This window comes from Paenibacillus crassostreae, from assembly GCF_001857945.1.
Lineage (GTDB): Bacteria > Bacillota > Bacilli > Paenibacillales > Paenibacillaceae > Paenibacillus_AQ > Paenibacillus_AQ crassostreae.
Genome location: NZ_CP017770.1, coordinates 3,575,637 through 3,633,307 on the forward strand (window position 1 = coordinate 3,575,637; position 57,671 = coordinate 3,633,307).

56 protein-coding genes and 2 pseudogenes (2 of these 58 cut by a window edge) are annotated in these 57,671 nt (G+C 41.7%); 45 read left to right on the plus strand and 13 right to left on the minus strand.

Features of this window, described 5'->3' with window-relative positions; genetic code table 11:
* The 9 genes from LPB68_RS16495 to LPB68_RS16530 all read left to right on the plus strand — a co-directional run.
* Window positions 1-366, plus strand: the 3' end of a protein-coding gene (locus LPB68_RS16495) for a hypothetical protein (protein WP_068661073.1). 786 nt of this gene lie to the left of the window's left edge; only the last 366 of its 1,152 coding nucleotides appear in the window; the start codon falls outside the window, past its left edge; the stop codon is at window positions 364-366.
* A gap of 64 nt (window positions 367-430) precedes the next feature.
* On the plus strand, window positions 431-553 hold the full coding sequence (locus LPB68_RS23750) for an SHOCT domain-containing protein (protein ID WP_332455212.1): 123 nt from the start codon (window positions 431-433) through the stop codon (window positions 551-553).
* Window positions 554-641: 88 nt separating this feature from the next.
* Complete coding sequence (locus LPB68_RS16500; RefSeq protein WP_068661074.1) at window positions 642-2,258, plus strand: recombinase family protein; 1,617 nt, start codon at window positions 642-644, stop codon at window positions 2,256-2,258.
* A gap of 558 nt (window positions 2,259-2,816) precedes the next feature.
* Entirely contained in the window at window positions 2,817-3,104 is a 288-nt protein-coding gene (locus LPB68_RS16505) for a hypothetical protein (RefSeq protein ID WP_068661075.1), read from the plus strand.
* A 318-nt stretch (window positions 3,105-3,422) separates the two neighbouring features.
* Window positions 3,423-3,704: a hypothetical protein gene (locus LPB68_RS16510; protein ID WP_068661076.1), complete on the plus strand. Its 282-nt coding sequence runs from the start codon at window positions 3,423-3,425 to the stop codon at window positions 3,702-3,704.
* 27 nt (window positions 3,705-3,731) lie between these two features.
* Entirely contained in the window at window positions 3,732-4,103 is a 372-nt protein-coding gene (locus LPB68_RS16515; RefSeq protein WP_068661077.1) for a DUF2513 domain-containing protein, read from the plus strand.
* A 30-nt stretch (window positions 4,104-4,133) separates the two neighbouring features.
* A complete protein-coding gene (locus LPB68_RS16520) occupies window positions 4,134-4,619 on the plus strand; it encodes a hypothetical protein (RefSeq protein ID WP_068661078.1) in 486 nt (161 codons plus the stop codon).
* 35 nt (window positions 4,620-4,654) lie between these two features.
* The gene (locus LPB68_RS23175; protein WP_068661079.1) at window positions 4,655-5,431 is read left to right on the plus strand and encodes a hypothetical protein; all 777 of its coding nucleotides are present in this window, start codon (window positions 4,655-4,657) and stop codon (window positions 5,429-5,431) included.
* 176 nt (window positions 5,432-5,607) lie between these two features.
* Complete coding sequence (locus LPB68_RS16530) at window positions 5,608-6,621, plus strand: DUF4365 domain-containing protein (RefSeq protein ID WP_068661080.1); 1,014 nt, start codon at window positions 5,608-5,610, stop codon at window positions 6,619-6,621.
* Between the two features lie 563 nt (window positions 6,622-7,184).
* Here LPB68_RS16530 and LPB68_RS16540 read toward each other — a convergent pair.
* Window positions 7,185-7,787, minus strand: coding sequence for a TetR/AcrR family transcriptional regulator (locus tag LPB68_RS16540; protein WP_068661082.1), 603 nt, complete (start codon window positions 7,785-7,787; stop codon window positions 7,185-7,187).
* Window positions 7,788-7,975: 188 nt separating this feature from the next.
* Between LPB68_RS16540 and LPB68_RS16545 the strand changes: the two genes are divergently transcribed.
* From LPB68_RS16545 to LPB68_RS16590, 9 genes are all read left to right on the plus strand, one after another.
* Window positions 7,976-9,451, plus strand: coding sequence for a DHA2 family efflux MFS transporter permease subunit (locus LPB68_RS16545; protein ID WP_068661083.1), 1,476 nt, complete (start codon window positions 7,976-7,978; stop codon window positions 9,449-9,451).
* Between the two features lie 52 nt (window positions 9,452-9,503).
* The gene (locus LPB68_RS16550) at window positions 9,504-10,295 is read left to right on the plus strand and encodes an SDR family NAD(P)-dependent oxidoreductase (protein WP_068661084.1); all 792 of its coding nucleotides are present in this window, start codon (window positions 9,504-9,506) and stop codon (window positions 10,293-10,295) included.
* Between the two features lie 274 nt (window positions 10,296-10,569).
* A complete protein-coding gene (locus LPB68_RS16555; protein ID WP_068661085.1) occupies window positions 10,570-11,517 on the plus strand; it encodes a helix-turn-helix transcriptional regulator in 948 nt (315 codons plus the stop codon).
* Window positions 11,518-11,721: 204 nt separating this feature from the next.
* Complete coding sequence (locus LPB68_RS16560; RefSeq protein WP_068661086.1) at window positions 11,722-12,126, plus strand: VOC family protein; 405 nt, start codon at window positions 11,722-11,724, stop codon at window positions 12,124-12,126.
* A 233-nt stretch (window positions 12,127-12,359) separates the two neighbouring features.
* Entirely contained in the window at window positions 12,360-12,569 is a 210-nt protein-coding gene (locus LPB68_RS16565) for a hypothetical protein (protein ID WP_068661087.1), read from the plus strand.
* A 734-nt stretch (window positions 12,570-13,303) separates the two neighbouring features.
* Entirely contained in the window at window positions 13,304-13,537 is a 234-nt protein-coding gene (locus tag LPB68_RS16575; RefSeq protein ID WP_418303807.1) for a helix-turn-helix transcriptional regulator, read from the plus strand.
* Window positions 13,538-14,032, plus strand: coding sequence for a hypothetical protein (locus LPB68_RS16580; protein WP_068661088.1), 495 nt, complete (start codon window positions 13,538-13,540; stop codon window positions 14,030-14,032).
* Window positions 14,033-14,407: 375 nt separating this feature from the next.
* Window positions 14,408-14,917, plus strand: a complete 510-nt coding sequence (locus tag LPB68_RS16585; protein ID WP_068661089.1) for a YfiT family bacillithiol transferase — start codon at window positions 14,408-14,410, stop codon at window positions 14,915-14,917.
* Between the two features lie 46 nt (window positions 14,918-14,963).
* A complete protein-coding gene (locus tag LPB68_RS16590; RefSeq protein WP_068661090.1) occupies window positions 14,964-15,971 on the plus strand; it encodes a tRNA dihydrouridine synthase in 1,008 nt (335 codons plus the stop codon).
* A gap of 76 nt (window positions 15,972-16,047) precedes the next feature.
* Here the strand turns inward: LPB68_RS16590 and LPB68_RS22860 are convergent, their stop codons facing one another.
* Entirely contained in the window at window positions 16,048-16,200 is a 153-nt protein-coding gene (locus LPB68_RS22860) for a hypothetical protein (protein WP_157756239.1), read from the minus strand.
* 240 nt (window positions 16,201-16,440) lie between these two features.
* Here LPB68_RS22860 and LPB68_RS23900 point away from each other — a divergent pair, with 240 nt between their 5' ends.
* On the plus strand, window positions 16,441-16,581 hold the full coding sequence (locus LPB68_RS23900; RefSeq protein ID WP_157891918.1) for a helix-turn-helix domain-containing protein: 141 nt from the start codon (window positions 16,441-16,443) through the stop codon (window positions 16,579-16,581).
* Window positions 16,582-16,874: 293 nt separating this feature from the next.
* Here the strand turns inward: LPB68_RS23900 and LPB68_RS16595 are convergent, their stop codons facing one another.
* Window positions 16,875-17,636 (minus strand): MBL fold metallo-hydrolase, encoded by a 762-nt coding sequence (locus tag LPB68_RS16595; RefSeq protein WP_068661091.1) that lies wholly within the window; start codon window positions 17,634-17,636, stop codon window positions 16,875-16,877.
* A gap of 188 nt (window positions 17,637-17,824) precedes the next feature.
* On the opposite strand from LPB68_RS16595, the gene LPB68_RS16600 reads away from it, so the two are divergent.
* Window positions 17,825-18,274: an Lrp/AsnC family transcriptional regulator gene (locus tag LPB68_RS16600; protein WP_068661092.1), complete on the plus strand. Its 450-nt coding sequence runs from the start codon at window positions 17,825-17,827 to the stop codon at window positions 18,272-18,274.
* A gap of 412 nt (window positions 18,275-18,686) precedes the next feature.
* Here the strand turns inward: LPB68_RS16600 and LPB68_RS16605 are convergent, their stop codons facing one another.
* Window positions 18,687-19,628, minus strand: a complete 942-nt coding sequence (locus tag LPB68_RS16605) for an ArsR/SmtB family transcription factor (protein WP_068661093.1) — start codon at window positions 19,626-19,628, stop codon at window positions 18,687-18,689.
* Between the two features lie 145 nt (window positions 19,629-19,773).
* Here LPB68_RS16605 and LPB68_RS16610 point away from each other — a divergent pair, with 145 nt between their 5' ends.
* From LPB68_RS16610 to LPB68_RS16645, 8 genes are all read left to right on the plus strand, one after another.
* Window positions 19,774-22,527, plus strand: a complete 2,754-nt coding sequence (locus tag LPB68_RS16610) for a glycoside hydrolase family 2 protein (RefSeq protein WP_068661094.1) — start codon at window positions 19,774-19,776, stop codon at window positions 22,525-22,527.
* A 311-nt stretch (window positions 22,528-22,838) separates the two neighbouring features.
* Window positions 22,839-23,777 (plus strand): ArsR/SmtB family transcription factor, encoded by a 939-nt coding sequence (locus tag LPB68_RS16615; protein WP_068661095.1) that lies wholly within the window; start codon window positions 22,839-22,841, stop codon window positions 23,775-23,777.
* 290 nt (window positions 23,778-24,067) lie between these two features.
* Window positions 24,068-25,420 (plus strand): ABC transporter substrate-binding protein, encoded by a 1,353-nt coding sequence (locus LPB68_RS16620; protein ID WP_068661096.1) that lies wholly within the window; start codon window positions 24,068-24,070, stop codon window positions 25,418-25,420.
* Window positions 25,421-25,499: 79 nt separating this feature from the next.
* Window positions 25,500-26,387, plus strand: coding sequence for a carbohydrate ABC transporter permease (locus tag LPB68_RS16625; protein ID WP_068661097.1), 888 nt, complete (start codon window positions 25,500-25,502; stop codon window positions 26,385-26,387).
* A gap of 2 nt (window positions 26,388-26,389) precedes the next feature.
* Complete coding sequence (locus tag LPB68_RS16630; RefSeq protein ID WP_068661098.1) at window positions 26,390-27,196, plus strand: carbohydrate ABC transporter permease; 807 nt, start codon at window positions 26,390-26,392, stop codon at window positions 27,194-27,196.
* A complete protein-coding gene (locus LPB68_RS16635; protein WP_068661099.1) occupies window positions 27,193-28,239 on the plus strand; it encodes an acyltransferase family protein in 1,047 nt (348 codons plus the stop codon). Before LPB68_RS16630 ends, LPB68_RS16635 begins: the two co-directional genes overlap by 4 nt.
* A 26-nt stretch (window positions 28,240-28,265) precedes the next feature.
* Entirely contained in the window at window positions 28,266-30,026 is a 1,761-nt protein-coding gene (locus LPB68_RS16640) for a glycoside hydrolase family 2 protein (protein WP_068661100.1), read from the plus strand.
* 70 nt (window positions 30,027-30,096) lie between these two features.
* Entirely contained in the window at window positions 30,097-32,607 is a 2,511-nt protein-coding gene (locus tag LPB68_RS16645) for a family 43 glycosylhydrolase (protein WP_068661101.1), read from the plus strand.
* A 616-nt stretch (window positions 32,608-33,223) separates the two neighbouring features.
* Here LPB68_RS16645 and LPB68_RS16650 read toward each other — a convergent pair.
* The 3 genes from LPB68_RS16650 to LPB68_RS16660 all read right to left on the minus strand — a co-directional run bounded on the left by LPB68_RS16650 (window position 33,224) and on the right by LPB68_RS16660 (window position 34,934).
* The gene (locus LPB68_RS16650) at window positions 33,224-33,628 is read right to left on the minus strand and encodes a VOC family protein (RefSeq protein ID WP_068661102.1); all 405 of its coding nucleotides are present in this window, start codon (window positions 33,626-33,628) and stop codon (window positions 33,224-33,226) included.
* A gap of 112 nt (window positions 33,629-33,740) precedes the next feature.
* Window positions 33,741-34,271, minus strand: coding sequence for a dihydrofolate reductase family protein (locus LPB68_RS16655; protein ID WP_068661103.1), 531 nt, complete (start codon window positions 34,269-34,271; stop codon window positions 33,741-33,743).
* 27 nt (window positions 34,272-34,298) lie between these two features.
* Complete coding sequence (locus LPB68_RS16660; protein ID WP_232510310.1) at window positions 34,299-34,934, minus strand: dihydrofolate reductase family protein; 636 nt, start codon at window positions 34,932-34,934, stop codon at window positions 34,299-34,301.
* A gap of 165 nt (window positions 34,935-35,099) precedes the next feature.
* Between LPB68_RS16660 and LPB68_RS16665 the strand changes: the two genes are divergently transcribed.
* The 4 genes and pseudogenes from LPB68_RS16665 to LPB68_RS16675 all read left to right on the plus strand — a co-directional run bounded on the left by LPB68_RS16665 (window position 35,100) and on the right by LPB68_RS16675 (window position 37,456).
* Window positions 35,100-35,705, plus strand: a complete 606-nt coding sequence (locus LPB68_RS16665) for a TetR/AcrR family transcriptional regulator (RefSeq protein ID WP_068661104.1) — start codon at window positions 35,100-35,102, stop codon at window positions 35,703-35,705.
* Between the two features lie 322 nt (window positions 35,706-36,027).
* Window positions 36,028-36,380, plus strand: a pseudogene (locus LPB68_RS23460) (sigma factor); the annotation flags it as partial.
* 88 nt (window positions 36,381-36,468) lie between these two features.
* Window positions 36,469-36,708: a hypothetical protein gene (locus LPB68_RS16670; RefSeq protein WP_068661105.1), complete on the plus strand. Its 240-nt coding sequence runs from the start codon at window positions 36,469-36,471 to the stop codon at window positions 36,706-36,708.
* Window positions 36,709-36,748: 40 nt separating this feature from the next.
* Window positions 36,749-37,456 (plus strand): DNA alkylation repair protein, encoded by a 708-nt coding sequence (locus LPB68_RS16675; protein ID WP_068661106.1) that lies wholly within the window; start codon window positions 36,749-36,751, stop codon window positions 37,454-37,456.
* Between the two features lie 180 nt (window positions 37,457-37,636).
* Here the strand turns inward: LPB68_RS16675 and sstT are convergent, their stop codons facing one another.
* Complete coding sequence (gene sstT, locus LPB68_RS16680; RefSeq protein ID WP_068661107.1) at window positions 37,637-38,866, minus strand: serine/threonine transporter SstT; 1,230 nt, start codon at window positions 38,864-38,866, stop codon at window positions 37,637-37,639.
* A gap of 253 nt (window positions 38,867-39,119) precedes the next feature.
* On the opposite strand from sstT, the gene LPB68_RS16685 reads away from it, so the two are divergent.
* On the plus strand, window positions 39,120-39,992 hold the full coding sequence (locus tag LPB68_RS16685; protein ID WP_068661108.1) for a YitT family protein: 873 nt from the start codon (window positions 39,120-39,122) through the stop codon (window positions 39,990-39,992).
* Window positions 39,993-40,029: 37 nt separating this feature from the next.
* Here the strand turns inward: LPB68_RS16685 and LPB68_RS16690 are convergent, their stop codons facing one another.
* From LPB68_RS16690 to LPB68_RS16700, 3 genes are all read right to left on the minus strand, one after another.
* Window positions 40,030-41,484, minus strand: a complete 1,455-nt coding sequence (locus LPB68_RS16690; protein WP_082865837.1) for an MFS transporter — start codon at window positions 41,482-41,484, stop codon at window positions 40,030-40,032.
* Window positions 41,485-41,746: 262 nt separating this feature from the next.
* The gene (locus tag LPB68_RS16695; RefSeq protein ID WP_068661113.1) at window positions 41,747-43,528 is read right to left on the minus strand and encodes an ABC transporter ATP-binding protein; all 1,782 of its coding nucleotides are present in this window, start codon (window positions 43,526-43,528) and stop codon (window positions 41,747-41,749) included.
* Window positions 43,515-45,290 carry an ABC transporter ATP-binding protein gene (locus tag LPB68_RS16700; protein WP_068661114.1) on the minus strand — a complete coding sequence of 592 codons (1,776 nt, stop codon included), beginning with the start codon at window positions 45,288-45,290 and terminating at the stop codon, window positions 43,515-43,517. The genes LPB68_RS16695 and LPB68_RS16700 overlap by 14 nt, the downstream gene beginning before the upstream one ends.
* A 277-nt stretch (window positions 45,291-45,567) precedes the next feature.
* On the opposite strand from LPB68_RS16700, the pseudogene LPB68_RS16705 reads away from it, so the two are divergent.
* Window positions 45,568-45,984 (plus strand): annotated as a pseudogene (locus LPB68_RS16705) (M48 family metallopeptidase); the annotation flags it as partial.
* 64 nt (window positions 45,985-46,048) lie between these two features.
* On the opposite strand, the gene LPB68_RS16710 reads toward LPB68_RS16705, so the two are convergent.
* Window positions 46,049-47,506, minus strand: coding sequence for an esterase-like activity of phytase family protein (locus LPB68_RS16710; RefSeq protein WP_068661115.1), 1,458 nt, complete (start codon window positions 47,504-47,506; stop codon window positions 46,049-46,051).
* 120 nt (window positions 47,507-47,626) lie between these two features.
* Between LPB68_RS16710 and LPB68_RS16715 the strand changes: the two genes are divergently transcribed.
* The 10 genes from LPB68_RS16715 to LPB68_RS16760 all read left to right on the plus strand — a co-directional run bounded on the left by LPB68_RS16715 (window position 47,627) and on the right by LPB68_RS16760 (window position 56,529).
* A complete protein-coding gene (locus LPB68_RS16715; RefSeq protein ID WP_068661116.1) occupies window positions 47,627-48,109 on the plus strand; it encodes a GCN5 family acetyltransferase in 483 nt (160 codons plus the stop codon).
* A 79-nt stretch (window positions 48,110-48,188) separates the two neighbouring features.
* Window positions 48,189-48,665 carry a hypothetical protein gene (locus LPB68_RS16720; protein ID WP_068661117.1) on the plus strand — a complete coding sequence of 159 codons (477 nt, stop codon included), beginning with the start codon at window positions 48,189-48,191 and terminating at the stop codon, window positions 48,663-48,665.
* Between the two features lie 192 nt (window positions 48,666-48,857).
* Window positions 48,858-50,252 carry an MATE family efflux transporter gene (locus LPB68_RS16725; protein WP_068661118.1) on the plus strand — a complete coding sequence of 465 codons (1,395 nt, stop codon included), beginning with the start codon at window positions 48,858-48,860 and terminating at the stop codon, window positions 50,250-50,252.
* Between the two features lie 426 nt (window positions 50,253-50,678).
* A complete protein-coding gene (locus LPB68_RS16730; RefSeq protein WP_068661119.1) occupies window positions 50,679-50,924 on the plus strand; it encodes a bacterial transcriptional activator domain-containing protein in 246 nt (81 codons plus the stop codon).
* Window positions 50,925-51,093: 169 nt separating this feature from the next.
* Window positions 51,094-51,441, plus strand: coding sequence for a LytR/AlgR family response regulator transcription factor (locus tag LPB68_RS16735; RefSeq protein WP_068661120.1), 348 nt, complete (start codon window positions 51,094-51,096; stop codon window positions 51,439-51,441).
* A 397-nt stretch (window positions 51,442-51,838) separates the two neighbouring features.
* Window positions 51,839-52,096, plus strand: coding sequence for a hypothetical protein (locus tag LPB68_RS16740; protein ID WP_232510312.1), 258 nt, complete (start codon window positions 51,839-51,841; stop codon window positions 52,094-52,096).
* A gap of 14 nt (window positions 52,097-52,110) precedes the next feature.
* Window positions 52,111-53,469, plus strand: a complete 1,359-nt coding sequence (locus LPB68_RS16745) for a tripartite tricarboxylate transporter permease (protein ID WP_068661122.1) — start codon at window positions 52,111-52,113, stop codon at window positions 53,467-53,469.
* A gap of 40 nt (window positions 53,470-53,509) precedes the next feature.
* Entirely contained in the window at window positions 53,510-54,451 is a 942-nt protein-coding gene (mvk, locus tag LPB68_RS16750; RefSeq protein WP_068661123.1) for a mevalonate kinase, read from the plus strand.
* Complete coding sequence (gene mvaD, locus LPB68_RS16755) at window positions 54,444-55,418, plus strand: diphosphomevalonate decarboxylase (RefSeq protein WP_068661124.1); 975 nt, start codon at window positions 54,444-54,446, stop codon at window positions 55,416-55,418. Before mvk ends, mvaD begins: the two co-directional genes overlap by 8 nt.
* Window positions 55,419-55,452: 34 nt before the next feature.
* Window positions 55,453-56,529, plus strand: coding sequence for a phosphomevalonate kinase (locus tag LPB68_RS16760; protein ID WP_232510313.1), 1,077 nt, complete (start codon window positions 55,453-55,455; stop codon window positions 56,527-56,529).
* Window positions 56,530-56,564: 35 nt separating this feature from the next.
* Here LPB68_RS16760 and LPB68_RS16765 read toward each other — a convergent pair whose 3' ends face one another.
* Entirely contained in the window at window positions 56,565-57,347 is a 783-nt protein-coding gene (locus LPB68_RS16765) for an alpha/beta fold hydrolase (RefSeq protein WP_068661150.1), read from the minus strand.
* 159 nt (window positions 57,348-57,506) lie between these two features.
* On the opposite strand from LPB68_RS16765, the gene LPB68_RS16770 reads away from it, so the two are divergent.
* A protein-coding gene (locus tag LPB68_RS16770) for a DinB family protein (protein ID WP_068661125.1) crosses the window boundary here: on the plus strand, window positions 57,507-57,671 show its start. 339 nt of this gene lie beyond the right edge of the window; the window shows 165 of its 504 coding nt (coding positions 1-165); the start codon lies at window positions 57,507-57,509; its stop codon lies beyond the right edge, outside the window.

The following is a 57,671-nucleotide window of genomic DNA, read 5'->3' on the forward strand; positions in this document are numbered from 1 at the left end:
CTTACCTACCATCCGTCTATTACAGATACGATTCAGATAACAACAGTTGAAGAGTACACACATAATTACAACATATTGATTAGCGGTAACACTAGCATCTATTTAAGTCAAAGTTTATCGTATACGGCAATCATTTATCTTAGCGGCGTAGAGGTGTTTGATCAATCAGTACAGTGGATGATAAGTAATCAGAATGCCACTACTCCAGTAATGGCAGCTATTACAGCAAGAACGGGAAATAGTGTAACGATCAAAGCTGGTAACAGTAGCGGATACGTATACAAATACCTCATATTGTCCGCTAAACTAACGAGCGACCCGACAATTTCAATAGAAAAGACCATTCAAATAAAAAGTTTATTATAACAATCATACGGCTTGCCCTCTAGGGTGAGCCTTTTTTAATTTCATTTAAAAGGAGCCTATACATTTGAAGAAATCTATCGACTACATGCTCAGTGTGAGCCTATTAAAGCAATTGAAATCACAAAATTTGATTACCGATGAGGAGTTTTCTGAGATCGATTTGTTAAATAAAAAGACTTTCAAATAGCCCTAAAATGGGGCGGAAATGACTTGATGATGTGCAGAAGTAATCGTAACATGTGACAGTAAAAGGAATATATCTGAGGGGGAACTGTATGGCTAAAGTAATAAAGAAGGTTGTTGTCGTACCTGTAAAATCATTAGTAGTCATCGATGGAATCACACAAACAGTAAAGAAGAAAGTGGCAGCTTACTGTCGCGTAAGTACGGATTCTGAAGAACAACGCGAAAGTTACGAGAATCAAGTCAGGCACTATACACAACACATTGAAGGAAACTCGAATTGGGATTTCGCAGACATTTATGCGGATGAAGGCATATCGGGAACGAACACAAAGGATCGCGTACAATTTAAACGAATGATTGAGGATGCGAGAGCTGGTAAAGTCGATTTGATTCTAACAAAATCGATATCGAGATTTTCTCGAAACACAATGGACTTGTTGAAATACGTAAGGGAATTGAAAAGCCTTGGAATTGCCGTATTATTTGAAAAAGAAAACATCAATACATTAGAATCCTCTGGCGAAGTATTTCTGACCATCTTCAGCTCTATCGCTCAAGATGAAAGCAGGAATATATCTGAGAACTCCAAATGGGGTATTCAAAAGGGATTTGCAAACGGTAAGGTACATTGTAATACCACACGATTTCTTGGCTACGATAAGGATAAGGAAGGCGAACTGATCATTAACGAAAAGGAAGCTGAAATTGTCCGCAGGATTTATCAGGAGTATCTGGAGGGTAAAAGCTATCAGGCGATTGCTACGGGCTTGATGAAGGATAAAATAAAAACTGTAACAGGTAATGAGAAGTGGTGGGATTCCTCCATTACAATCATCCTAACCAATGAGAAATATTACGGAGCCTTACTTCAGCAAAAGACAATCACAGTCGATTTTTTAAGCCATAAACGAGTTAAGAATCGAGGTCAGGAACAGAAATACTTGATCGAGGATAACCATGAGCCGATTATATCCAAAGAGATGTTCGATATGGTACAAAACGAGAAAGAGCGTAGAGCATTATTGAAGGGTAATGTAATGGGTGACCGAAAGAAATATTCCAGTAAATATCCACTCAGTAGCAAAGTATTCTGCGGATGCTGCGGAGCTAATTTTAAAAGGCGAACATGGAACAGTAACAATATTTCAAAGAAAGTTGTGTGGCAATGCCGAACCTACGTTAACGAGGGTAAAGCAGCCTGTGATGCCAGAGCGGTGGATGAACAGGTATTGCAAGATACATTTGTACGAGTATTTAACCGCATGCATGAGAATAAAGATGGCTTTATCCGAACGTTGAATGCGAATATTGAAGCAGTACTTGCTAAGCGAGAAGGGCATACGCCGTTACTTGAAATCGAGAAGCAGATGGATCAATTAAAAGCTGACCTGAAGGGATTGGTGACGCTGAAGCTTCGGGATCAGATAGATGAAGTAGTATATGCAGAGGAGAATGCTCGAATCTCTAAGGAATTGGATGGACTCCGGCAACATAAAATGAAGCTGGAAGAAGACAACAATCAAAAGGCTGAATTTAAGGGTCGAGTAGATGAGATCATACAGGTATTAAGCTTACGGCAGGATTTACTCGAGAAATTTGAAGATGACCTATTTAATGCGCTGGTAGAGAAGATAACCATTCTCTCACCGGCGCATTTTGTTTTTACCTTGAAAAGCGGGTTGGAGATTGAAGAGTTCGAAGAGTAAACACCAACCTGTAAAATGCGATAGCGACAGATGGCATGGAACGAATCCATGCTGTTTGGTCGTCATATCTTCGACTGAGTCTATCCTCCGTACCGCGATAAATCGGACGCATAAATCTCATTCTATCCTTAACCCCTTCGTTGTAGATCCACTCTTTCTCCATCGTTTGGTGATATTTAACCGTTTCTTAACATTCCAAAAGTTTCACAAATTCTTCTGGTTACAAGCGTACTCTTAATTCAGGACATTGTTCATTTAACAACTTGAATCACCTCCCATGTGAAGAGGATTCAAGTTGTGTTTTCATCATAGCGATACCGTTTTCTGAGCAAATAAAAAACGGTTATTGAGCGATGGTTGTTGATAAGATGGTTTATTATAGATTTTTCTAAAAATCCCAATTATAATACCCCCCTTTTCAGCATACAGACTGCTACTTTTGTATAAGTCATGGTATAATTTTACTATTCGAATTTTCGCTAAGGTTCGTCAATAGAATGAAAAACTGAGTTTATCATCAACTATATAATGAGTTTACACAAGGGGAGAAATACGCAAATGAAAGACGACAAAACAATCGAACGCGGACAAAAGAAACTGGATAAATTGGTTCGTAAAAAGATGGATGAGTGGGCAGCAGATTACAGTGTTAGACATAGATCTACATCCAAAGGAGAACTTCAACAAAACTTTATAGCAAATGGGTATAAATTTGGAGAAGTTCAAGATGGACAAAGAATTCGGATTTGGTTAGAACGTACCGCTGATAAGAAGGAGTTAAATAGTGGTGAAGTATACCTTGATTTTAATATGAGAGGCGAAACCGCTATTTATGAAAAAGGTTGAGTAGATGAAATACTAGATTTATCACCAAATTGGAGGAGTTAAGTTGACTAAATCATATCGAACACCAAAAGACTGGAGTAAATCCAATCGTTTGAAAATAGGTATTATGTATTCCTGTCCTAACTGTAATAATCAGAACTCCAAGCCACTCTTTAACAAAGAAGAACAGCCGTATTGCTCAAGTTGTTTGGTGAACCATAGTAAATTTTTCATAATGCAGAAGAGAGACGTAATCGACTATATTAATAGAAGATATGTTAATAAGCCATTAAGGGGTTAATGAAAGAGTTGATTCAAGTGGAGGTATAGAGCTATCCGATGCGGAGAAAACCATCCAATTGGAAAGAGAAATATATCAAGAAAGAAAAGGTAGCTAGAAAGAGTAATCCCGATCTTAAGAAATTGAAATATACTTGTACATACGGTCATATCAGAGTCGAAGCGAAGAAACTTACTGACTCAGAATTGTCCTGTCCAGCATGTAATCTTGGCGGCAAACTTAATAGTAAGTTTAGATTTGTGGGGAGCTTTAACATCAGCAGCCATCAATATAAGACCTCTAAATTTAATGTGAGTTCAAATAAAGTCGATAAATCCTGAATTTCAAGAGAAAGAAGAGGTGTTGTTATGAAAAGAGATTTGGATATTATTATTCAAGTTTTAAAATATATTGAGGAACATAATACAGCAACAAATACTATTGTTGTTGAGTTGGAAGAGTATGAAACAGAAGAAGAAAAAGAGAATGTTCAATACCAAGTCCAGCTTTTAAGAGAAGCAGGATATATCGAAGCAAAGGCAACGCTCTCTCCTTATCAATTTTATGTGAAGACAATGACTTGGAAAGGTCATGATTTTCTAGATGCTGCAAGAGATCAGTCTGTTGTTGAAAAGGCCAAGGATCTCGTTAAAAGAAAAGGATTGGAATTTTCAACTTTACCTATTGATATTGCTAAAGATTATTTAGTCCATACATTGAAAAGTATGATCGGACTATAAATCATCTGATTCAATGGGAGGGGTATTTAAATGTTATCTGAAGAAAATGTAATAAAAATACTTACAACAGTAATACCCACTCTATTAGTTGCATTAATCGTTCCTATTTATGGAATACGGTTTGCTCTCAGGCAGTTCTACACTCAGAAATGGTGGGAAACAAAGTCAAGCAACTATTCAATAATTGTAGAGTGTTTATCGAACTACAGGTACGCAACTGGAGAATTATTTGAACATTATACTACTAATGAGATCTACAATAGAGAAATAATCAGTAGATATGAAAAGCTGATTAAAGAGTCATTCGAAGAAATTAAGAAACAGATTTCAGTAGGAGCATTTGTAGTTTCTATTAGTGCAATAGATGAGTTAGCGATTTTTATAAGAAAAGTCGAAACCAATCCTGATTCTATATCAGGAAATCATGTTGGCTCTTTGGATTCAAATTGTGGCTATGCCGTAAATAGTATAGATACAATTAAAACAATAGCTAAAAAGGATCTTAAGATTAAGTAGGCACATAACATATTGCATTCAAAGGAGGACAGTCTGTGACTTTAGATTGGGAAATGGATATAAATTGGAAGGTTCGCACACAAGACAATCGAATTTGCATTATAAGAGATCACAACTGGAGTTTTGCAGCATGGGAAATTGGCAGATTAAATGATCAAATAAGGAATAAATCATTGGTGGTACATGTAGATGCACATCTAGATAACGCAATAGATGGTGCTTTAGTTACTGGCCTACAGGAAGCGACAACAATTGAGCAAATAATAGAAGTATGTAGTAGTTACGATAGTTCACTAGGACAAACTCCTAAATCTAATATGATGCATATAGATAACTTTATTTGGTCTTCACTTGTTAGAGGAACGATAGAAGAAGTTATTTATGTTTCTCGCGATAATCAAGAGCTAAATACAATTGCAAACCTTTCAGAGCAGAATGATCCTCAAACTCAATTAGTACTTGAGAAGCTGCCACCAGATTGCAACTATAGAACGACACGATTTATGAATATTGATGATTTTTTAATGAGTTCTGTCGCACAAGATCTAGGTGCATATCTTGGAGAACGAACAGCAATACTTGATCTTGATATCGATGTATTCAACGACTCAGATAGAATGTTTGATCCTGAATTAATACCAATGCATCAGGTTCGAGAATACACAAAAAAACTTTATGGGTTATACCAATGGGATATGATTACGATAGCAATTTCACCTTCCTATTGTGGTGGAATTTTAGAAGCACAATTATTATTAGAGAATGTTCTTAAAGCTTTAGATATAGATGTCCAATCAACTATAACTTGGTGAATTTGGCATTTTATAAGAGAGTTACATTTAATAAAATTCGTCTTTATGTGTGTCGGGAGTCACCATATTTTTTACATGTGGAATACGGATTTTTCGAGTAGAATATGTTAGGCGAGTCCCTTTCCAAAACCATAAAATACATATCATTATAAAGAACTCAGGAAGTGATATATAATATGGATGATTGGTCAAAGAATCTTCCCAAAAGAACTAAGGAGCATGTGAGTAACGACCTAGCTCGTAATAAATTTAGACTGCTATTCACTGATCCTTATTTTATAATTAGAGAAGAGACCGACAATGATTATGGTGTAGATATACACATTGAAGCGTTAGTTAATGAAGGTGACTCTCCTACGAACATTCGGGCACATGTACAACTCAAGTCTTCAAATAAAGGTCGAAATTCCAATGGAGGTTATTCATATAGTGTGTCAACTTCAAACCTACACTATCTTTTAAATAATCCCGGATCGATTTATGTCTTTTATTCGGTAGAGAATGATATTTTCTACTATAGTAGCGTAGACAGAGTATTTGATTACTATAATTCTCAAGGCGATGTTTGGAAAGATCAAAAGAGTATTACTATTCATTTTGATAATGTATTAGATGAATCAGAACTTTTAATGATTCATAACAATTTGATTGAGTTTGCTTTAATGTTTAAAGAACTTAGACTTAAGATGAACTCGTCAGGATTAAAGCCAGGAGCAAAGTTTGTTTATGGAGAATTGTACTTTGAATCCTCTGATGAATTATTTCAGGAATACCAAGAAGCTAACAATGTCGGTTACGTTTATTCTACAAATGCAGAAGGCAAGGTGATTTTTCTGCATAATCTAATTTGGGAGAATGCACACGGCTCAATACCGACAGGTTATCAGGTATATCATATCAACGGGAATACTCTTGATAATCGAAAGAATAACTTAGACATAATGAAAACAATTGAAGCTTTCCCGCTCGTGGAATTCCAGTGGGATATTGAAGAGGCTCAAGCATATAACATAATTACATTGATTACTGAAGGGCCAGAAGCTGAGTTGAAGGATGTTCCTCCTCCCCCAATAACAATGTTTCATAGAATTATTAGTGACTTAAGGAAACAGGGTTGGAGCGTTACCGAGAATGAGATGAACCAATTAAAGGAAACCTTAAAATCACATTTAGAAATGAATTTTGAATGAGTCAGAAGTGCAGAGGACATCATCTAATACGTCATTCTCACTGCTTAAGATACTTACTCCTTTAATGTCTAATAGAGCATTTTCTTACTACTCAATCAGAAAAATTAATGAAAACCAATATATCCCTTTCACGGTCTCCACACACGTGGAGTGTGTGGTGTCACTGCATCGAATTGATTAATATTTGGGACGCCTAACGCGGTTATTTATCATAATGTACAACAACAGCCTTTCACCATTGTATAATGCGGTGAAAGGCTGTTGTTTGTCATTTATTCGTTTAATAAATGCACTAAATTGCTGTTTGACCTCTGTGAAAAGTGAAGTCTTTAGATATTTGAATTTCTTAATTCGAGAATGTATAGATCTTATCCACACGAACAGCAGATGTAGCATGCAATTGCCCTTCGTCAAGATCTTTAGCAGTTATTTGCATCAAATAAGTCTTACTGAAGACACATTTCTCCATTTTAATGGATGCAGCGGGGGGTGGCTCTATTTCATTAACACAGTGGCTCTCACACATGAACTCGATGGCTCTCCGGCATTAAAATATTCACTACTTAAAGCTTAAATAAAGGATCGATATATAATCGTACTACCTTTTGTTTAATATTATTTTTGTTTAAACCACGATTTTCTTTTGTAAAGACATATAACTCCGGTGTTATAGATGCTAACATAGCATCTACTCTAAACCCGGTATCTTTATCCTTGCTTTTATAATGTGACTGCGCCTCATCAATCAATTTATAAAACATCTGATATAGAAATACATAGATTGGCGAGTGATACATCATTTGCTGTCGCTCTTCACAAGAAGGTGCCTGAATATAGACGAGCCAATTGGAATGCTTGTCAATAAATTCAACGCAATAATGTACCATCTTGGTTAATTTTTTTTGCAAGGAATCCCCATTATTCGAATCGAGATAGTGCAGAACTTCGGCAATAAACTCCTCGCTGCTCTCCTTCATCAAATCCTGACAGATTTCCCCTTTATGAGCGTAGTGTCTATAAAGCGTACCTTGTCCTATTCCGGCCGTAGTTGCGATCTTGCGCATGGAAACATTATCAACTCCGTGTTCTAAAAACAGAGCTTCTGCGCATTGCAAAATCGCACTTCTGTACTTAATAACATCTTTACGCTCTTTTTTTGAATCCATGCCACCTCACCTCTGATTGTATTATAACAAATCATAACTGATTTTACGATTGACAAACGGACAAATGTCCGTTATTGTGAATCTATAAAACGGACACATGTCCGTTTTCAATAGACTATTCATTTCTTTCAAATCTGATAGATGTGATTTAGTCCATTGTAGAATAAATCAATTAATTAAGGAGGCAGATGATGTCAATATCAAAAAATCGATTAGAGGAGCAGACTAAATCAATGAAGGCTATCATTATTCCACTTATTTCGATCATTTTAGGACTGTTTATGGTTCTCTTTGACGGAACGGCTGTAAATGTCGCGCTACCCAAGCTTTCTACTGCTTTCGACTCTCCATTATCGTTACTACAATGGACGGTTACGGGTTATGTGCTTGCCCATGCCGCCGTTATACCACTTTCTGGATGGCTCTCGGATCGCTTTGGCGCCAAACAAATCTTCCTGTTCTCAATCGCATTTTTCACACTAGGTTCCATTCTTGTTGCTATTTCAACCACTGCAGAACAAATGATCCTTTTTCGTGTCATTCAAGGAATTGGCGGGGGTATGATCATGCCAATATCTATCGCCTTTGTATATAAAGTTTCTCCACCAGAGAAGGTAGGGACTGTAATGGGGGTTATGGGAATCCCTGTCTTGCTTGCTCCAGCGCTAGCTCCATTATTGGCGGGATGGCTTGTCGACTATGTCACATGGCAGTGGATATTCATCATCAACATCCCAATTGGTATTATTGCGATAATCTTAGGTATTCGTTCTCTCCCCAATATAAAAGGCGAACCCAGCACCTCCCTCGACATATGGGGAATCCTACTCGCTCCAATTGCTTTTGCAAGTTTGTCGTACGGAATTAGCGAGGGCACTAACGGATGGACATCAAGTAGAACCCTATGGGGACTTCTAATTGGAGTCATTGCATTGTTCATGTTTATTTGGGTCGAGTTAAGGCAAGAGCAGCCCATTCTTGAACTCCGGGTATTCAAGTCTTTAAAGTTTAATATAAGTATTTACATACAATGGATATTCCAAATCGCTCTATTTGGAACCATGTTTATGGTCCCCCTATTTTTGCAGGAGGTGCATCAGTACAGCGCTTTGAAAACAGGTCTCCTTATGCTTCCTCAAGCTACAGCCTCCGGTATTTTCGTGCTTATCAGCGGAAGACTATTCGATAGACTTGGCGCCCGGCCGTTGGTCATGTCGGGAATGGCCGCTATCGGTGGCGCAGCTTTCTTGTTATCCCATGTATCGGTAAGCGGAGAGATGACGATGTTAATCCTTGCGCTGTTCTTGCTCGGATCAGGAATGGGACTCGCTATGATGCCGCTCACCACTCATATCATTCAACTAGCGCCCAGTCATTTAGTGGACAGGGTTACGGCATTAACCAGTGCTGCCCAACAATTTATATCTTCATTCGCCATAGCAGGGCTAATGACGATTCTAACAAGCCAGATGAAACACTTCACTTCTGTAGAAGGACTTTCTTCTCTGGATACAATGGCAAACTCATTTTCCGCTACCTTTAAAGCGCTTATCTATGTCTCAGTAATTGGACTACTTTTGAGCATGCTACTGGTTAAATCCCAGATGGGCGCTGCAGATAAAAATGGCCAAGAAACCCTGCATACTAGAAATATGATGCATTAACGGTTTCAAACAAAAGATTACTGCTTGCATCTTACAAAAGGGGACTAAAAATATGTTTGATTACAAAGGAAAAACAGCATTGATAACCGGAGCTTCATCCGGAATAGGCGAGGCCTTTGCCCGCGATCTAGCCGCTAAAGGCATGAATCTTGTTCTTGTTGCCCGTTCCGAAGACAAATTACGCCGTCTTTCAGAAGCTCTAAAAAAAGAATATAGAATTCAAGCGGGAGTTATTGTCGCCGATCTAAGTAAGGAAGAGTCAGCTCAAATGGTCTTTGATACGGTAGAACAACAACAGCAGCGTATAGATCTGTTGATTAACAATGCAGGAATTGTGACTCACGGTTTGTTTGCCGAAAAATCATTGCAATCTCAGCAAAATGAAATGCGATTAAATCTGTATACACCAGTGAGCTTAGCCCATCTCTTTATACAAGATATGATTCAAAAAGGTGCGGGGGCTATTATAAATGTGGCTTCCACAGGAGGCTTCCAGCCCATGCCTTATCGAGCCGTATACAGTGCAACTAAAGCTTTCATCATTGCTTGGGGTGAGGCAATATGGGCTGAAGCACGAGAGAAAGGAGTCTCCGTTGTCACTTTATGTCCGGGACCGACGGATACTAATATCTATGAGGCGATGGGTACTACCGAATCGGGGATTGGAAAAATGGTACCGCCCCAACATGTTGTACAAACGGGATTACGTGCATTGAAAAAAAATAAGATGACGGTCATTGACGGGATGGGCAACTATTGGATATCGCAAGTGTATCGGTTCACTCCCCGTCGAACGCTGGTTAACTTGATGTATAGAATATTTCATCCTAAATCTAAAAAATAATAATTCCCTCTTTGGCTATGTATTGACGGAGGGGTTTAGGCTTTTGATTTAATAATTATGTTTGATACAGTAAGTTCAAATAACGGGTTTAGGCATCCCCTGCTATTTATAAATCACATGTGTTGACTCTGCTTACTCCACACATGTGGAGTGCTCAATATTGATGGTTCGAAAATGAGATGTGACAGTATCGCTAAAGATATAAAGCGGAGAACCTTACCTCAAGTGATGGCAAGTTTTTGGTGAACAGCATTAAGCTTCAAGGGGGCAGCTAATGAACAAAACAGACCGTTTATTAGCCATCGTGCTAGAGCTGCAAAGTAGAGAAGTGGTACGGGGCGAAGATTTGGCGGCCCTATTTGAAACCAGCGTGCGGACCATCTATCGTGACATTCAGGCACTTAGTGAAGCGGGCGTGCCGATTATAGGTGCCCCAGGCACAGGATATTCTTTGATGAAAGGCTATTTCCTGCCGCCGATCAGTTTCACGGTAGAAGAAGCCGTGACCTTGCTTATAGGAACGGACTTTATCGAGCAACGATTTGATGATGAGTATCGTATCAGGGCTCAAGCCGCTCGGAGGAAAATCGAGGCCAATCTATCGGAGAGCGTTCGCAATGAGACCTCTCGTGTGCGCAAGGCGCTGCGCTTGCTCACTCCCGGTAAACGGGTCGCGCTGTCAAAAGAAAGGGAATATTTCGAAAAGATCCGTCGAGCGATATTAGATGAACGAAAGATCAGATTTCATTATTCGAAAGGGATTGCGGATTCCAAGGGGAATCACCATAGTGATCGTACCGTCGCTCCCTATGGCCTGGTACTCGTTGAAGGATCTTGGATTCTCGTGGCACGTTGCGATCTACGCCAAGACATTCGCCATTTCCGTTTGTCCCGAATGACCGAACTTATCGATCTGGAAGAACGATTTGAACTACCGGCGCATTTTAACTTAAGGGAGTATACCCCTCCGGATGATCGCCACTTGCGAGTTCGCCTTCGATTTAACCATGACATCGCAGATAAGGTGAAGGAATCGAACTATCATTACATGGAGGATATGGAAGAGCATCAAGATGGATTGCATGTGGTCTTACGCGTTCGTCAACTGGATGAATTGCTGCAATGGGTGCTTGGCTGGGGAGCGGGTGTGATAGTATTGGAACCTGAATCATTCCGAAATTGGATTCGTGAGGAAGCCCAAAGAATGTTAAAACGCTACTGACATAACGTTGTCAGTAGCGTTGTTTTATAATAGGGTTTGTAAACGTAAAGGAGTGGTGAGATAAATGCGAAGTACGACTTGCATCGGTTGGGGGACTCAGCCAATCTATTTTTTACAGCTACTTTGCCCCTTAAGGAAGCTTCGCTGGTTCTGGCCAACGATAATACGGTATTGTATCATTTATTATAGGAAGGATGATATCTTGTGAATTTCGCTTCTGTGCGCATCATTACTGACGACGTGGATCGTCTCGTCGAGTTCTATGAGAAAGTCATGGGTGTTTCGGCGGAGCGCCCCGCGCCCGTTTTTGCCGAACTCGTTGTGTCATCATGCACCCTGGCAATCGGCCACTCCCAGACGGCGCAACTATTCGGCGCTGGTTCCGTAGTGGCGGCCAACAATCACACTGTCATCATCGAGTTCCGCGTCGACGATGTCGAAGCCGAATACGCGCGCTTGAAGCTATTTGTCGATGATTGGGTAAAGGAACCGACCACGATGCCGTGGGGGAACCGTTCTGTGCTTTTCCGTGATCCCGACGGCAACCTCGTTAACCTCTTCGAGCCGGTGACCGAGGAAGCGATCAAACGGTTCAGCGGTAGGCGTTGACGGACAGTTAAGGTGAGTGAGGCCTCAATTTAGGGAGTGGCAACGATTTATAAAATAAATGGCCATCTAGTGCAGAAAGCCTTAAAATGAGCAAATGTGAAAATTACGTATGCTAAAGAGGAAATGAATGAAGTAAATAAGTAGCTGAGGCATTTGCAAAAAGATCGTATGGAGCTTACTGATAAACTGCTGAACAAGACGCGGGACGATGAAATATTCAAAGGGGAAAGGAATTGGATAACGTCATTTTCCAGGAACAGGAAAACGAAGTCTCCATACATGCGTTCCAATTAGAAGTTCAGCGTATTACTCAACTGGAAATTTCGGATGAAGAAATCCTTCGAGAAGTGTTTCATCGATTAATTCACAAGGTCGAAGTATTTGAGGATAGCAGCATAGAAATCCACAATAGTTTCAAAAATCCGTTGTCGCTGGGGGCTTAGAATGCCCCCTTCCATTATATCAATAATAAGCATTCGATACATGTGGAGTGCTGTGTGTCGCTAGTGAGGATGCATTGAATAAGTAGCTCATTTACCTGATTTATTATTAAGCTTAAGCAGAGATAGTGCTTGAGTTTTTTGTATTTTTCGCAGATTTAAAATGATTTTATTATACGTTTGGAAGGTATCTTGGGTCTAAACTCAGCTGGGAGAGCGCAATGCTAGCAGCGATGCGCTCAGGGGTTCGATCCCCCTAGGCTCCACCAAAACAATGAACAACACGCAACCTACTAGGGTTGCGTTTTTTATTTGGTGGTAGTCCCTAAAGGTGCAAACCCCGGGGTTCGCCCGCGCGGAACCGGACGAGCATGGCGTTGAATCCTTCCGCTAAGGTCGTCCTCGCCGAATATGCTTCGTAAGCAGTAAAATCGAGGATTCAACATTCCCCTTCTTGGCTCCACCAATACCTAACAAAAACCGCAGAGAAGCCGTTTTATTGTTTGACTACATTTAATGATTAACGGATGCCGCAGCATAAGGCACTACGAGCAACTGTAGGTCGCTTACCTTTGTGTCTACTTTCTTGACAGATGTCCAAAAACAGTTCGAGCTTCGGACAAGCAATACCACGCCAGGGGCATCCCGTTATTTATTTCCACAGATTATTTAGGTAAGGAAAACATTTACATTTTTAATGATGTAAAGCATACTTAACGTAAAGCTTACTTTACATTATGATTACCGCGTTTGGAGGGGATCGCATTAAAAATCATATCCGGGAATTGCGGAACGAGAATGGCATGACGCAAGAGCAACTGGGGGAGATCATCGGAGTCTCTCGGCAATCGGTCATAGCGATCGAAACGATGAAATACAATCCGTCGCTGGAGCTCGCTTTCAAAATCGCAAAAGCGTTCCACATGCAAATCGAGCATGTATTCGTATTTGAAGAAAAGGAGGAGAAGTAGATGGTATACGTAGGAATATATGGAGGTCTGCTGTTCGGGATTGTAGGTTGGTACTTCGGCAGGCGAGCCGTGGCCAAAAATAACGGTCTGGATGAGGTGCTCGCCTATATTGCAGCCAAGTCTCGCTCGATCTCATGGTACTTCACGATTGCGGCGATCTGTGTGTTGTTCTCACTGGAAGTATTCGGCCTGTCTATCGGCACAATTCCGTCGCTGGCGATTCTGCTGTTCGTTCATCTGGGCAGTTGGGGGCTGACTTCCCTCATCCTACATTCTCGTATGACAAACGATCCCGACGAGACCGGCAAAGGCAAGCTTCAGCTCGTGCAGGGTATTGCAATCGGCGTATCGATTCTGATCCTGTTTGCCATCATCTATATTTTATCAGGTGACTGGCGCTTCCTGCTTGCCGCTATCCCACCCGTTCTGCTGAACGTGATCATTATGATATCCGTTCGGAGGAAGCATGCGGGAAGCGGGAAGAAGACGGGATGATTAACTGCATCTACTCTTTCCGATCGAACCTTGTGACGAGGCCAATTAAATAGTCATTCTCAATGTATACTTATGGCTGTGTAAATGACCATCCGTAGGAGAGCGCATCGCTGGCAGTGGTGAGGTCAGGGGTTCGATCCCCTTACATTTTGTCAATAATGAGCATTCCACTCATATGGAGGCGGTTGCGTGAATGGAGTTGGAGTTGGTCTAGAAATAGATGAGAGCGAATCCTAAATAAAAGTACATAGGTTATTGCTGATGTATATTGGCTTTTACCTGTGTAATTGTTATGTAAATGATTTACAACAGCTTAACGGATTGGTATATTAAACGTTAATTCAAAAAAATAATAAGTTGAATAGAGGGTTGAAAATGAATATAAAATACCCAATTGGAAAATTAGAAGTTCCTGAAAAAGTAACATTTGAAAATGTTCAAGAATGGTTAAAGCAAATTGAAACTTATACGATTCGATTGAGAGAAACAGTAGATTTAATAAGTGATGAAGAATTGAGCAAAACTTATCGTGAAGGTGCTTGGACAGTTCGTCAGCTTGTGCATCACATTGCAGATTCTCAGTTGAACATGTATCAACGTTTGAAATTAGCTTTAACAGATGACAACCCAACAGTACCTGCTTTTGATGAAGAGAAGTGGGCGATTCAACCGGATACCGAGCTTCCTGTAGAAAGTTCAATTAAAATGTTAGAAGGTATAAATGAGCGCATCGTATCTTTAGGTCAAAGTTTAACTGAAGAGCAATTAGATCGAGCATTTACTCACCAAATAAATGGTAAAATCACAGTGGCAACAAAAATTGCAAAATTAGTTTGGCATGAAGAGCATCACTTAGCCCATATTAAAATTGCATTATCACAATAATTTATTTTATTTAAAATGCACAACTAGAGCTGAAGCTGTATCCATAATGAGAGGATTTGAGTTTGAAATGATAAATAATTTTTGGCGTGATTTGCCACGACCATTTTTTGTGCTTGCACCAATGGAAGATGTGACGAACGTTGTTTTTCGCCAGGTAGTGAGTAAAGCGGGTAGACCGGATGTGTTTTTTACAGAGTTTGCAAATACGGAGAGCTATTGTCACCCAGTGGGAAACCTTAGTGTACGTAGTCGTTTACTATTTACCGAGGATGAACAACCAATGGTTGCACATATATGGGGTGATAAGCCTGAGTATTTTCAGGAAATGAGTATGGACATAGCGAAATTAGGTTTTAAAGGTATAGATATCAATATGGGTTGTCCAGTGCACAATGTGGCATCCAATGGGAAGGGAAGTGGCTTGATTCTCCGTCCAGAGATTGCTGCAGAAATCATACAAGCGGCAAAAGCAGGAGGACTGCCTGTAAGTGTGAAGACGAGGCTTGGTTACAAGGAGGTAGAGGAATGGCAGGACTGGTTAACTCATATATTGAAACAAGATATTGCTAATCTTTCAATTCATCTGCGTACAAGAGAGGAAATGAGCCAAGTAGACGCGCATTGGGAACTGATTCCTGAAATCAAGAAACTTCGAGATCGTGTGGCACCAGATACACTATTGACGATTAATGGAGATATTCCTGACCGTGAAACTGGCTTGAAGCTCGCTGATCAGTATGGTGTTGATGGGATAATGATTGGGCGTGGTATTTTTAAAAATCCATTTGCCTTTGAAAAAGAGCCGAAGGATCATAGCAGTATCGAATACCTTGATCTGTTAAGATTGCAACTTGATCTCCATGATAAGTATTCCCAAGAATTAGAGACACGTCCATTCAAAGCTCTGCATCGCTTTTTTAAGATTTATGTAAAAGGGTTTCGAGGGGCAAGTGAACTAAGAAATCAATTGATGAGCACAGTGTCTACAGATGAAGTACGTACGCTACTTGACTCATTTGCAAATAATATTGATGGAACGGATATAGTTAAATGATGTAGCTCTTAATAAGTGACCACTAGACGACACATGTGGAGTGCACAGTGTTACTTAAATGGAAAGGGGCTTCCGATTAAGGCCCCTGTAATAATACACTCATTCCCTGAGGGTGGGTGATGTAGTGAATCTTGATAGAGCCATCTTGATGGACTTCTATCTTTTTAATTACTTGATGGAGCAATTGTTTTATAACTTGCTCATCATCAATGTCAAGCTGTGCAAACAACGCAATTTTCTTCTGAAAGGCACGGAATTACTCTTCCGTGTCTTTTTGTGTTTCGAGAACGGATTCCAATTCCGCTTTACGTTTGGCTAGGACACTTCTTCACGGTGTTGGCATAGTGTTCCGGTATAGGTGACGTTGGTCGAAATACACTTAATGCTTGATTGTTGCCAAACCGTTCCTTGATTACCTCGCTACGTAACTTCATCTCAATAACACAACAGGGCAGTAATAATGGAAGATATGAAGGCGTACCTAGGTCACTTGTACTCCGCCGATGAAGTAGCCAAACTTCTGAGCATTGATATGAACACCTGCTATAAGTGGCTAAGCGAAGGACGAATTAATGGAATGAAGTTAGCAGGGTCGTTTTGGAGGATATGAGAAGCCGATTAAAGGGCATTCGTAGAGCAATCTATCATTGAGGGGAGACGTTAATCATGGAGAAGTATTATACAGTTGCTACTATCGCTCTAGCAAGAAGAAACGCAAGTGACAGAGACAGTCTGAGAGTCGTTTAAGGGTCTGTATGAGGACAGATATGAGCAAGAGCAACCCACAAGGCGGATTCTGAAAGGAACGATGAGGTTAATACATAAGTAGACAATCTCAGGAAAGAATAAAAAGACCCTATAAGGCTAGGGTCATGTAGGAATTTGGCTTCAATAAACTTAACACTAAAACGTGTAGGATTCCCCGTCATTTGGAATCAAAACATTAGAGGAGATTCCTTTTTCGTAAGTAAAAATATTTAATTCTTCCCTTGATAATGTCCAATGATTAACTGCTTCCATATGGACAGATATAATTTTCGCCTCAGGGGCTGCTTTATAAACATGGTAGATATCCTCTTTCCCCATTACTAGAGATCCGCCTTGAAGGAATTGATTATCTCCTCCATTTACAACAATGATTTCCGGTTTGTGTGTTTCGATTGCTTCCCCAACAGCTTCATACCAAACCGTATCTCCAGCAATATACAATGTTTTCTCACTTGGGTGCTTAAAGACAACACCGCACACATGTCCAGCAAGTTGTAATATTTCTCCTCTGCCGTGTTCGCCTTTAGTTTTAACTAATCGAATATCTCCAAAGGCTATATTTTCTTGTAGTACTTCTACATTTTGAAAACCAGCATTTCTGATTTCTTTTGCGTCCCCTTCGTTTTGTACAAACAATTTAATATCCTTTGGCAACAACTCTTTAGCCGCATCGTCCCAATGGTCTAAATGTAGATGAGTGACAATCACTGCATCTAAGTTGCTGATAATATTGTCAACCGAGGTTGGCAAGCCAACCAAAGGATTGTTTTGATCTTGTCGTAACGAATTAGGGAAAGGTGGGTAAGTACCTTTTTCCCCCAAAAAAGGGTCGATTAAAAACTTCTTCCCTGCATATTGGACAACAAGTGTCGCATTTCGAATCAGTTGTATTTTCATGTGTAATGGACTCCTTTTTTGATTTGGGTATAGTTTGCTCAACGGTCAATTAACAAATACATGTTCCCTTTCTCAACTTTGGGATAAGGATTACTGTATAATAAAATGATAAATGACATCTTGAATTTATTCGATGCTTCGATGAAACATTTCTTCATTAAATCATTTCACGGTGAAAGGATTATTATATGCAACTTGATCAAACTGATTATCAGATACTTCGGTTACTAACCGAAAATTCAAGGATTCAATGGAAAGACTTAGGGGAACAAATTTATATGACTGGACAAGCAGTAGGTAATCGTATCAAAAAACTTGAGGAGAGCGGTGTAATTACATCCTATTCCCTAATAATCGATGAAATGAAATTAGGGCTTTCTTATACAGCATTTGTTATTATTCATATGAAAACAGCAAATCACGATTCGTTTATTCTTTTTATAATTGATCAAAATGAGGTAGTTGAAGCACATCGAATTTCGGGTGAAGGCTGTTACCATTTAACGATAAAAGTTTCATCCCAAGATCAACTGAACCTTTTTCTTGATAAACTTCTCAATTATGGGAACTACAGTTTGAATCTATCCATACAAAAAATCAAACAAAGCAGTACGTTGACCGCCGCACCAAAAGAGTAGCAAACGCTTAGTTATTACTACAAACAATAGAGTAAACACTATTCCTTCGAACATATACACGTTTGTTGTCACTGTCTACTCGATACATGTAGAGTGTCTAATATTGACGGTTCGCAATGTCTAGACGGAAGATGTGACAGTATTGCTCAGGCAAAGTAGTGAAACGTATTACAAACAGTGATAATGTAAATAACGTGATGTGTAAGGGGGGGCGACTCCCCTTGGCTCCATCCGTAATAGCAGTAAGTGTGCCCTTAAAGGGTATGCCCACTGCTTTTTTGTATAATGAATTCCAATGAATATAGATAGAAATCAACTAGAAAAAACAAAAGGGGTGCCCCTAGCCATTTTCATGACTTATGGGACAGCCCCTTTTTTGCAGGTTAATCAATGGTTCAGTTAATCAAAGGGCTTATGGACGTTCATGTTCAGAACGGCGAATAAAGGAGAGCACGATATCCTGGGCATGGTCTCCGAAATTGCTGCCGAAAAGATTGAGACCGCGCCTGTTAACCGCATCCTCTTGTACTTCGAAACGGAGACGAATTGGTTTATTAAAAGCCAGATTGAGCATGTCGACAGTTGTTGGAGAAGAGGGAACATGGTTAATCTGACTGCCTTTACTTGAAATGCTCCATTCGGTCAGCATACCGTATTCCGTGCCACTCTTCCATCGTTCTGGTGTTAGTTTGCCTTTACGATCACCGAAATCGGATGGACAAGTATAAATGCCGACGAGCTGGTCATTGATGGTTAGGGTAATATCAGTTGCCCAATCCTCACGGAACGAGGGCGCTTCTGAACATAGTTCTGCCGATATACGAATCTCATCCAGTATGACGCCTGGTGGTAGAGGATTGGCAAAATAGTATTCGACATAACCGGATTCTGCGAACCATAGTAGGGATGCATCGATTCGATCCGGCATATAGAATACTCGTGGATCATCCTGGGATCCGATAACACTCCCGTCTTTTCCTGCCATGCCGCAGGACGGTTGTACAGAACAGTTGGAGAACATGCCGATGGGCATATGTATCTCTTCTGTTGGATGTAGTCCTTCTCCTGGTTTCGAAGGAAGGTCAAGTTGGATAGCACGGCAAGTGACCGAGCATATTTTCTCACGGTTCGCACCCTGTGTGGAGACGATCAGATTTACCTGCTCCAGTGTTTGTACGTTGATAGAAATAGTAGGTTGGGCTACACCAAGGACCTCGGCTAACTGACTGACACTCATCGACCTGTCACCAAGTGCTTCAAGTATACGAACACGAACATCTCCGGATAGCGCCTTAGCTACATCCAAGATACGCGATGCTGGATAACGAATAATTTCTTGTATTATTTCGCTCATAAATTGTTTTCCTTTTCGTAATGATGGAATGAGATTATTGTACAATGAAGATTGGGTATTGTAAAACTATAATAAACATTGCGAAAAACATATACTGGTGCTAAAATGGGCTCAACTTCACATTTTGAAAGGTTGTGTTCATGTAATGAGTACTTCTGTATTGAATTCTGAAAGTCTGAACATTCCTCGGTCTGAACATCCACATCCGCATTGGCAACGTATGGATTGGATGAACTTGAATGGTCAGTGGTCATTTTGTTTTGACCCCAACGATGAAGGCATTAGAAGTCAGTGGCATACCAATCATGAAATCGTTTACAACTCCTTGATTACGGTTCCTTTTTCTTGGGCAAGTCCTCTATCTGGAATAGGTAGTGATACTAAAGGGATAGGCTGGTATCGCCGTACTCTGACTTGGCAGCCTTTCGTACAGGGTTCACGATTATTTCTGCGCTTTGGAGCAGTAGATTATTCTTGTGATGTGTGGATTAATGGTATGCATGTCGGTTCACATCATGGTGGTTACGGCTCATTTGAGTTCGAAGTTACCCAGTCCTGGCAAGTTGAATGCGAGAATACGATTATCGTAAGAGTAGAGGATTTCGATCAGGATTATCAGGCACGTGGTAAGCAGGGATATGGAGAGATTCGCGGGATATGGCAACCGGTTTGGTTGGAATCCCGACCGCAAACTTATGTGAAGGATGCTAAATTTGTAACCTTCATTGACGGACAGGTTGAAGTGACGGCAAGAATCACAGCGCATGAAGCTGGAACAGCAGAATTAACGCTGCAATTTGCAGAGAGTTCTATCCAGCATAGAGTAAATCTAGACCTCGTAGCAGGTGAGAATGAAATTAAGAGCTCTTTAAAAGTGAATGACCCCCAGTTGTGGAGTCCAAACACGCCTTATCTATACGAAGGGGAACTGCAGTTATCAGGATCTTTTGGCACAGATGTAGTTAGTACTTATTTCGGAATTCGTGAAATCCAAACCGTTCGCTTCGAAGAACGCGGATATCGCTGGATTACATTGAATGGCAAGCCAATTTATTTGAATGGTACCCTTGACCAGTCCTATAACAAGACAGGTTATTTCACTTACCCGTCGGATGAAGAAATGCGGGATGAAATATATCTCATGAAACGTTTGGGGTTGAACTTTGTTCGTATTCATATCAAGCCTGAGGAGCCACGTAAGTTGTATTGGGCCGATAAGCTAGGTATTCTCGTTATGGAGGATATGCCTTGTTTCTGGGGTAACCCGGATGAAAAGGCGCGTACATCCTATGAAAGGGAAGCGATTGAGATCATTGAGCGGGACTATAATCATCCATCTATTTTCTCATGGGTTATGTTCAATGAGACTTGGGGACTGAAGACAGACGCTAAAGAAGCGGGCGTGACGGCTGACATACGACAACAGAGCAGTTATCTGCCGGAGACGCAGGAGTGGGTCCGAGAGAAATATCACTGGGCCAAGCAGCTTGACCCAACCCGGATTATTGAGGATAACTCGCCGTGCAACTATGATCATGTCGAATCGGATATCAATACATGGCATTTGTACATTAATGGGTATGATCAGCTTCGTTCCCATCTAAATGAGGTTATGTATAAAACATTTGCGGGTTCAGACTTTAACTGTATCGGCGGTAACGTACAATCCGATGCACCGCTAATGAACAGCGAGTGCGGCAACGTCTGGGGTATTGATGGTGGAGCTGGTGACAGTGATTTGGCATGGCATTACCGTTATATGATGAATGAATTCCGTCGGTATGATAAGTTGTGCGGGTTCGTATTTACTGAATTCCGCGATGTTACGAACGAGTTCAACGGCTATTACCGGCTTGACGGGTCCGATAAAGATTTTGGTTATGATGCGTTTGTACCTGGCATGACAATTGCTGATCTGCATTCACCAGATTTTATCGTTATCGATGCACCACCGTGTCAAACAGTAGATGCAGGTATAAAAGTAAATGTTCCTTTGCTGCGTTCTAGCTTCTGTGATCAACATCATGGAGGGGTGCTTCAGTTGAAGTGGGAGTTGTATTACGACAATATGGGTACCCGAGTTGTTGCAGATTGCGGACATATTCCTGTGAAGTGGGATAGCTTCGGAGTAACTCCTCTTCCGTCTTTGACCGTTACTATGCCCGGTCAGGACGCAGTGGCGGTGCTCGCAATTTCCCTGATCAATGAAATAGATGATGTTCTCACTCGTAACTTCATTACGTTTGATGTAAGAAGCGATAAAGAGGACGGAGTGTTTGAAGGGAAAGGTGATTTTGTAAGTATTCCAGTAGGGGACTTTATAGAGCAGACCTTTAAGCACCAGTGGGGAGCTATTCAGGGTGGAAAAGTCAACGGTGCTGGAGAAGGGAGTTACGTATATGACGTCACTCTACCGGATTCAACGGAGAAGAAGATGATTGGTGAAATCGAAATTATGTTCGAAGCAGGTGCTAAGCGAGTGCTTGCGCGCAATGTTGAAGGAGCAAAGGACAACGAGATGGGGATTAGCGCCATGCATGGTGCTGATGCCAAAGTGGAATATAATCCGAATACGTATTATATGACCGATGATGTGCGTCACCCTTCACGAGTCAACGTTCTAGTTGATGGCAAACGGATTGGTTCATTTGATTTGCCGAACGACCCGGCCGATAGTAGAGGGGTATTGTCATGGCATTATCAGGCGGTTGCGAACAAGTTAGACGAGGCAGGTTCTTATGGTTATTTGTGTAAGGTGAATGTACCGGGTCAGTTAGCTTCCAAGCTGGATCGTAACCGTTCTTTCCGCCTGGAATTGCAAGCAGAGGAAGGCGGGATGGCTTTGTATGGCCGTAATGCTGGACGTTACCCGTTTGATTTGCTGATTCGGTATAACTAAGTTAAACGGATTGTAGTAAAAGGGTGATTTAGGATCGTTCTAAAGGGCATTCGCGCAGTACGAGGATTCAAAGCTTCGCTGGAGAGAAGATATTTTACCGGATTTATCCGTTATCTATCATTTTTATTACAGGAATATTGTTTATATTGTATGAAGAAAACCGGCATATTTGGTGTCGGTTTTTCTGATTTCACAGGAAAAATGCTTATCAGTTAACGATTATCCGATATATTTAATATTATTGCTTTAATACAGTTTATTGTAGTAAAGTACTTATGAGATGATGTATGTAAATTTCGTAGGAGGTTCTTATGCTAGAAGTCGGTATACACGAAGCGGATAAGTTGGTTCAGGTCGCTCACGCCCTTTCAACGCGATCCAGAGTCGACATTCTTCGCCTTCTTAATACACGGAGCATGAATATTATCGAAATTGCCGAGGCTTTGCAGCTTCCAGTTTCGACGGTTGCCAATAATGTGAAGGTGCTCGAAGCGGCCAAACTGATTAATACCGAACTGCTTCCGGCCGTGCGCGGGGCCATGAAGGTATGCAGCCGGAATTATGACGATATTCTGATTGGGTTAAATTCGAGTGTCCGATCAACAAGGGACGGAATGAAGTTGTATGAGGTGGAGATGCCTATTGGGCATTATGGTGATTGTGAGGTTCACCCGACATGTGGGATGGCTACGCATGAAGGAATGCTGGTAAGAGAGGATGAACCAGCCAGTTTCTATCATCCGAAACACGTGACGGCTCAGATCATCTGGTTCCGCAAAGGGTATGTGGAGTATCTGCTTCCCTTGGAGATACCCCAAAATGCAAAGATTCAATCGATTGAGCTGTCGATGGAGATGTGCTCGGAGGCGCCAAATTACGACAATGATTGGCCATCGGATATTTCAGTGTGGGTGAACGGAACAGAAATCGGAATGTGGACCAGCCCTGGAGACTTTGGAGACCGACGGGGCGTGCTGAATCCGTCATGGTGGCTCGATTGGACGACTCAATACGGATTGCTAAAAACATGGCGCATCGACCAGGAACGGACTACGCTGGATATGCAAAAGGTGTCAGATGTCACATTAAATGATCTATATTTGAATCAGCGTCCGAGCCTCCGGGTCCGGATCGGAGTCAAGTCGGATGCGGTTCATAAAGGCGGCGTGAATCTCTTCGGCAAACAATTCGGAGATTACGACCAGGATCTAGTCATGCGTGTATCATATACCATGGATGAGCTAGAATAAGAGAAACCATCATTTCATACCGAAATGATGGTTTCTCTTTGTTAGGTTAATAACTGGGCAAGTATTTAGGAAAACTTGTCCTTTTATTATATATCGAGGTAGGGACTTGCACCATTTGTTACAATATATTTGTAACAAATGGCTAAATCAATAAAGTATTACAATAAAATAGTTTGAAAGCGTTGACAAACGGTATATTCGGCTTTATATTAGCTAAATAGGTACAATAAATATGTAATAAAACAATATTGATGTTTTGTGCCTCATCAAAAGTTATAAGGGGGGTCAACATGAAAAAAAGTTTTGGGATCATGCTTGCTTTATTATTTTCTTTTTCCGTGATTTTAAGTGCATGTGGTGGCAGCAATAATGGCAACTCGGGAAGCAACAATGGAGCAGCGGGTACAAATGACGGAACGACCGGCCAAAATAATGAAAGCGCTTCAAATGGTGATGGAGAGAAGGTTACCCTGTCATTCTGGACGTTGTTCTCAGGCGGTGACGGCGACAATATGCAGGCGATGATTGATTCCTTTAACAAGGAACATCCTAATATTCAAGTCAAGAATACGAAGCTGGAGTGGGGAGAGTATTACACGAAGCTCATTACCGCAGTTGGTAACGGCAATGGTCCGGATGTCGGTATTTCGCATATTTCCCGTCTACCTGACCTGATCAACCAAGGGGTTGTGTCCGAACTGGATGATGTGGCTACCGAAGCTGGGGTAGACTGGTCAACCTTTAATCAGAATATTCTGGAGGCTTCCATCGTGGATGCAGCTCATTATGCGGTGCCAATCGATACGCATCCATTCATTATGTACTACAACAAGAAATTGCTGAAGGAAGCGGGACTGCTTGATGAAGCAGGCAAGCCTATTATGGAACAGTCGTCCGACGGGTTCATCACCTTCTTGACTACGCTTAAAGAGAAATTGCCTCCGAAAGTGATGCCATTTGCTATGTCGAACACGAATGACGACCCGTTCCGTCTGTGGTGGGCGCTCTACTCCCAATTAGGCGGCAATGACGTGGTTTCCGATGATCTGAACTCGGCGCAGATCGATACAGATAAAGCGGTTCAAGCAGCTCAGTACATCCAGGACTTATATCATAAATATAAAGTGATTAAATTGAACGATCCCGACTTCTATAAGAATTTCCAAAGTGGCACAGCAGCCATTATGATGACAGGTGTTTGGGCAACAGGGACTTGGGAATCCACGAAGGATCTTGAATTCGGTGCGATGCCGATTCCTAAGGTATTTGACCAAGAAGCTACCTGGGGTGACTCACATACGGTAGTTCTTCCGGTAACAAAGAAAGAAGATCCGGCGAAACGGAAAGCGGCAATTACTTTCGCCAACTGGCTTGCGGACAACGGTCAGGTCTGGGCGAAGGCTGGCCATATTCCTTCCAAGCCTTCCGTATTTGAGAAACAGGAATTTAAAGATCTTCCATATCGTAGTGACTATGTATCTGTAGCTTCTACTGTTAAATTCAGCAAAGCATCTACAAAGAATTGGCAAATACGTGATTTGGCCATGTTTAAATACTTGAACGAAGTGTGGGCGAACAAATTGACTCCGACAGACGGAATTACCAAAATGACGGATGAAGTGCAGAAGGTATTAAACGAATAATAGATCAAGGCAATGAATTCGGCAGACTTTGCGGCATTTGCCGTAAAGTCTGCCGGTCATATGGGGAGGTAATGCGCTTATGAAAATGAAGAAATTGAGAGTAGATGTGCAGGCATTCCTGTTCCTGCTCCCCTTCTTGGTCGTTTATTTCCTGTTTACCATCTGGCCAATGATCAAGGGCGTGGAGATGAGCTTCTATAAATGGACGCTTATCAAGAAGATGAAGTACGTTGGATTGGGCAACTATGAACGGATGTTTCATGATCAAGATTTTTGGGCATCCATCTGGCACTCCACGATTTTTGTAATCATCACAACGCCGTTAATGATCATATTGGCAATTATTTTGGCACTCATAGCCAATCGTAACTCTAAGCTACAAAGATTTTACCGCAGCGTGTTCTTTATTCCGAGTATCCTTTCCGTGGCGGTTGCCTCCTTTCTAGGATTGTTTGTATTTCAGCCTTATACGGGGCTTATAAATTCTTTGCTTCATTGGGTGAAGCTGCTTCCTGAAAGTTCGGAGATCTTTTGGTTATCAGAGACGAATTTGGCCTGGATCGCCATCTCGCTATTAACATTATGGTGGACCGTCGGTTTTAACTTTATTTTGTACTTATCGGCAATGCAGGATGTACCGGATGAGGTCTATGAAGCGGCGCGTTTGGATGGAGCGAGCGATTCCCAAGTTTTCTGGAAAATTACGCTCCCACTGCTCAGCCCGATTACCAAAACGATAACCATGCTGCAAATCATAGCCTCTTTTAAAGTGTTTATGCAGATCTATGTCATGACTGGCGGGGGGCCGTTGGATGAGACTCGTCCTGTCATACAACTGATTTGGCAAACGGGCTTCCGTAAGAATGACCTTGGATATGCATCCGCCATGTCCTATATGCTATTTGTTATTCTTCTTGTGCTGTCTGGTCTGCAGTACTGGATGAATAACCGGAAGGAGGTTGACTAGAGATGAAATGGTTCTATCGGATTGTTTCAATGTTTATGGCCTTATTATTTGTTTTTCCACTGATCTGGATGCTTGTGGTATCGGTGAAAAAGGAAGGCATGAAAATTACGTCCGTAGTGGACTGGTTTACACCACCGTATTCCTTCGCTGTCTATCATGAAATCATTACAGGAACGAAATTAATCAGTTGGTCTTGGAACAGTTTTTTTATAGCCGTTTGTGTAACCCTATTGACCCTGATGATCTCTGCAATGGCTGGGTTTGCATTGTCCAAGGTTCCGTTCAGGTACAGGACGTTTATGTTTTTTTTCGTTCTCGCTGGCCTGCTTATTCCAGGGGAAGCGATCCTCATTCCGCTGTACCAGGTAGCCAAAGATATGGGAATTTTGAATTCTTACATGGGACTGATATTTCCGGCTCTAGCTTCACCCTTCGCCATTATAGTGCTTAAGAGTTTTTTTGACGGAATCCCGAACGATCTGCTAGAAAGTGTTCAGATGGACGGCGGCGGTCTCTGGCGGATATTCGTAAGTATCATGCTTCCGCTTACCCGTCCCGCGCTCGTATCGATCGCTATTCTAACGTTTATCGGCTCTTGGAACAATTTCCTCTGGCCGTTCTTATCAGTTACCGATGACAACCTGTTCACGTTACCGATGGGGATTCCTACATTAATGAACCAGTATACGGAAGATTATGTGAAGCCGATGGTTATTAATGCGATAGCTTCTCTGCCGATCATGCTTCTATTCCTGATATTTGAGCGTCAGATCATCAAGGGAGTCAGTCTCTCGGGAATTAAAGGATGAGCGGAGGCTTAACGGCAACGCATCAGCGTGAAAGAGAGATTGATATATTCAAGGGTCTGTTAGTGCTTGGGATGATCTATTGCCATTGCTTGCAATTCTTCAGCGACCAGATGATCTTCCCGCAAGGGCAACAATTTATCGATGTCATTAACTTGATCACGTTCTCTGGTTTTGTGTTCAGCTTCGGTTACGTATGCCAGTTGGCTTACTATAGCAAGCCGTTCTCGCGGGTCTGGCACCGTATGCTGGTAACGGCGATTAAAACCCTATTAGCCTTTTATATTTCCGGGACGGCATTTCGGTTGTTTATTGATAAACGTCCGCTGGAATGGAATACGATTAGGCCAATCCTGCTACTGAGCGACATGCCGGGCTGGTCTGAGTTTTTGTCATCCTTTACTTATTTGATCGTTCTCGGTTTGTTGTTGTTTGTTCCATTAAAATGGGTGATCGGACGAAAATGGATGGGGTTCTCCATGGCGGGAATCCTGCTGTTGACCACATTTATTCCTTATGAGGCGATCCAGGTGGTTGCTTTGGCTCCTTTGCTTGGTACAAGAGATTTTGCTTCATTTCCAGTGATGCAATATTTCTCTTATTATCTGCTAGGCATGTTGTTTGCCCGCTATCGAATCGCTTGGGACTTACGTGTGCTTGCTGGAGCAGTAATTGCCTCGGGTGCTTTTGTCTGGAAGTGGCTCTCGTCGGCGAATGCTTCCCTGCCTGAGCGGTTTCCACCCTCGATTTGGTGGGTCGTTGGACCGGCATTATTGTTGTACGGATATTATCTATTGTCTCGGTTGATGGAGAAATATCCGCTGCCGTTCTTCCCGCTGGAAGCGATAGGGCGGAATGTACTTTGGTACCTAGTCATGAGTAACGTACTTATCTTTGCGCTGAAATCAAATCAACCGCTGTTACTATTGGGGTTGCTGGATACGTTGTGGATGGAACTTGGGCTGCTTGGGGTCATCGGATTCTGCATATGGATTATTACCAAGCCAACGCGCCGCACTGCTCATATAAATAAAACTAAGATATAACTATTGGAAAAGAAGGAGTAGAAACAATGGCTGACCAACTAGTACGCAATGAATATCCCCGTCCACAATTTATACGTGAGGCATGGATGAGCTTGAACGGGGAATGGGAATTCGATTATGACGACGAAGGGATGGGGGAGCGAGAAGCATGGTATGAAGATCATGTGTTCGGCAGTGAAATCAACGTACCTTTCTGTTACCAGAGCCAATTAAGCGGAATAGGTGATACAGGATTTCATGATATCGTCTGGTACCGGAAAGTATTTTCCTTACCGGAAAATTATAAAAGGGGACGGTTGCTCCTTCATTTTGGCGCCGTAGATTATGAAGCGAAAGTATGGGTGAACGGGAAGGTTGTAGTGCAACACGAAGGCGGACATACGCCGTTTCATGCCGACATTACAGATGTCCTTGCTGAAGGTGACAATACCGTCGTAGTAAAGGCAACCGATTATAGCCGGGATGTGACTTTACCGCGGGGCAAACAGTTCTGGGAAGAGAAATCCGCGGGGATATTCTATACACGCACAACCGGAATTTGGCAGAGTGTATGGCTTGAACCGGTACCGGAAACACATATCCGGAGAATCCGGTTGACTCCAGATATAGACGAAAATAATATTGCATTGGACATTTTTCTGTCCGGTTATCGCCCGGGAGTCGTGGTTAGCGTAAAAGCTGCCATTACATTTAAGGGAGAATTTGTTGTGGAAGATACGTTTTCGCTGCGACATGAGTCAGCCAATCGCCATATTCATCTTGAAGATTTCAACGACCATGGTCTGGGACGCTGGTGGACGCCTGAGAAACCGAATTTATATGATCTGGAATTAACTTTAAGTGTAGACGGTGTGGTTGCGGATACGGTGAAGAGCTATTTCGGCATGCGGAAAATATCCATAGAAGATGGAAAATTACTGCTGAATAACCGCTCCTATTTTATGAAAATGGTGCTGGATCAAGGTTATTTCCCAGAGGGCATATTGACTGCCCCGAGTGATGATGAACTGCGCCGGGACGTGGAATTGACGAAGGAAATGGGCTTCAACGGAGCGCGTAAGCACCAGAAAATCGAAGACCCGCGCTACTTGTATTGGGCGGATCGCCTGGGGCTGCTGGTTTGGGGAGAGATGGCGAATGCTTATCAATTCTCAGAGTCATATGTGGCGCGAATGACCAAGGAGTGGATTCAGGCTGTGGAGCGGGATTATAATCATCCGTGTATCGTGGCCTGGGTACCGCTCAATGAGAGTTGGGGCGTGCCCAATATTCTGGTTGATAAGCAGCAACAGCAACACGCATTATCGGTCTATCATATGACGAAATCACTAGATCCGACACGTCCTGTCATTTCGAATGATGGATGGGAGTTAGTGAGCACCGATTTGGTGACGGTTCATGATTATGAATGGCGACGCGAAGTGTTGACGGAGCGGTATGCTACCAAGGATGCGGCACTAAGCGCCCAACCGGGCAATCGGTGGATTTTGGTCCCCGGTTTCCCTTATGCGGGTCAACCGATTCTGGCAACGGAGTTCGGAGGTATCTCCTTCAAGAAGAATGAGTGGGAAGGATGGGGATACTCCGGGGCGGTCAATGAGGAAGATTTTGCAGAGCGGTTGAAGAACATCGTGGAGCCAATGCTGCAATCTCCGGTCATTCAAGGATTCTGCTACACACAATTCAGTGATGTGGAGCAGGAGATTAACGGTTTGTTGACTTATGACCGGAAACCGAAGCTTTCGCTGGATATGATTCGCTCTATAGTGGAAGGAACCCGGATTTAATTAGACAAACGGCAGATTACGTTATCTAACGGTCTGCCGTTTTTCTTTTGAGGGAAAGGAGATCGTTGCTATGCGTTTTGGAAAATGGCTGGTGATCGTTATACTGCTGCTAGCAGCGGGGGCTTGTTCACCTGTGGAGCAAGAGCCGACCCGGACTTGGAGTAACCCTATGTCATTACCGGATGAATGGGAAGAGTATGGACTTGGAGACCCCTTTATTTTTTCATTTAACGGGTATTATTACTTGTACGTGAGCACGCGAGATACGGATGCTGGGGTCAAAGTATGGAGCTCACCGGATTTGATGGATTGGACGTATCGCGGATTGTGTACGGAGGATCCGGTTACAACAGCTGCGTATGCGCCCGAGGTCCGGTACTGGAACGGCAAATTTTATATGTATACTTCCCCGGCGGGAAATGGCCATTATGTGCTGGAAAGTGAGACGCCCGTGGGACCTTTCCGTGTGGTGACGGACAATTTCGGAAGAACGATTGACGCCTCGACTTTCGTGGACGATGATGGGACCTGGTATTTCTATTATGCGGGAACTGGAGGGATCGATGCTGCACCGATGGATTCACCGTTGTCTGTAACGGCTACTGGTGCTCCCACAGGAGCGTTTATGGATGGGTGGACTGAAGGGGCGACAGTATTTAAAAGAAACGGGTTGTACTATATGACCTATACCGGGAATCATGTTTTCAGCAATGGTTACCGGATCAATGCGGCGGTCAGTGAGTCGCCCTTAGGGCCATTCAAGCCGTTTGAAGAGAATCCCGTTCTGGTACGAACGGAAGGGAAAACGGTCGGGCTGGGTCATAACTCGCTTGTCACCGGGCCGGATCTCGATTCCACGTACATGATTTATCATAATCTGGAGGGGCCGGGCATTGTAGGGCCACTGCGCCATATGAACATGGACCGGCTCTTCTGGGACGGTAACAGATTCTCTGTAGCCGGACCCACAGACACGCCCCAACCTGCTCCGGCTTTGCCTGTATTTTTTGACCGATTTGAGCGGGATAAGCTCGGCAAAGCGTGGCTTGAATCTGGGAAAGGAAACTGGTCGATCGATCGCGATAAGGGAGCTGTTGTCCAGGCGGGGGATACGACTGGCCCAGCTATGATACGGACTAAATCCGAGACGGAGTCTGGGTTTACGGCAGAGTTTTATCTTCGCGCGGAGAGCGAAGCGAAAGCGGAGTCTAGGATCGGAGCAGTCTTCTCGTACAAGGATGAAAAAAACTATGGAGCGGTATGGTTGAATCCCAAGTTGGGTCGGATGGAGCTGACTGAACGTTCCGGCGGGACAGACCATATCCTTGGAGAAGCTGATCTACCCAAAGACTTTGATTACAGTCAGTGGCATAAAATCCGGATCGAGCATGCTCCTGTCGGGAATGTCGGTAACGCCAATCTGCACGTATATATTGACGAGATGCAGAAATACGCCGGATCGTCGGCGACAGGTGGAGGCGCCATCGGTTATGCTGCGGTTGGACTGGATGTGTGTTTCGGTTACGTCGCGTACAACAACGATGTGAACGGCAGCAGTGACGGAAGGTACTATCAGCCGTTGCCGGGACAAGTGCAAGCGGTTCATTTTGAGGAAGGTAAGGAAGGTAAAACCTATGGGGTTACACAGGAAGCAGATGTGGATGCCAGCTCTCCATATCGCCCGGGCACTATGAGTATGGAGAGCGATGGTAACGACGGTTACGTACTGTCCGGATTGCTAGCGGGGGACTGGGCGAACTACTTAGTGAATACAGGGGAATCCGCGCCATATTCGATTCGGTTTCGTATCCGTCCTCTATCGGAGAGTGTGGCATTCCAACTGGTTGACCAGGATAACAGGGAGATTGCGGGATTCTCGGCAGCTAAGGAGGAAGCGGGAGAATGGCAGACGGTATCCTCAGGGGAAATCATGTTGCCAGCGGGGCAACAACGCTGGAAGCTGAAAATTACAGGTGGAACTCTGGACCTTGACTGGTTTCGGGTTGAGCGTTACCAGTCTGTCGAGAAATGGGAGGATAACTTTGATGATGGCAATGATTTTGGTTGGACCAGGTTTGAAGGCATGTGGTCTGTGAAGGACGGAGAACTGCGGGCTTCTTCGGTGTCACCTGCCAAATCCTTGACTGGCGAACCCGGTTGGTCCGATTATAGCGTTCAGGCCGATCTACAGCGAATGGAGAATGAAGGGCGAGCGGGTCTGCTCGTTCGGGCTACAGAACCGGCAAATGGGCTGGATCAGAACCAGAACCGGTCCGATTTTGTCCGCGGGTATTATATTTATGCCGATGCCGAAGGTTTGCATCTTGATAAAATCAACTATGGCATTATCCCGTTAAAAAGCGTGGCCTGGGGAACGAATGCCCCTGGAGTGGATGGAAAGTTTCATTTAAAGGTGTCTGTGCGAGGTGCAACGATTGAGGTATATACGGGCAATTCAAGCGAATCGGTTCTTTCTTATACCGATCGCAGTGCTTCACCATTTCTTCAGGGACGGATCGGTCTGCAGAGCGAAGATGTTGCGGTCCGTATAGATCGGATCGGGGTAGATCCGTTACATTAAGAGTGGATAATCTTTGATGCGAGAAAAGGGATGTCGCTGATCCGGGGATTGAATCAAATGGAGGTTCCTTAATGAAATCATTCGGAGAGAGCTGGGAAAGACGAGCGTCTGCATCAATAAGGGCAAAATTACGCCTAAAAAATTCATACAAGAAAGCCAAAGAGTTCTGGAGAAAGTAGATTCTATATATAAGTTGGAGTTTCTCACCACTTGATGAAGATATGACAACCATTACTTTCCCCAGACTTTGGAGCGCAAACATCAAAGTTTTTATAAAAAAGCTGCACAATATAACTGAAAAAATTACCATAATGCGGAAATGCAGAAAAAATGTGGAAAATAAACTTTGGTGAAAATAATTAGCTGAGCTAACGGCATATACATGATAGCTTATCACAGACCCAACAGATTAAACGTCGAAAAATCGATGTATTTGCTCCAACATGCACATAATCCAGTCATGTGGAGTGCTTAATATTGATGGTGCTGAAAGAATAGATGAGATGTGACAGTATGGCTCTGAAGCATTGGTTGTAATTGTGTTCACTTGGGCTACTAACCAAAAGCCCCATCCCGATATTAGTTTCGGGCGGGCTTTTTGCTCATGCTCTTATTTTTAGGCAGTCGGTCCCACGGTGGTGATCATCCACATTATGCCGAATTTGTCTTCGATTTGTCCGAACAAGGCGCCCCAGAACGCTGGCTCCAACGGGCACTTCACATTACCGCCTTCAGATAGCTTATCAAAGGCTTCGCGGGCTTCGGCCTCTGTTGCGAACTCGAGAGACAGATTTATGGCGTTCCCCCGAATTATCGGCTCAAATACGGAATCGGACATTAAGAAGTTAATTCCTCCGGCAATCAGACTCATGTTAACGACTTTTTCCTTGAGCTCTTCCTTTGCTTCAGGAAGCTGCCCATGCGTCATAACGGAGAGGATCTCTCCACCAAGCGCATGGGTGTAGAACTCAGCTTGAGCTTTTGCGTCCTCCGACATAATATAAGTTGTGATTTTTGCCATCTTATAACATCCTTTCATTCCTGGTTTGGACTGTTCTTGTTCTCAGCCTCTATGAAGACAACGAATGAGTAATGACAAAATCGACTGATTCCAAAAAAATATTTCTGTCAACTCATTCTGAGGCTTGATAGGTTAAAATGGCCACCCCAGTTGATGTTTTTTTAACGTCTACCAGCTTCAAGTTTTTTGGATTCTGTTCTGTAAAAAGTCGTTTGCCCTTGCCTAATACGACTGGACAGACGATAAGGTGATATTCATCGATAAGATTGTGCTCCATCAAGGAGCGAGTCAAGTGACCGCTGCCATAAATCAAATATTGTTTATCTGTTTCCTGCTTAAGCTTAGCCACTTCTTCTATCATGTTGTTCTTGATGAAACTCGCGTTCCATTGGGGTTCTCCCAGTGTGGTGGTAGGTACATATTTAGGAATAGAATTCATCCTGGCGGCACCCTCTTCCTCCATATTGGGCCATGCCGCGGCCATACCTTCGTAAGTAACCCGCCCCAGAAGAAGCGCGTCGCTCACTTTAAACACTTCGCCCTGGAAATCGGACAGTTCATCATTCCAGAAAGGTGCTGTCCAAGCCGGCTCTTCCATGACTCCGTCCAGTGATAGATAAATCGAAGCTATGATTTTTCCCATTTTTCATTCCCTCTTTCTTTCTTGAAATTAATTATCCAACTGGTAGACAAGCCCTGTAACTCCCGATTGGAATATTCGGTTTGCGACGAGTTTCAGCTTGATCCGGTCTGTGAGGTTGTTAAAGAGAGGTAATCCACTGCCGAGGATAACCGGGTGGACGTTAATCCGATACTCATCGATTAGTCTATGTCGGGTGACATTGCTTGCGAATCTTGGACTTCCGAGGATGATGATATCTCCTCCAGGTTGCTCCTTAAGGCGAATGATCTCTTCCTTCATATTTACCTTCACTAGCCTGGAGTTTGCCCAGTCCGTTTGATCCAGAGTGGTGGAAAACACAATTTTAGTCGTCTTGTTAATCCATTCTGCGTGCCCCTTGTCATAGTCCGACGCCGACGGATTACCCGGCACCGAAGTCCAGTAATTCTGCATACCCTGGTACGTTCCACGCCCCCACATGACTGTGTCCACTGTGCTCAGAATATCTTTCGAATATTGGCCAAGCTCGTCAGTAAAAGAGATCCAACTTATGTCCCAATCCTGCTCTCCTTGAACGAAACCATCCAGCGATATGTGCATTAGCATAATTACTTTTCTCAGTTTTCGATTCTCCGTGTTTGAACGAATAAATTCCTGTGACATAGATTCTCCTCTAATTTCCAATCATCTTGCCTCCTTTACTTTACAATTATAAAGTTGTACATGAATATTATTTACTTTAACTTAACTTTTGTCAAGTAATATAGCGTGATTTGACTGTATCAACTTGACTCATGTTAAATTAACTTTTATAGTTTGATTAACGATTCATAAAATGGAGATGAAAAATTGGGTGAGATTCGAAACGCGGAACGTACGCGGAAAAAGATACTGGAAGCAGCAAGAGGAGAATTTTTCTCGAAAGGGTACACAGGTACTCGAATAGAATCGATCGCTACGAGAGCGAATGTTAAGAAGCAATTGTTATATCATTACTTTAAGGGGAAAGAAGAGATCTTCGAAGCGGTGATGGAGAACCTATATTCTCAACATCTGCCAATTTCTTTAAAAACACCTACTAATCCAGTGCTTCTGGCAGAGCATCGATTAGAAGTAAACATAGAATATCGAATGGATTTTCTAAAGTTTACAGCTTGGCAAGCGCTTGAAGACCAACCAGATAACCCGCATAGGAATACAATAAGAAAGCAAGTTCTTCAATCCTATGTTGAGGATCTAAGTTCTAAACAAGAATTTGGACTTGTTCCTGAAGATTTGGACCCTGCCTTATTGACCTTAGCGATAACCAGCTTAACCACTTATCCGCTTGTTTTTGCTGATGCAACAAAAATGATTACCGGAATGTCTCCAACCGACAAAGAATTTCAAGAAAAGTGGAAGACTTTTCTTACAAAAATAAGTGAAAAAATTCTTACTAAAGATAGCAGCAGTTAACTAAAATCGATAATAACATCGTAGGGATAGCAGTATCGAGATTCATTATGATTTCAACGAATACTTCACATGTGGAGTGCGTGGCATTGTTGGTAAGGAATTTGAAACAGACAAATAAACTCATGCTATAACAAATAAAGACTTTCCAAAATCGGAATAATGTCGCAATAAGTCAGAGTAGATCCGTGAATAAGAATATAAAAGACAAATTAAATACCCTTATAAGGCATAAAATTAACCGGATGAGATCCTAGGTAACATTCCTGATCTCACTCGGTTTTTCCGTTTTCAGAATACGGTTTTAGAAGCTTATTTTTTTGGTATTAGCTTACTCTCCTTCCAACTGACTGGATCGGTCTCCGATGCGGAGGATGCTGTGCAGGACGTATTCCTGAAGTTGCATGATGTAAAGCTGGAACGTTTGGTTGAACCTAAAGCATATTAGTGCAAAATGGTAACTAATCGCTGTCGAGATTTATTCAAATCGGCGCGTAAGCGGCGGGAACAGTATTTAGGGCAATGGCTTCCAGAGCCCCTTCTTACTTCAATGATGAATCGTTTGAATCGGTTGTTCAAGGTGAGCTGCTGTCTTATGCTATGCTCGTATTGCTTGAAAGGCTGTCCCTTGTCCATCCTATTGAATCTCGCGATCTCGTCGCCAAGTTCCTTCTCGGCTTAATTCGTAAGGCTCCTCATAAGAATACGAGCGATTAATCGTAGGGTTTCTTTACTTCATTCTGATTTATAAAGGTGATATTGTTATTTGGCAAAACATCGTTTGGTTTGTGTCATTGCGAACTACTATTCTTCTCATTTAGAAAAAGTGGATGATATTCGTTATTTCGAAGAGTCTGGTATACTGGTTTCTGACGCTATTGTATTTTTAAAGGATATGGAGGAGACAAAAGACGGTATTAAGGTTGTCTTATCGAAGGAGGAAGTACTATCTCGTTTAGGTAAAGGGAATTTGTCGTTCTTGACATTACTAAATCCAATTCCATGACAATAAGGATTCCAATTTATAAATGAAGGAAGTGTTAACAATGAATTTAGAAACAGTTATGCAGGAGCTTGAGGAGCTCGGCAAGGAACGAACCAAGAAAATCTATATATCTAATGGCGCACACGAACCGCTTTTTGGCGTGGCAACTGGTGCTATGAAACCCATCTTCAAGAAAATTAAAATAAATCAACCTTTGGCTGAGCAACTTTACGCCACGGGGAATTACGACGCCATGTACTTTGCTGGTATCATTGCGGATCCCCAAGCCATGACTGGAGCAGATTATGATCGTTGGATAGATACGGCTTATTTTTACATGCTGTCTGATTTTGTGGTTGCAGTAACCCTGTCAGAATCAGATATTGCACAAGAAGTTGCCGATAAATGGATTGCAAGCGGTGAAGAACTGAGAATGTCAGCGGGCTGGAGTTGTTACTGTTGGCTTTTGGGAAATCGTCGTGACAGTGAATTTTCCGAGAGCAAAATTGTCAAAATGCTTGAACTTGTGGAAAATACAATTCACGAATCTCCCGAACGAACGAAATACGCTATGAATAGTTTTATTTACACAGTGGGTGTATCCTATTTGCCACTCCATGATCGTGCAGTTGAGACCGCTAAGGCAGTAGGACCAGTAGAAATTACACAAGATAATTCGAAAAGCAAGTTCCTCAACGCTTCCGATACTATTCAAAAGGCAGTAGATAAATCACGAATTGGTTTCAAACGCAAACATGTAAGGTGTTAACATCAATGCCCAAAATAGATAAGGCAAATTCTCATTCAATTTTGAATGAGAATTTTCCTTTATTATACGAAAACAGGAATTACATGTTAAGTTCGAAGTAGCGAAGAGAACGGAATTGTCCTGAAGAAGCGGTAGCGTTCGCCTACAAGCTTTCCGTAGTTGCCTTTTATCAATATTTTTTTAAATTTTAATCACAAAATCCTTGCCTTCTTTACGTTTCTTTGCATATTCAGCTGTTGCTGTAAAAAGTAGGTCGGAGGATGAGTTAAGAGATGTTTCAAAAGAGTCTTGTAAAACACCGATGATGAAACCTACACCAACGACCTGTATCGCAACATCATTCGAAATACCGAATAAGCTGCATGCTAGAGGAATCAGTAAGAGCGACCCGCCGGCAACACCTGAGGCACCTGCAGCAGCTACAGCGGATAGAATGCTAAGCATGAGCGCCATACCAAAATCCACTTCAGTGCCAACCGTATGAACAGCAGCGAGAGTCAAGACAGAAATCGTCACAGCTGCACCCGCCATATTAATGGTAGCACCTAATGGAATGGACACCGAATAGGTATCCGCATCCAGATCCATTTCCTCACATAATCTCATATTAACTGGGATGTTTGCAGCCGAACTGCGAGTAAAAAATGCGGTAATCCCACTTTGCTTGAGACAATGAAAAACAAGTGGGTAAGGATTTCTACGAATATTTAGATATACGATCAATGGATTTACAACAAGCGCCATAAATAGCATACATCCAATAAGAACAAAAAGCAGTTTACCGTAATCGAGCAAGGAAGAAAGTCCATTTGCTGTAATAGAATCAAAAACAAGTCCCATGATGCCTAATGGTGCTAAGCTAATTACCCATTTGACGATTTGTGAAACGGCATCTGAAAAATTATCGAGCATGTCTTTTGTGCTGTCTTTAGCATTTCTTAAAACAATCCCAAGAAGGATAGCCCATGTCAGAATACCGATATAGTTGGCATTCATTAAGGCGTTAACTGGGTTGTCGACAACCTGAAATAGCAAAGTCTTAAGGACTTCTACAATCCCTTCAGGTGGAGTCAAGTCGCTAGCACCCGTTACAAGTGACAAGCTTACCGGAAACATAAAACTTGCAATAACAGCTATTAGCCCAGCCAAAAATGTACTTAAACCATATAGAGCAAGAATACTTTTCATATTCGTTTGCTGGCCTTTTTTGTGCTTTGAGATAGCTGACATCACTATGAGCAAGACCAATACAGGAGCAACTGCCTTTAATGCGGATACAAACAAGGATCCGAAAATGCTGATTCCTGTTGCATTAGGAATGGATAAAGCCAAGGCTATACCAACTATAATGCCCAGAAGTATTCGTTGTACCAGACTGACTTTGTTCCACTTGTGTATTAATGTTCTCAATTGATTTCCCCCCGGTTTCAATTTAACAATATAACTATTTCTATTTATTGAGACAAGTTTATATTTAGAGTAAGTTTATCACGAAAATTGTCGGTTGTGTTCGAGTGGTAAATACTGTGCATAAATATACACTTATCAACAAAAAGTTGTTCAACTTGCAAAAACTGTGCTATTTATTATAGACTGTTTTCTATCGTCTATTTTTCGGAACGTAGTAACCAAAATAGAAATTAATTAGAAAAGGGGAAATTAAATGCATCGAGCTAGAAAACAAAAAACCAACAAACTGAAGATACTCTCAAAAGTATTATTGATTATTATTGGGGCTCTAATAGCTGCATATGGACTAGAGTCAGTATTAATACCAAACAACGTCTCAGACGGTGGTGTGACAGGTCTAAGTATCGTTGGTTCACAACTATTTGGATTACCGTTAGGGCTCCTAATTGCTGTACTTAACATCCCTTTTGTGTGGTTAGGATATAAGCAAATTGGTAAAAGTTTCGCTATTTATTCAGTTATCGGTATTGCTTCACTAGCCATCGGCACTAGTCTTATGCATCATGTACCCACAATTATTCAAGGTGATACCTTATTAATTACCGTTGTTGGTGGTATTATCATTGGTTTTGGTATGGGGTTAGCATTGCGTAATGGTGGTGCAATAGATGGGATTGATATGTTAGCTGTATTACTTTCACGAAAATTACCTTTTGGGACAAGTGATCTAATATTATTCTTAAATATGTTTGTTTTTATTGTTGTTTCAACAGTATTTAGTCTACAAGGAGCTATTCTGTCAGCCATCGCTTACTTTATTGCTTCTAAAGTAATTCATATTGTTGAAGAAGGGTTAAGCGGTTCTAAAACCTTTAAAATTATTACAAAACAACCTGAATTAATGGTAGAAACCATTCGTGATCGATTAGGTCGTGGGGCAACATATAGCGATGCTTACGGTGGGTATTCAAATGAACAATTTAAGGAGATCACATGTGTTATTAACCGTTTGGAGGAAAGCAAAATTAAGGAAATCATTCATGAAATTGATGAGAATGCCTTTGTTACGGTATATGATGTAGCAGAAGTTAAGGGTGGTAGTTTCAAAAAGCATAATATTCATTAGTAACAAACTTAATGAGTACTCTACACTTTCCTAATCATCAAGCCTTATGTAGTTTCAGTCTTTCTAGCATCGTATCCGTGATTACGAGAATCCCAAAACAAACTAATACGGTTCCTGTGAAGATGAAACTTAAGCTTAGATCAAATGGTAGCATCCCAAGTAAAGAAGAGCCAACGACAACGCCAAGGGAGAAGAACGCATAAAAGTACCCATATGCCTTGCCACGCGTTTCATTCTTCGTCGATTGAATCAATAGCGTATTAATTGATGGGAATAAGAAGGCGAATCCCAGTCCGTAGATTGCCATTACTGTATAAAGTGTCAGCGTTGTCTCTGATTGTCCAAGTAGCATCTGACTACAACCTAATAAGCTCACGCCAATCAGAAGGGTATACACAGACGGAACTTTATCAAAAATTCGGTTCGTCGGTAGCACAAACGCCAACACTGCGATAATTCCAAACATACTCATAAGTGTCCCAGACATACGAGAGCTGTACCCAAGTGATTCAACATGTAGTGGTAGTAAATAAGCCAGCACCCCTTGTGAGAACATAAGGAAGAATGCACCACCAAAGGATTTCAGTACCCCTTTATTCCACTCGAATATCCCTCCTGTATCCACTTTTTTATCTTTATTTATTTGAATGCGTAGGAACAGGAAGGTCGTCACTGTTAGGATCAGACCAAATACAGCGACAAACGTAAATACTGTGGGTACAGTTGTACGGCTTGCTAGAATCCCACTAAATGCTGGGCCAATAATCGCAGCGATTCCAATGAACGAACCTGTGACCGCGCTTTTACTACCTAATTTATCTTGAGCAGTCGTGTTTGCTAGGAGTGTAAATGCAGCTGGTACAATCAGTCCTCCAAAGAAACCATGCACACAACGAACAATTAGAAGCGATGTAGTATCATATATCAAGTGATAAGATAGTAGCGATAAGCTCGTTGTAATGAGTCCAAACACTAAAATCTTAAAGGGTCCTACTTTATCTGTTAATACACCTGACAAAATATTACCGAACGTATTTGAAAAAGAATACATTCCTACAACAATCCCCGCGACAAAGGCCGTCGCTCCAACACTTGTTGCAAATGTACTAATAACGGGTAATTGCGCAAATAAGTCAATAAACGAGAAGAAGATAATACCGTAAACAAGCCATGATTTCTTTAAGGGTTTTATAGAATAGCGGTGCTGTACCTTTGTGAGCTGCCAATCAAGCGCGAAATTTCCAAGCGGAATAAAAGCAGCAATTAATGCTACAATAGACCACCAGGCACTCCACTGAATACGAAGTGCTGCATAAATGATCGTCAGTACATAAAATACAAAAATACCACCATGAATACTCCCGTTAATCGTCACAGCTAAAGGAAAGTCTGCATAATATTTCAATGGCATCGCAATACATAATAGTGTGAGAAGCGAAATTCCGTCTAAAATGCCTGCGATACGTAACAAAGTAATGGGGGACATACGCATCGTTTTGAACCTCCAATTCAAATAATAATTAGAAAATCTACAATAATATGATTTTATATGAATCAATATCATAATAACGCAAACCTATATAAATGTAACTATAGTCCTCATTTAAGCTACAAAGCGATTATGAAAATAAGCTCACGAATTCCAATGGAATCGTGAGCTTGTTTTTCAAAATATAAGAAAGTATAAGTTTTACGCTATACTTTCTTATATTTCTCGCTTAAACACTTACCGTCCTTATAAGGACGGTAAGTGTTTATACTTGTGCTTCCATCTTTTGCGCTGAGTAGAGGCGATAGTAAAGACCTCTCTGTGCCATAAGTTCATCGTGCGAGCCGCATTCTGCGATACCCTTATCAGAAACGAACATGATACGATCGCAGTTTTTGATAGTGGACAGCCGATGCGCGATAATGAACGACGTTCGTCCTTTAAGCAACTCATTCAGACCTTGTTGCAGCAGACGTTCAGTCTTGGCATCGATCGACGAGGTTGCTTCATCTAGGATGAGAACACGTGGATCAGCCAGAAGAGTCCGTGCAAAGGAAATGAGTTGTCGTTGTCCTTGTGACAGCTTCGAGCCACGCTCATTGACTTCTGTGAGGTAACCTTGCTCAAATTCTCGGATGAATTCATCGGCACATACTGTTTTCGCAGCAGCGATGATCTCCTCTTCGGTGGCATCAAGCCGACCATAACGAATATTGTCTAGGATCGTACCTGAGAAAATAAAGCTGTCTTGCAACATGATGCCCATTTGACTACGTAATGATTTTAGCTTCACTTGCGAAATGTCATGGCCGTCGATGAGAATACTTCCGCCAGTCAAATTGTAAAAGCGTGAAATTAAATTGACGACCGTTGTCTTACCCGCACCTGTTGGACCTACAAGAGCGATACTCTCTCCTGGTTTAACATCGAAGGAGAGGTTCTCCAAGATATTAACGCCTGGGTCATAGGCGAAGGTCACGTTGTCGAAGGTTACATTACCCCGAATGGAAGGGAGTTCTTTCGCTTCGGGAACGTCGCTTACGGTAACAGGCTCATCCAGAGTTTCGAAGATCCGCTCGAGGTAGGCAACAGCGTTGATAAAGCTGTTGTACAGGTTCGAGAGGTTCAGAATGGGCTGCCAGAAGCGCGCAGCATAGCTACCCATAGCAAGAATAACACCAAAGGTAACATCCTTCGGGCTCAATGCGAGCAAGCCAACTAGATAGATCATGGTTGTCACAATCGTAGCCAAGTTATCAACTGTAAATGGAATTAAGGCATTGTAGCGTAGCGCTCGCATCCACTCTAATCGGAAATTAGAAGCTAGACGCGTAAATATCCCTTCGTTACGCTGTTCACGCGAGAAGATCTGCGTCACACCGATACCACTGATACTCTCCTGCAAATAAGCATTTAGATTGGAACTTTTGTTAGACACCGCTTGCCAAGCACGCCGTTGTCGAGTCTTAATTAACAACATGACGCCAAGGAAGACAGGCAATCCAGCAAGAATAACAAACGAGAGTCGTACATCAACGGCAAACATAAAGATAGCGATAAAGATCAAATTCACAATTTCTAGAATGAAGTTAATAATACCGTTTGATAACACATCTGATACTGAGTTTACATAATTAACCACCCGGATGAGAATCTTGCCTTGTGGACGGTCATCGTAATATTTAAAAGGAAGTTCCTGCAAATGTTTAAATAAATCCGTACGGATATCGAAAATAATGTCCTGACCGACAGTTGTCATAATTCGTGAGCGGATCGTTGCCAATATAACACTGACCACAATGGTAGCTAGCATGAGTGCAGACCAACCTACTAGCGAGTAGACATCCTTATCGGGAATGGTCACATCGACAACATGTTGTAGAATGAGCGGTGCAGATAACGCAATACCTGCTGAAAGTGCACTCAGTACAAACGCAAGAATCATGGGCTTCTTTTGTTTTTTAATATATACTAGAGCCCGCCGGAAATGCCTAATATCAAAGGGAGACTCCAGATTTTCATCGATGTCAAATTTATTCCTTGCCATGGGTCGTCACCTTCCTTCCAATACCTTCGTTCTGGAGCATAAACACTTCATAGTAGTAACCACGTTTCGCCAGCAATTCCGCATGGGTACCTTCTTCGATGATGCGGCCGTCCTCTAGGATGAGAATGCGGTCCGCTGCTGCGGTCGTAGATACACGCTGTGCGATGATAATCTTCGTGCAGGAATAATCAAGTTCGCGCAGACTTTGCTGAATATGTTCTTCCGTCTCAAGATCGACAGCGGATGTCGTGTCGTCCAGAATTAGGATGGGACTATGAACTGCAAGAGCACGTGCTAATGCAATACGTTGCTTCTGTCCACCAGAGAGACCTACACCTCGTTCACCCACTATGGTGTCGTATCCCTCAGGCATTTTGGTGATGAAATCATGTGCTGCAGCAAGCCGGGCATATCCGATCGTCTCCTCTTCGGGAATATCGGGATCTCCATAGGCAATATTGCCGTCGATTGTGTCGGAGAACAAGAGAACGTCCTGCGTGGCTATGCCGATATTTCCTCGAAGTTGATCAAGCTCCAGCTTACGCACGTCTATGCCATCCACCAGAACTCGCCCCTCTGAGACATCGTAGAATCGCGGAATCAAATTGACCAGAGTTGTTTTTCCGGAACCCGTGGATCCCATAATGGCAATGGTTTCTCCGGCTTCAACCTTAAAGCTGACATCGTCTAGCACCTTCACATTGTCGTATTTGAAGCTGACATGGTCAAACTCTATACGTCCATCATACCGACGTTTCTCTACAAGGTTGTGCTCATTGACGATGTTTGGTCGAGCATAATAGACATCAATAATCTTGCTCAAGCTGGCAAAAAAGCGTTGAATGTCATTAATAATGATTCCGATGTTACGCATCGGATTGGAAATAGCCCAGATTAATGAAGAAAAGGCAGCATATTCACCAAATGTGATTCGACCGTTCATGACAAACAAACCACCTACAAGCATTAAGATCACGTTGAAGGCTTGTGCGAAGGTTTCCAGATAAGGAAAATAGTCAAGCCATACTAATGCAGCCGTTTTGTTCGCCTTTGAATAGTTGACGTTCTTGTCTGTGAATTTCTCAATCTCGTAATCCTCACGGGCAAATGCCTTAACTACACGGTTTCCTGAAATATTCTCCTGTGTGGTTGTGTTAAGTTGGGATAATCGCTCACGCAGGTCGATATACATAGGGCGGACGCGCTTAGCGAATATGTAGGCCACTACAAATATCGGTGGTGATAGGATGAGTAACCACAACGTTAGTTCGGCATCAATGGTGAAAAAATAGATGACGGCGGCAATGAAGATAACCAGCGATTCGATGATTGTTTTGATAATCCATGCCATCGAGTGCCGAACCATATCTAGATCACCTGTCATTTTAGTCATAAGGTCACCCGTACGGTTATGGTCGTAGTAATGCATATCTTGCCCTTGAATCTTGTTGTAAAGAAAAATACGGATACGGTATAGCATATTTTGCGATGAGCGCTCATACTGCATCGTTGTCAAATAGGCTAGGCCGGTGCGGAGTAAGGAAAAGCCAATCATGCTCATACACAGCATAATCAAGAACGCTCGTTCCTCAGTTAAATTCTGTATTGCGTTGTCTCCAGTTATAAAAGTGTCGACAATCCGTTGGCTAATGTACGGATTCACGATCGTGAGGGATGAGCCAACTACAGAAAGGACGAGCGCTAGAATATATCTCGTTCGATCTCCCTCTAGGTTCTTCCATAGCCATTTAAGTTCAAACATTAGATCACCTGTTTCTGTGTGTTCACACACCTAGTTGAGATTTTGTTCCCATAATTCAAACAAGGTGATTATACCACAATAATTAGCCTGAATAGACCTATGTTTTTTCTTCTTTTTACATTTACTTGTATTTAAATCAGTCCTTTTTTAGATCAATTCTGTTGGGTTGAAAAAGAAGGGTTAAAGGAATGCCTAGATCTTGTATTTGTATTACTCCGCAGTTTTAGGTATAATTTCACCTGCTAATAAAGAAAGGAATGTGTTAGAGAGAATGCATAAGTTCCTTCATCTCGGAAAAGAATATTATCTTCATGAACTAATAGATACGAATGAATTAGAAGAAGAGGCACTCAAAAAGAACCTCAAGAAATTTTATTTCACTAGTTGTAAAAAGATTGTAGGAGAACGTATTAAAATATATCAGAAACAATTGGGCGTCAAACCTAAAACCATAGAGATCGTAGAGTCAAGAACGAAGTGGGGTAGTTGTAATTCAGATAAAAAATTGACTTTTAATTATCGTCTAGCGATGGCTCCTATAGAAGTAATCGATTATGTGGTTATCCATGAACTTTGCCATCTAACACATATGAATCATGATCGATCATTCTGGCGACGAGTGGGTAGTGTGATGCCAGATTATAAGAAAAAGGAAGAGTTTCTAGCAAAATACGGACATGGCATGATAATTTAAGCCCCAAGCAAGAGATGCAGCTTGGGGCTTGAATTATATACTTTAGAGATGTGATGTCAGTGGATTATTTTATTGTGTAAGGCAGTTCGAATGTCCACAACTCGGTACCATTCTCCGTCGTAGTGCTACCTATCCCGAAGTCATTGTCGTTGATGATGACGAGCTTGTTACCATCCACGAGCGATAATCCTTCGATTTTCTCATATGGATATTTGAACTCGACTGCATCTAGTATAGTACGCTTCGATGGTGGTAGAATATCATTTGTTTTTAGATCTGCAATGGTCATTTGTTCGAGTGTTTGTCCAGAAGCATTCGTGGCATCATCGTATTTATTGAGAATATTCGTTGCTGTAGATAAGTCAATTGAGTAGATTCGTTTCAATTGTGCTTGATCACCAGCAAATTTATCACGTTCGTCGATCAAGAGTGTGTTCTCGTTAATAACGACCATGTCAGAAAGTACTATATCAGCTTGAGCAAGTTTATTGAATTTCGTTGCATCTTCTAAGAGATAGGCATATTCCGCTATTGGATGCAGTGTTGCCAGATCGAACTTGATGATACGAACTTGACGTGAGTTATCCATAGACTTATCAGGGTTACGTAGAGCATTCTGCATTGCCATGAACATGTATTTACCATCTGGTGTGATGCCAACGGACTCGGCACCACGGTTCTGACGAAGACTATTGTAGACTTCGGGAAGTACCTCACGTGCAGGTACTAGTGGTGTTGAGACTTGTTCAGCCCATCCTTGGGGTACAATACGTTCAATAATCGTTCCATCACGTTTAACATGAACGATAGACGGGCCGTATTCATCTGATATCCAGAAGGTGTCATCATTCGCGTTATATGCGAGACCTTCAATATCGAGACCATAAGGGTCATAAGAGAGTTGCTGCTCCGTTTCCGCATTATAAGGAGATTCATCTCGGCCATCGATATTTGGTAAGCCTGTAATGTTAGCTGTACCAGTCGTTGGATTGATGCCATTGACTTTCAGGGGGATTTCTTCAAGAATTATGATTTCACCATCTGCGATCTGAATTTTGTAAATGGTTGGTGTGTAATCAGCTAATGGGAACGTACGAAGTGTTGTTCCATTGATTTCTATTTGACCATTTGGCCCACGGTCAGCTGTAGAGTAGAATACATTATCCGGGTCCCCGGGTAGATGTGTCAGTGAGGAACCAACACCCATTTTGATTCCTTCTGCTAAGTTCGGTGCTTTTAGTGAGTATGTACTGGTCAAGATAGGTTTATCCGTTAACGATACGCTGCTACGAAATTCATCCCAATCGACATATTTTCCGGTTGCTTCACTAAATGCACGTATGGGTAAATATAAACTGCCGTCAAAATTAACAGCTGGGGTTGATGGCGCGATGACTTGTCCATTGCTCGAATACACAATCTTGTCTGCAGTATTACCATTCAAGACAGATGCGGTTACAGTACCAGTTCCTAGAGAAAGAGTAAGTACTGCTGTTGCGGTGATCGTCCATATTTTCTTCATGTTAATCTTTCTCCCTTCGAACGGTTAATATTATTACTATGTAGTATACTATCAAGAGAGTGTTAGCTACATGTCATTACTGGTCCATAGATTTGTAAAACTACATATAGGAGAATTGAAATGCCTACGATTACAAATAAAGTATTTAATCAAGAATTACAAACGGTGCTAAGTGAATTAACATCTGGTTACCACGCAGGGGAATTGAGTAAGAAGAATGCCTCAGAATTACCTGAAGAACTACATGTTATCGAAGTTGGTCATCAGATGGTGGGATATGGTGTGGTTTGGGAATATGCTAGTGGTAAACAGTTAGTTCATAAAGCGGAACAAGATTATTTTGACGATGATGAGAGATACCTTCAGAAAGACTTCTATATTGAAATGAAAAACAAAAAAGATATTGTATTTATAGAAGCATTAGATGTATTGAAAGAATTTGAAGGTAGTGGTTATGCTGCTTTCTTTGTTGATTGGCTTAAGGAGAAATATCATAATAAACAAATGTATGTATATTCGTTAGTGAATTCGAGGAATTTTTGGTATAAGCAGGGGTTCGAAGTTGTTGGGAGCACAGGTTGGATGACGATATCTCATAAATGAGCATATAGAATCGATTTGAGTAGAGTCTTTAAATTTGGGTAAAATATGAATATAGGAAAACGATGATGGAGGTCATTTTATGGAACCCAATAAAGGAAATCAACGACGTAATCAATATCCTTTTGTTCTGCTCATTTCTATATGTATTTTGTTAACCGCCTGCTCTAAAGGTCAGACTGAATCACTAAAACCAGCTCCTGCAGATCAAGTTGGAATTCCCGCTGGAGTAGACATTAAGAAGGTCATCCAAGATGGAGTTCTAGACAATGACTATCGTAAAAAAGTGGAATTGCTCACAGACGGCGGGAAGCGGGTCACAATTACTGATCCGAAAGGTGAAACTGTCATGCAACAAATAGAGTATGAAGGTGTCATCTTAGAGGTGAATGGTACTAAGGTTACTGTTCAAGTAGAAAAAGGAGGGCAACAATCCGTAACCATTCCAAGTGATGTTGTGATCGAAGATGATGAGAACATTGGAATAAACAAAGGTGTTGAAATCGAATGGACAGTAAATAAACAAGGGAAAATCGATAGCGTGGAATTGGATGATTAGTAGATGAAACTAGTCATGATATCAGGAATAACTTTGGAGTGGGTGAGATACCGCTCTTTTTTTTGTTGGTGACGAAATTCTTGTAGGAATACTTATCACTGCGATATTTTGGTAGGAGTGGTATAATGATGCGAGTTAGCTCAATGATCAACGATGACAATGAACATAATACAACCAAAGAAGTGATATAAGATGAGCGTTATAAGTTCGGGTATGAAACAAAAAACAGTTTATTTGTTAAATAAGTATTTTACAGGGGAATCGATAGATTACAAACAAATCATTGCTATCATTGTTCCAATACTTGTGGACCAGGCATTTCTGATATTAATGAGTTTACTGAATACAGCGATGATTAGCTCATCAGGGGTAGCTGCTGTTAGCGCAGTGAGTATGGTGGATTCACTGAATATTTTCTTGATTAACGTATTTGTCGCTGTGGCTACAGGTGGTACCGTTATTGTTGCCCAGTATAAAGGTAGTGGGAACCAAGAGATGGTATCGAGGGCTGCTTCACAGGCTATTTCTGCAGTTGCTATATTATCTATATTTATTAGCGCAGTCGTTATCTTGTTCCACACGCCTACCTTGAACTTGTTATTTGGTAATGCGGATGCAGATGTCTTCGATATTGCGAGAATTTACCTTATCGGTAGTTGTATCTCCTATCCATTTATTGCGATATTTCAAGCTGTGAATGGTGTGCTCCGTGGGGTTGCAGAGACTAAAGCCTGCTTGGGACTATCATTAATTATGAATATCACTTATTTAATTCTGAATGTTGTATTAATCACAATTTTTGATATGGGTGTTATGGGTCTAGTGATCTCAATGATTCTAGCGAGGATATTGGGAATGGTTACTTCGATCATCTATATGTTGAAATATAATCAGACGTTACGTTTCAAAATAAGAAATGCGCTACATCTTGATTTCTCTATTCTAAAAAAAATTATGTTCATCGGGATTCCATTCGCTGCAGAACAAATGTTTTTTAATGGAGGAAAACTGTTAACACAGACATTTATTGTCCATTTAGGGACCCTTGCGATGACGGTCAATGCCATCAGTGGCTCGATATCACTATTATTTCAAATCGGTGGGAATGCACTTAGCATTGCTGTGGTCACGGTTGTTGGTCAGTCTATTGGACGAAGGAATGTTCAGGATGCGAGAAAATTTATTAAATCGTTTATTGGTCTCTCCACGGTGTTCTTCGTGTTAGCAACGGCAATCATATTGCCATGCTTTCCATTCATCGTGAAGTTGTTCTCGCCACCGGAAGAGATTATACCATCGATCTTCGCACTCACTTTATTAATTGCAATTGCTCAACCGTTCTTGTGGTCATTTAGCTTTATTATGCCGTCAGCCTTACGTGCAGCAGGGGATTCGAATTTCACCTCAATATCTTCCTTGCTATCGATGTGGTTATTCCGCGTGATCCTTGGATATATTCTAGGAATAACACTTGGATTCGGAATTATGGGAGTATGGGTAGCCATGGTAGCTGAATGGGGTATTCGTGGAGTGGTCTTTACGTGGAGATTCAGAGGGGATAAATGGTATGCACATAAGTTAATATAGTAGAATCAATTTTAAAATTGTTTTATATAACTATTTCAATTATTAGACAATTCTAAGTAAATTTATAAAAGGGAAATTCAAAAAAAAGTATCGAATATAGTACTTTTGAATCAAGTGAAAGAAATAAGTCAGATCTTTAGGAGTGCACTACATGAGTTTAGGTAAATCTTATGCTATTCATCTCCTATCTGTCATTTAGAAAACGAAAGCTTCATACCGATTTTTACGTTTTTCATGCATTTAACAAACTATTGGTTATCTTTATATTCAAGCCATCGTGGGTATGACTCTATTCGTGATGTCGTATCTGCAAGCAGTACCACTTATTCGTAAGCAGATCATGGTTATGACCCTTGGAGCTGTAGCGCCGAGGTTAGCGAATATGCTATTGATGCCTTCGATATCTAGAAGGCTTTTCTGTGGGCCATGAATGATATAGAACGATTTTCGAGGATGTATGCTTTTCTTCAAAAACTGCTAGCTCGTGATGAATTGGACGAAGAGGTTATTCGATTGCTCTTGAAGACATATCATGCACAAAAGGACAAGGTTTCTTTGATCAGACAGTATGTGGAGTATGTAAAAGTGCTGCGGAAAGAGCTTGGAATTAGTCCTTCGGAGGAACTGGTTGTTCTGTATTCTCAAATAATATTCAATCTTGATAGAATGTGATAAATGTTATATCGCTTTTTGTAAACCTGCGAAGCTAGATACTGAGCGGTTTTTTAGTTTTTTTACCGAAAGTTTATCATTATTCTTTCATTGACGAAATGTAGACTTAGGTACAGTCAAACATTCTGGGTGTCAAGGTAAGAGAGGTGAATCTGTCGGAGTGCTTAAAATGATGGTTGTTGATGACAATATCGATGATCTGAAAGCCATCGAAAAGATGGTGGGTACCATTGCAATCGTGGAGTGCGAAGGATGTTATACAAAGCCTCAAGAAGCATTATTGGATATAACGCGAAGCGCGCCTGATGTGGTGATTATTGCTGTAGAGATGATGGAGATGAATGGACTGTCCTTCACTAGAAAGCTACAGGGAATTCTTCCTGAGATTCATGTTATTCTTGTAGCACGAACCGGTCATTACGCTAGAGAGGCTTACGAGGTTGGTGCAAGGAGATATCTTATAAAGCCCTTCGAGAGGGAGAGTTTGAAGAGGCTACTTGAGAATGTATTTAGTTGAAATATATCAATTAAGAGGAGTGAACAAATTATTAATAGCCTATGATAAAATTGGATATTAAGTACTTATGCGAACAACTGGGTATTGATATCACAAAACTGTATACACCATCTCTGACAAAAGATAATAATGAGGTATCAAACATACATCAAATGGAAAATAAAAATAAGAAATGTTAAAGGAAATGTATAGCGTGGGTAATAACAGAAACTAACTCGACTGGCGGACCATTAGGCCTGATCGGGTTATTTTCTGTACTTTTGCTCATTATCTCATTATAGTGTAATATTATTTTGTTGATAACTATTCTCAATTAGATGTATAAGGATGTGGTGATAGGTTGTTTGCATAGGTATTATTAATGAATGATAGAAATTGAGAAAGGTGAATGGATATAATGAAAGATAAAATAAACATGGTTGAGGTATGGGGAGACGTTGTCGAGTTAAAAAGTTTAGTATTGGCAATTATGATTGCTAGTGTCTCAACGATGGGAGCCTATTTCCTTGCTCCAGGTGATAATCGAACTAGTCAATTACTCTTTGGTCTAGCGGGTGCAGTCATCGGATTTATTATTTCAACAGTCTTAATTAAACCGAAACGTATCCTTACGTTGGAGGAGAATCAAGAAGAAGACAAACAAGATAGAGGGTAAGGAGAAATTATAAAATGGATATTTCATTATTTATTCAAATGGTTGTCGCTGCTATAGTGGCGGTCGTATTATATACATTTATAGGCTTTGTACCAGGTACGGATGAAACATCTGTGTTAATGCCGATTACCTTAGCCATTATTTTAGCTGGAACAGAACCTATTGTCGTATTGACCTTTTTTATCTCAGCTGTTATTACGTTGAACTTAACGAATGCTATGCCAACGGCACTTGTAGGCTTACCGGGTGGGGTTATGTCCAGTCCAATGATTGAACATGCTTTATATTTGAAGAATCGTGGTTTATCCACCATTACAATCAAGAAAATGGCTGCTGGCTCTTTAATCGGAACTGTCATTTCTATTCCAGTTGCTTTATTACTGGCTAACTTATTGACACCGTTCGCTACCACCATTAAACCTTATGCACCACTTTTATTCGTTATCGGGGCAGTCTTTCTATCCCTGATCGGCAAACATAAAATATTAGCACTATTCAGTATTATACCTTTAGCGATGTTATTCCAAAGTTTACGTCATCTGTATTGGGGAACCGGCGTGGTAGCAGAAGGTAGTAATATCACCACTTCATTCTTCTTGGGGATCACCATTGGTCCACTAGTTATTTCGCTCTTTTCTTTATTGAATAAGCAGACTCGGGCAGGCATGTTGACAGACAAATTGAAGAATATCACAATTCCTAACGATTTAAATGCTGAGAGAACATTAAATCCTTTCAAAATCTTATCTAGACAAGAATTGAAATCAGCGTCTTTAGCATCGCTCGTGTCTAATTTCATATTTGTGTTAAGTCCAGTTGGTCTAGTCATTCTTTTCGGTGAGGCTGTGGCGAAACGTAAGAAAGATCCAGTCGAGAAAGCATCTACTGCGATCACGACAATGAGCGCTTTAGCGCATTCTACCTATCTTTCAGGCATTATCATTCCTTTGATCGCCTTAGGGATTCCTTTGTCGCCAACAGCGATCGGACCCGGAGGAGCCTTGTTTAATGCACCACCCATTTTTACGATAGATCATAACCTTCACCATATTTTGAGTAGAGGGGAATTCGTGTGGGCTATTGTGGTTGGGGCAATCATCTCAAGTGTCATATCCTATGTAATCATCATTAGATATGCAGGCCGAATTTCAAAATTTGTATTAACTAGAATTCCACATGAAGCTGTGTTAGGATTATTTATTTCCTTTATATTATTGTTAGCTTACATGGATGCTGGGGTCATTAATATATTTGGTGTCTTGTTGATTGGGATTACTTGTGGAACATTGAATAAAATGGGCGTGAATTATGGTATACAATTTATGACTTTATATGCAGCCCCATGGATTATTGAGAAATTAGTTGGTTTATAATGTGTTTTTGAACATCCACTTATAAAAAAGGAGTAAGGTTATGATAGCAACAGGTAGAGCAAATGGTAAAATCATTCTCATGGGAGAACATGCTGTAGTCTATGGAGAACCGGCTGTAGCCATCCCTTTTCCGGCAGCTTCCATCGAGACGACGATTAAGCAAACTTCAGGACCGGTCATGTTAGATTGTGTATTCTATAACGGTTCACTCGCGCAGGCACCAGATAGGTTGCTCAGCTTGTCGACTGTCATCACATCAACGGTAACGGAATTGCAACAGCCACTGACCAATTTCAGCATTACGATAGAAAGTACCATCCCACCAGAACGAGGGATGGGCTCAAGCGCCGCTGTTGCTGTTGCGACCATCCGTGCTCTTTACAATTATTTCGATCAGCCATTATCCACAGCCAAACTATTGGAATTGACTCATATTTCTGAAGTGATTGCTCATGGGAACCCAAGTGGCCTTGATGCAGCAATGACAAGTGGCAAGGAACCCCTTTACTATAAGAAGGGGCAGCCTAATGAAGCTTTTCCACTTCAACTGAATGCTTATTTGGTTGTAGCAGATACCGGTGTTACAGGTAAGACTAGAGAAGCTATAGAGAGTATTTCCTTATTGCGTCAAACATCTCCTGTTCAGACGGAGGAGAAAATCCATTACTTAGGTGAATTAGCCAAACGAGCGAAAGTAGCCATTGAAACCAATCGTCCTGTAGAATTAGGACAATATATGAGTCGTGCGCATGAAAGTTTATCATTTCTAGGAGTCAGTAATGAAATTCTTAACGACTTGGTTGAAGAGGCGCTGGCAGCTGGTGCTTTAGGAGCTAAATTAACCGGCGGCGGACGCGGAGGTTGTATGATTGCGCTCGCATCGGATGAGGAAATGGCCAATCAAGTTGCACAAGCTTTGCTAGAAGCTGGAGCGGTCAATACTTGGGTGTATCGAATGGGAGATGAGTCGTTTGATGATTGAGAAAAAGGTCCGTGCATATACCAATATCGCCTTAATCAAATATTGGGGAAAGCGCAATGAAGAGGTTATTTTGCCAACGAGTAGTAGTCTTTCACTGACACTCGATGCCTTTTATACTGAAACCGCAGTTTCCTTAGCAACAGGGGCGGAGAAAGATATTTTTTACTTAAACAATACTTTACAATCGGTAGCAGCAACTGAGAAGGTGAGTCGGTTCTTGAATCTGTTCAGAGAAGCTACCGGGATCCAGACACCTTCTGTCATTAGAAGTACCAATTATGTCCCAACGTCTGCGGGGCTGGCATCTTCTGCATCGGGAATGGCAGCATTAGCGGGTGCGGCTAATTTGGCATATGGCCTTAATTTAGATCCCAAAGAACTATCGAAATATGCTCGTCGGGGTTCCGGTTCGGCTACTAGAAGTATATATGGTGGTTTTGTCGAATGGCAGATGGGGACATCTGCAGATGATTCTTACGCTGTTCCGATTGATGATGCTAACTGGGATATCGGAATGGTAGTTATTGTCGTTAACAGCCAAAGAAAAGCGATCTCAAGTCGTATTGGCATGAAGAACACCGTTGAAACGTCACCTTTCTATGCTGGCTGGTTGGAAAGTACTGCCAAAGATTTGGTGGAGATCAAAGAAGCCATTCGTACGCGTGATTTCCAAAAGGTAGGCGAGATTACGGAAAGTAATGGGATGAAAATGCATGGTACGATGTTAGGTGCCAATCCACCGCTATCCTATTGGGAACCCAATAGCATCATGGCTATGCAAATGGTGAGGCAATTACGTAATGAGGGTATTCCATGTTACTTTACGATGGATGCTGGTCCTAATGTTAAGGTGTTATGCCGTTTATCCGATAGTGATAAGATTAAAACTAAGCTGGCAGAAATATTCGATCCAGAACAATTAATTATTGCTGGACCAGGACAAGCTTTGCAGGTCATAGCTGAATAAATGGTGTAAGTCTTACGAAGGAAGGAACCTAAGAATGATGATTGAAGCTTCTGCACCCGGAAAATTGTATATCGCGGGAGAGTATGCGGTCGTTGAACCAGGGCACCCTGCCATTCTTGTAGCAGTAGATCAGTTTATTACCGTATCACTAGAACAAACAGAACATGTCGGAAGTCTAACTTCTTTTCAATATGGCAATTTGCCTGTGTTATGGAGACGCCATAATGACCTCTTAGTATTGGATAAACGAGAGAATCCTTTTCACTATATATTAGCAGCCATTAATATAACCGAAAGCTATGCCAAAGAATTTGGTAAAGAGCTCTCATTCTATCATTTAACGGTTGATAGTGAATTAGATAGTTCAAAAGGGCGGAAATATGGTTTAGGCTCGAGTGCGGCCGTCACTGTAGCTACAGTAAGAGCTTTATGTCGTTATTACGGTTTAACGGATACCAATGTGGCAGTCTTCAAACTGGCTGCATTAGCTCATCTATCGATTAAAAGTAATGGGTCTTGCGGGGATGTTGCGGCAAGCGTGTATGGGGGATGGTTAGCATACACTACTTTTGATCGAGCATGGGTTCTGGAGCGACAAGGGGAGAATAGAAGTGTGAAAGAGATGATACAGATGGATTGGCCGCATCTCTCCATTACGCCACTAACACCTCCAGAAGATTTACGTTTAGTGATTGGCTGGACGGGCTCTCCTGCATCAACTTCTGATTTGGTGGATCAGGTCACGACCAAACGGAAGCGTGATCAGATGGCTTACGACATCTTTTTAGAGGAAAGTACTGTATGCGTTAATCGTATGATTAACGCATTCTATGCTGGAGATATTGGAACCATACAGAATCAAATCAGAAGAAACCGTCAATTGTTGCTTCGAATGAGCAAAGATACGGGGGTAACGATTGAGACTCCTGCGTTAACCCAATTATGTGATGTAGCAGAAACCTATCATGGTGCAGCCAAATCATCCGGAGCAGGTGGTGGAGATTGTGGTATCGTCATCATGTACCGCAAGGAAGGCCTGTTGCCACTTATCACTGCGTGGGAGAGCGAAGGGATTATGAATCTCCCACTTAACGTGTATACCAAGATTTGAAAATGTAGAGTGAATCGACTGAAAATTGAGATCATTTATCTATAAATGTGGCTGGTACGGTGGATAAACGTTTCAATCAGCTGATTTAATGAACTAGGCGCTTTTGTGGGGATACGATGATCGGTATTTTTAAAGAAAACAAGCTCACTCATGGGTAATTGTTGATGTAACATAGCGGCATAGGGGTGAAAATGCTTATCTTCTTCTCCATATGTAAGTAGGACAGGAAGATGAATGTTGTGTAGCTGTGAAGTACAGTTATACGCCAGGCTATATCGATAATACTGTTCTGCATTTTGGGCATTTCCTTTTTTGGCATCTAAGAATAACTTATAGAGCAAAGACATATTGGTTGATTGTCCTATGGCAAGCGAAAGAGCGATCGTTCCGATTGCATTAAGTTTAGCGAAAGCAACACCTAGACAGATCTTCTTCCATAACCGCCAATCGTTCACTTCGGACATTCCACCTATGATGATGCCACCCCATGCGCGTTCAGGGTAGGTAAGGAGAAATTCTAGAGCTACCGAGCCACCTGTTGAATACCCACATAAGAAACATTTATCAATATGAAGCTGATCCATCAAACATTTAATATCTTCAACGATCAATGGATAAGTGATCGCCTGTTGAGACGGTTCGCTCTTACCATGTCCCCTAATGTCAAAAGCAATGGTGCGAAAATGCGGTGATAACCCCTGAATCTGATAGGTGAAATTCAAACTTGTAAGTACAGGTGGATGTATAAAAAGAATAGGTGTTCCTTGTCCGCGATCAATATAATACAGGGCATTTCCTTGAATGTTAGCGATTGGCATCATCTCATAACCTTTCTAATGATCATTTGGTCATCAGTTTGCCCTGGTAAGACTTCTTACATTCAAATTAATGAGTATTTGATATGAGGTACCTAAGTATTGTAATATTTAGTTGTAAGAAATTTACCGAAATATAACCATTATGATGGAGGCGATTACATGCTCATAACCGTTGAAAGAATTCTAACCCATTGGGAACAAGAGAGTGAATCTACGCAAAAGATATTAGATGCACTTACAGATGAATCGCTTAAACAGGAAGTATCGCCGAAAGATCGGACACTTGGTCGGATTGCATGGCATGTCGTTACATCGCTTGGAGAA

Excerpts from the sequence above, each read along its gene's own strand:
- LPB68_RS16635 (WP_068661099.1), top strand. The coding sequence starts at position 27,193 with ATGAGCGGAGGCTTAACGGCAACGCATCAGCGTGAAAGAGAGATTGAT.
- LPB68_RS16715 (WP_068661116.1), top strand. The coding sequence starts at position 47,627 with ATGCCTACGATTACAAATAAAGTATTTAATCAAGAATTACAAACGGTG.
- LPB68_RS16605 (WP_068661093.1), bottom strand. The coding sequence starts at position 19,628 with ATGAGCGAAATAATACAAGAAATTATTCGTTATCCAGCATCGCGTATC.
- LPB68_RS16700 (WP_068661114.1), bottom strand. The coding sequence starts at position 45,290 with ATGTTTGAACTTAAATGGCTATGGAAGAACCTAGAGGGAGATCGAACG.
- LPB68_RS16610 (WP_068661094.1), top strand. The coding sequence starts at position 19,774 with ATGAGTACTTCTGTATTGAATTCTGAAAGTCTGAACATTCCTCGGTCT.
- LPB68_RS16695 (WP_068661113.1), bottom strand. The coding sequence starts at position 43,528 with ATGGCAAGGAATAAATTTGACATCGATGAAAATCTGGAGTCTCCCTTT.
- LPB68_RS16630 (WP_068661098.1), top strand. The coding sequence starts at position 26,390 with ATGAAATGGTTCTATCGGATTGTTTCAATGTTTATGGCCTTATTATTT.
- LPB68_RS16765 (WP_068661150.1), bottom strand. The coding sequence starts at position 57,347 with ATGCCAATCGCTAACATTCAAGGAAATGCCCTGTATTATATTGATCGC.
- LPB68_RS16545 (WP_068661083.1), top strand. The coding sequence starts at position 7,976 with ATGATGTCAATATCAAAAAATCGATTAGAGGAGCAGACTAAATCAATG.
- LPB68_RS16645 (WP_068661101.1), top strand. The coding sequence starts at position 30,097 with ATGCGTTTTGGAAAATGGCTGGTGATCGTTATACTGCTGCTAGCAGCG.
- LPB68_RS16585 (WP_068661089.1), top strand. The coding sequence starts at position 14,408 with ATGAATATAAAATACCCAATTGGAAAATTAGAAGTTCCTGAAAAAGTA.
- LPB68_RS16625 (WP_068661097.1), top strand. The coding sequence starts at position 25,500 with ATGAAAATGAAGAAATTGAGAGTAGATGTGCAGGCATTCCTGTTCCTG.
- LPB68_RS16515 (WP_068661077.1), top strand. The coding sequence starts at position 3,732 with ATGAAAAGAGATTTGGATATTATTATTCAAGTTTTAAAATATATTGAG.
- LPB68_RS16640 (WP_068661100.1), top strand. The coding sequence starts at position 28,266 with ATGGCTGACCAACTAGTACGCAATGAATATCCCCGTCCACAATTTATA.
- LPB68_RS16510 (WP_068661076.1), top strand. The coding sequence starts at position 3,423 with ATGCGGAGAAAACCATCCAATTGGAAAGAGAAATATATCAAGAAAGAA.
- LPB68_RS16650 (WP_068661102.1), bottom strand. The coding sequence starts at position 33,628 with ATGGCAAAAATCACAACTTATATTATGTCGGAGGACGCAAAAGCTCAA.
- mvk (WP_068661123.1), top strand. The coding sequence starts at position 53,510 with ATGATAGCAACAGGTAGAGCAAATGGTAAAATCATTCTCATGGGAGAA.
- LPB68_RS16760 (WP_232510313.1), top strand. The coding sequence starts at position 55,453 with ATGATGATTGAAGCTTCTGCACCCGGAAAATTGTATATCGCGGGAGAG.
- LPB68_RS16720 (WP_068661117.1), top strand. The coding sequence starts at position 48,189 with ATGGAACCCAATAAAGGAAATCAACGACGTAATCAATATCCTTTTGTT.
- LPB68_RS16740 (WP_232510312.1), top strand. The coding sequence starts at position 51,839 with ATGAAAGATAAAATAAACATGGTTGAGGTATGGGGAGACGTTGTCGAG.
- LPB68_RS23900 (WP_157891918.1), top strand. The coding sequence starts at position 16,441 with ATGAAGGCGTACCTAGGTCACTTGTACTCCGCCGATGAAGTAGCCAAA.
- LPB68_RS16690 (WP_082865837.1), bottom strand. The coding sequence starts at position 41,484 with ATGCGTATGTCCCCCATTACTTTGTTACGTATCGCAGGCATTTTAGAC.
- LPB68_RS16505 (WP_068661075.1), top strand. The coding sequence starts at position 2,817 with ATGAAAGACGACAAAACAATCGAACGCGGACAAAAGAAACTGGATAAA.
- LPB68_RS16530 (WP_068661080.1), top strand. The coding sequence starts at position 5,608 with ATGGATGATTGGTCAAAGAATCTTCCCAAAAGAACTAAGGAGCATGTG.
- LPB68_RS16725 (WP_068661118.1), top strand. The coding sequence starts at position 48,858 with ATGAGCGTTATAAGTTCGGGTATGAAACAAAAAACAGTTTATTTGTTA.
- LPB68_RS16620 (WP_068661096.1), top strand. The coding sequence starts at position 24,068 with ATGAAAAAAAGTTTTGGGATCATGCTTGCTTTATTATTTTCTTTTTCC.
- LPB68_RS16600 (WP_068661092.1), top strand. The coding sequence starts at position 17,825 with ATGCAACTTGATCAAACTGATTATCAGATACTTCGGTTACTAACCGAA.
- LPB68_RS16500 (WP_068661074.1), top strand. The coding sequence starts at position 642 with ATGGCTAAAGTAATAAAGAAGGTTGTTGTCGTACCTGTAAAATCATTA.
- LPB68_RS16615 (WP_068661095.1), top strand. The coding sequence starts at position 22,839 with ATGCTAGAAGTCGGTATACACGAAGCGGATAAGTTGGTTCAGGTCGCT.
- LPB68_RS16710 (WP_068661115.1), bottom strand. The coding sequence starts at position 47,506 with ATGAAGAAAATATGGACGATCACCGCAACAGCAGTACTTACTCTTTCT.
- LPB68_RS16685 (WP_068661108.1), top strand. The coding sequence starts at position 39,120 with ATGCATCGAGCTAGAAAACAAAAAACCAACAAACTGAAGATACTCTCA.
- LPB68_RS16735 (WP_068661120.1), top strand. The coding sequence starts at position 51,094 with ATGATGGTTGTTGATGACAATATCGATGATCTGAAAGCCATCGAAAAG.
- LPB68_RS16655 (WP_068661103.1), bottom strand. The coding sequence starts at position 34,271 with ATGGGAAAAATCATAGCTTCGATTTATCTATCACTGGACGGAGTCATG.
- LPB68_RS16730 (WP_068661119.1), top strand. The coding sequence starts at position 50,679 with ATGAATGATATAGAACGATTTTCGAGGATGTATGCTTTTCTTCAAAAA.
- LPB68_RS16520 (WP_068661078.1), top strand. The coding sequence starts at position 4,134 with ATGTTATCTGAAGAAAATGTAATAAAAATACTTACAACAGTAATACCC.
- LPB68_RS16675 (WP_068661106.1), top strand. The coding sequence starts at position 36,749 with ATGAATTTAGAAACAGTTATGCAGGAGCTTGAGGAGCTCGGCAAGGAA.
- LPB68_RS16580 (WP_068661088.1), top strand. The coding sequence starts at position 13,538 with ATGGTATACGTAGGAATATATGGAGGTCTGCTGTTCGGGATTGTAGGT.
- mvaD (WP_068661124.1), top strand. The coding sequence starts at position 54,444 with ATGATTGAGAAAAAGGTCCGTGCATATACCAATATCGCCTTAATCAAA.
- LPB68_RS16575 (WP_418303807.1), top strand. The coding sequence starts at position 13,304 with ATGATTACCGCGTTTGGAGGGGATCGCATTAAAAATCATATCCGGGAA.
- LPB68_RS16590 (WP_068661090.1), top strand. The coding sequence starts at position 14,964 with ATGAGAGGATTTGAGTTTGAAATGATAAATAATTTTTGGCGTGATTTG.
- LPB68_RS16550 (WP_068661084.1), top strand. The coding sequence starts at position 9,504 with ATGTTTGATTACAAAGGAAAAACAGCATTGATAACCGGAGCTTCATCC.
- LPB68_RS16540 (WP_068661082.1), bottom strand. The coding sequence starts at position 7,787 with ATGGATTCAAAAAAAGAGCGTAAAGATGTTATTAAGTACAGAAGTGCG.
- LPB68_RS16595 (WP_068661091.1), bottom strand. The coding sequence starts at position 17,636 with ATGAAAATACAACTGATTCGAAATGCGACACTTGTTGTCCAATATGCA.
- LPB68_RS16555 (WP_068661085.1), top strand. The coding sequence starts at position 10,570 with ATGAACAAAACAGACCGTTTATTAGCCATCGTGCTAGAGCTGCAAAGT.
- LPB68_RS16745 (WP_068661122.1), top strand. The coding sequence starts at position 52,111 with ATGGATATTTCATTATTTATTCAAATGGTTGTCGCTGCTATAGTGGCG.